Source organism: Bacillus sp. AK25, from assembly GCF_048270685.1.
Taxonomy (GTDB): Bacteria; Bacillota; Bacilli; order Bacillales; family Bacillaceae; genus Bacillus; species Bacillus altitudinis.
In genome coordinates, this window is record NZ_JBLUWC010000001.1 from 1,656,917 (window position 1) to 1,713,736 (window position 56,820).

63 protein-coding genes (1 of these 63 running past the window's edge) are annotated in these 56,820 nt (G+C 39.4%); 48 read left to right on the plus strand and 15 right to left on the minus strand.

Annotated features, from left to right (window positions below; all coding sequences use genetic code 11):
• The 4 genes from hflX to glnA all read left to right on the plus strand — a co-directional run.
• Positions 1-770, plus strand: partial view of a GTPase HflX gene (hflX, locus tag ACNO7B_RS08500; protein ID WP_017367291.1) — the 3' portion only. Its footprint begins 493 nt before the window's first position; only the last 770 of its 1,263 coding nucleotides appear in the window; its start codon lies off the left edge, out of view; its stop codon occupies positions 768-770.
• A gap of 18 nt (positions 771-788) precedes the next feature.
• Positions 789-2,069, plus strand: coding sequence for an aminotransferase class I/II-fold pyridoxal phosphate-dependent enzyme (locus tag ACNO7B_RS08505; RefSeq protein WP_417901393.1), 1,281 nt, complete (start codon positions 789-791; stop codon positions 2,067-2,069).
• Positions 2,070-2,160: 91 nt separating this feature from the next.
• Positions 2,161-2,571: a MerR family transcriptional regulator gene (locus tag ACNO7B_RS08510; RefSeq protein ID WP_007499423.1), complete on the plus strand. Its 411-nt coding sequence runs from the start codon at positions 2,161-2,163 to the stop codon at positions 2,569-2,571.
• Between the two features lie 60 nt (positions 2,572-2,631).
• Positions 2,632-3,966, plus strand: a complete 1,335-nt coding sequence (gene glnA, locus ACNO7B_RS08515; RefSeq protein WP_007499421.1) for a type I glutamate--ammonia ligase — start codon at positions 2,632-2,634, stop codon at positions 3,964-3,966.
• Between the two features lie 129 nt (positions 3,967-4,095).
• On the opposite strand, the gene ACNO7B_RS08520 is transcribed toward glnA, so the two are convergent.
• Both ACNO7B_RS08520 and ACNO7B_RS08525 read right to left on the minus strand, forming a co-directional pair.
• The gene (locus ACNO7B_RS08520; RefSeq protein ID WP_417901394.1) at positions 4,096-4,356 is read right to left on the minus strand and encodes a YesK family protein; all 261 of its coding nucleotides are present in this window, start codon (positions 4,354-4,356) and stop codon (positions 4,096-4,098) included.
• 33 nt (positions 4,357-4,389) lie between these two features.
• Complete coding sequence (locus ACNO7B_RS08525) at positions 4,390-4,809, minus strand: stress protein (RefSeq protein WP_108611282.1); 420 nt, start codon at positions 4,807-4,809, stop codon at positions 4,390-4,392.
• Between the two features lie 191 nt (positions 4,810-5,000).
• Here ACNO7B_RS08525 and ACNO7B_RS08530 point away from each other — a divergent pair, with 191 nt between their 5' ends.
• The 8 genes from ACNO7B_RS08530 (at position 5,001) to ACNO7B_RS08565 (ending at position 12,680) form a co-directional block, all read left to right on the plus strand.
• The gene (locus tag ACNO7B_RS08530; protein WP_417901395.1) at positions 5,001-5,846 is read left to right on the plus strand and encodes an SMI1/KNR4 family protein; all 846 of its coding nucleotides are present in this window, start codon (positions 5,001-5,003) and stop codon (positions 5,844-5,846) included.
• Between the two features lie 405 nt (positions 5,847-6,251).
• The gene (locus ACNO7B_RS08535) at positions 6,252-7,361 is read left to right on the plus strand and encodes a RapH N-terminal domain-containing protein (protein ID WP_017367296.1); all 1,110 of its coding nucleotides are present in this window, start codon (positions 6,252-6,254) and stop codon (positions 7,359-7,361) included.
• Complete coding sequence (locus ACNO7B_RS08540; protein ID WP_017367297.1) at positions 7,362-7,496, plus strand: hypothetical protein; 135 nt, start codon at positions 7,362-7,364, stop codon at positions 7,494-7,496.
• Positions 7,497-7,979: 483 nt separating this feature from the next.
• A complete protein-coding gene (locus tag ACNO7B_RS08545; protein WP_025207373.1) occupies positions 7,980-8,168 on the plus strand; it encodes a hypothetical protein in 189 nt (62 codons plus the stop codon).
• 128 nt (positions 8,169-8,296) lie between these two features.
• On the plus strand, positions 8,297-8,632 hold the full coding sequence (locus ACNO7B_RS08550; RefSeq protein WP_417901396.1) for a hypothetical protein: 336 nt from the start codon (positions 8,297-8,299) through the stop codon (positions 8,630-8,632).
• Between the two features lie 567 nt (positions 8,633-9,199).
• On the plus strand, positions 9,200-10,078 hold the full coding sequence (locus ACNO7B_RS08555; protein ID WP_417901397.1) for a hypothetical protein: 879 nt from the start codon (positions 9,200-9,202) through the stop codon (positions 10,076-10,078).
• 182 nt (positions 10,079-10,260) lie between these two features.
• Positions 10,261-12,186: a T7SS effector LXG polymorphic toxin gene (locus ACNO7B_RS08560; RefSeq protein ID WP_025207377.1), complete on the plus strand. Its 1,926-nt coding sequence runs from the start codon at positions 10,261-10,263 to the stop codon at positions 12,184-12,186.
• A 5-nt stretch (positions 12,187-12,191) separates the two neighbouring features.
• The gene (locus tag ACNO7B_RS08565) at positions 12,192-12,680 is read left to right on the plus strand and encodes an immunity protein YezG family protein (RefSeq protein WP_048003263.1); all 489 of its coding nucleotides are present in this window, start codon (positions 12,192-12,194) and stop codon (positions 12,678-12,680) included.
• 69 nt (positions 12,681-12,749) lie between these two features.
• On the opposite strand, the gene ACNO7B_RS08570 is transcribed toward ACNO7B_RS08565, so the two are convergent.
• Positions 12,750-13,211 carry a macro domain-containing protein gene (locus tag ACNO7B_RS08570; RefSeq protein WP_048003262.1) on the minus strand — a complete coding sequence of 154 codons (462 nt, stop codon included), beginning with the start codon at positions 13,209-13,211 and terminating at the stop codon, positions 12,750-12,752.
• A gap of 177 nt (positions 13,212-13,388) precedes the next feature.
• Here ACNO7B_RS08570 and ACNO7B_RS08575 point away from each other — a divergent pair, with 177 nt between their 5' ends.
• On the plus strand, positions 13,389-13,520 hold the full coding sequence (locus tag ACNO7B_RS08575) for a hypothetical protein (RefSeq protein WP_262982663.1): 132 nt from the start codon (positions 13,389-13,391) through the stop codon (positions 13,518-13,520).
• A gap of 57 nt (positions 13,521-13,577) precedes the next feature.
• Here ACNO7B_RS08575 and ACNO7B_RS08580 read toward each other — a convergent pair whose 3' ends face one another.
• Positions 13,578-13,949, minus strand: a complete 372-nt coding sequence (locus ACNO7B_RS08580) for an iron chaperone (RefSeq protein ID WP_035700892.1) — start codon at positions 13,947-13,949, stop codon at positions 13,578-13,580.
• Positions 13,950-14,333: 384 nt separating this feature from the next.
• Between ACNO7B_RS08580 and ACNO7B_RS08585 the strand changes: the two genes are divergently transcribed.
• From ACNO7B_RS08585 to ACNO7B_RS08605, 5 genes are all read left to right on the plus strand, one after another.
• A complete protein-coding gene (locus ACNO7B_RS08585; RefSeq protein WP_035392640.1) occupies positions 14,334-14,987 on the plus strand; it encodes a CotZ-related putative spore coat protein in 654 nt (217 codons plus the stop codon).
• A gap of 74 nt (positions 14,988-15,061) precedes the next feature.
• Positions 15,062-15,406 carry a DUF3992 domain-containing protein gene (locus tag ACNO7B_RS08590; RefSeq protein ID WP_008343952.1) on the plus strand — a complete coding sequence of 115 codons (345 nt, stop codon included), beginning with the start codon at positions 15,062-15,064 and terminating at the stop codon, positions 15,404-15,406.
• Positions 15,407-15,450: 44 nt separating this feature from the next.
• Positions 15,451-16,533 carry a BclA C-terminal domain-containing protein gene (locus ACNO7B_RS08595; protein WP_417901398.1) on the plus strand — a complete coding sequence of 361 codons (1,083 nt, stop codon included), beginning with the start codon at positions 15,451-15,453 and terminating at the stop codon, positions 16,531-16,533.
• A gap of 245 nt (positions 16,534-16,778) precedes the next feature.
• Complete coding sequence (locus tag ACNO7B_RS08600) at positions 16,779-17,891, plus strand: tetratricopeptide repeat protein (RefSeq protein WP_417901399.1); 1,113 nt, start codon at positions 16,779-16,781, stop codon at positions 17,889-17,891.
• Between the two features lie 462 nt (positions 17,892-18,353).
• Positions 18,354-18,575 (plus strand): hypothetical protein, encoded by a 222-nt coding sequence (locus ACNO7B_RS08605; protein ID WP_008343948.1) that lies wholly within the window; start codon positions 18,354-18,356, stop codon positions 18,573-18,575.
• Positions 18,576-18,614: 39 nt separating this feature from the next.
• Here the strand turns inward: ACNO7B_RS08605 and ACNO7B_RS08610 are convergent, their stop codons facing one another.
• Together ACNO7B_RS08610 and ACNO7B_RS08615 are read right to left on the minus strand one after the other, a co-directional pair.
• On the minus strand, positions 18,615-19,310 hold the full coding sequence (locus ACNO7B_RS08610) for a YoaK family protein (RefSeq protein WP_417901400.1): 696 nt from the start codon (positions 19,308-19,310) through the stop codon (positions 18,615-18,617).
• Positions 19,311-19,344: 34 nt separating this feature from the next.
• Entirely contained in the window at positions 19,345-21,210 is a 1,866-nt protein-coding gene (locus ACNO7B_RS08615) for a DNA ligase D (protein WP_417901401.1), read from the minus strand.
• 114 nt (positions 21,211-21,324) lie between these two features.
• Here ACNO7B_RS08615 and ACNO7B_RS08620 point away from each other — a divergent pair, with 114 nt between their 5' ends.
• Positions 21,325-22,173, plus strand: coding sequence for a Ku protein (locus ACNO7B_RS08620; RefSeq protein ID WP_007499384.1), 849 nt, complete (start codon positions 21,325-21,327; stop codon positions 22,171-22,173).
• 28 nt (positions 22,174-22,201) lie between these two features.
• On the opposite strand, the gene ACNO7B_RS08625 is transcribed toward ACNO7B_RS08620, so the two are convergent.
• Positions 22,202-22,645, minus strand: coding sequence for a DUF2188 domain-containing protein (locus tag ACNO7B_RS08625; protein ID WP_007499382.1), 444 nt, complete (start codon positions 22,643-22,645; stop codon positions 22,202-22,204).
• A gap of 159 nt (positions 22,646-22,804) precedes the next feature.
• On the opposite strand from ACNO7B_RS08625, the gene ACNO7B_RS08630 reads away from it, so the two are divergent.
• The 8 genes from ACNO7B_RS08630 (at position 22,805) to ACNO7B_RS08665 (ending at position 30,718) form a co-directional block, all read left to right on the plus strand.
• Positions 22,805-23,278, plus strand: coding sequence for a VOC family protein (locus ACNO7B_RS08630; protein WP_417901402.1), 474 nt, complete (start codon positions 22,805-22,807; stop codon positions 23,276-23,278).
• Between the two features lie 48 nt (positions 23,279-23,326).
• Positions 23,327-23,740, plus strand: coding sequence for an Rrf2 family transcriptional regulator (locus ACNO7B_RS08635; protein ID WP_035700902.1), 414 nt, complete (start codon positions 23,327-23,329; stop codon positions 23,738-23,740).
• Positions 23,741-23,875: 135 nt separating this feature from the next.
• On the plus strand, positions 23,876-24,727 hold the full coding sequence (locus tag ACNO7B_RS08640; RefSeq protein ID WP_417901403.1) for an SDR family oxidoreductase: 852 nt from the start codon (positions 23,876-23,878) through the stop codon (positions 24,725-24,727).
• Between the two features lie 223 nt (positions 24,728-24,950).
• Complete coding sequence (locus ACNO7B_RS08645; protein ID WP_417901404.1) at positions 24,951-26,549, plus strand: M48 family metallopeptidase; 1,599 nt, start codon at positions 24,951-24,953, stop codon at positions 26,547-26,549.
• Between the two features lie 244 nt (positions 26,550-26,793).
• A complete protein-coding gene (locus tag ACNO7B_RS08650; RefSeq protein WP_417901405.1) occupies positions 26,794-27,510 on the plus strand; it encodes a (Fe-S)-binding protein in 717 nt (238 codons plus the stop codon).
• Positions 27,511-27,531: 21 nt separating this feature from the next.
• Positions 27,532-28,956: a LutB/LldF family L-lactate oxidation iron-sulfur protein gene (locus ACNO7B_RS08655; RefSeq protein ID WP_417901406.1), complete on the plus strand. Its 1,425-nt coding sequence runs from the start codon at positions 27,532-27,534 to the stop codon at positions 28,954-28,956.
• The gene (locus ACNO7B_RS08660) at positions 28,953-29,675 is read left to right on the plus strand and encodes a LutC/YkgG family protein (protein ID WP_008343937.1); all 723 of its coding nucleotides are present in this window, start codon (positions 28,953-28,955) and stop codon (positions 29,673-29,675) included. The genes ACNO7B_RS08655 and ACNO7B_RS08660 overlap by 4 nt, the downstream gene beginning before the upstream one ends.
• Before the next feature lie 134 nt (positions 29,676-29,809).
• Positions 29,810-30,718: a DMT family transporter gene (locus ACNO7B_RS08665; RefSeq protein ID WP_417901407.1), complete on the plus strand. Its 909-nt coding sequence runs from the start codon at positions 29,810-29,812 to the stop codon at positions 30,716-30,718.
• A 13-nt stretch (positions 30,719-30,731) separates the two neighbouring features.
• Here ACNO7B_RS08665 and ACNO7B_RS08670 read toward each other — a convergent pair whose 3' ends face one another.
• Positions 30,732-30,923, minus strand: coding sequence for a hypothetical protein (locus ACNO7B_RS08670; RefSeq protein ID WP_041507226.1), 192 nt, complete (start codon positions 30,921-30,923; stop codon positions 30,732-30,734).
• Positions 30,924-31,030: 107 nt separating this feature from the next.
• On the opposite strand from ACNO7B_RS08670, the gene ACNO7B_RS08675 reads away from it, so the two are divergent.
• From ACNO7B_RS08675 to ACNO7B_RS08710, 8 genes are all read left to right on the plus strand, one after another.
• Complete coding sequence (locus ACNO7B_RS08675) at positions 31,031-33,247, plus strand: RNA ligase (RefSeq protein ID WP_417901408.1); 2,217 nt, start codon at positions 31,031-31,033, stop codon at positions 33,245-33,247.
• Between the two features lie 64 nt (positions 33,248-33,311).
• Entirely contained in the window at positions 33,312-34,022 is a 711-nt protein-coding gene (locus ACNO7B_RS08680) for a DUF421 domain-containing protein (RefSeq protein WP_417901409.1), read from the plus strand.
• A 227-nt stretch (positions 34,023-34,249) separates the two neighbouring features.
• Positions 34,250-34,831 (plus strand): TetR/AcrR family transcriptional regulator, encoded by a 582-nt coding sequence (locus ACNO7B_RS08685; RefSeq protein ID WP_417901410.1) that lies wholly within the window; start codon positions 34,250-34,252, stop codon positions 34,829-34,831.
• Positions 34,832-34,852: 21 nt separating this feature from the next.
• Positions 34,853-37,996 (plus strand): bifunctional cytochrome P450/NADPH--P450 reductase, encoded by a 3,144-nt coding sequence (locus ACNO7B_RS08690; protein WP_417901411.1) that lies wholly within the window; start codon positions 34,853-34,855, stop codon positions 37,994-37,996.
• Between the two features lie 243 nt (positions 37,997-38,239).
• Positions 38,240-39,148 carry a trypsin-like serine peptidase gene (locus ACNO7B_RS08695; RefSeq protein ID WP_366968806.1) on the plus strand — a complete coding sequence of 303 codons (909 nt, stop codon included), beginning with the start codon at positions 38,240-38,242 and terminating at the stop codon, positions 39,146-39,148.
• A 146-nt stretch (positions 39,149-39,294) separates the two neighbouring features.
• Positions 39,295-41,289 (plus strand): glycosyltransferase family 39 protein, encoded by a 1,995-nt coding sequence (locus tag ACNO7B_RS08700; protein ID WP_417901412.1) that lies wholly within the window; start codon positions 39,295-39,297, stop codon positions 41,287-41,289.
• A 227-nt stretch (positions 41,290-41,516) separates the two neighbouring features.
• Positions 41,517-41,897 carry a NucA/NucB deoxyribonuclease domain-containing protein gene (locus ACNO7B_RS08705; protein ID WP_224559893.1) on the plus strand — a complete coding sequence of 127 codons (381 nt, stop codon included), beginning with the start codon at positions 41,517-41,519 and terminating at the stop codon, positions 41,895-41,897.
• A gap of 143 nt (positions 41,898-42,040) precedes the next feature.
• Positions 42,041-42,889, plus strand: coding sequence for an STAS domain-containing protein (locus tag ACNO7B_RS08710; RefSeq protein WP_144740946.1), 849 nt, complete (start codon positions 42,041-42,043; stop codon positions 42,887-42,889).
• Between the two features lie 32 nt (positions 42,890-42,921).
• Here ACNO7B_RS08710 and ACNO7B_RS08715 read toward each other — a convergent pair whose 3' ends face one another.
• A complete protein-coding gene (locus ACNO7B_RS08715; RefSeq protein WP_007499353.1) occupies positions 42,922-43,464 on the minus strand; it encodes an IseA DL-endopeptidase inhibitor family protein in 543 nt (180 codons plus the stop codon).
• Positions 43,465-43,760: 296 nt separating this feature from the next.
• Here ACNO7B_RS08715 and ACNO7B_RS08720 point away from each other — a divergent pair, with 296 nt between their 5' ends.
• Positions 43,761-44,204: a hypothetical protein gene (locus ACNO7B_RS08720; RefSeq protein ID WP_008343821.1), complete on the plus strand. Its 444-nt coding sequence runs from the start codon at positions 43,761-43,763 to the stop codon at positions 44,202-44,204.
• A 47-nt stretch (positions 44,205-44,251) separates the two neighbouring features.
• On the opposite strand, the gene lexA is transcribed toward ACNO7B_RS08720, so the two are convergent.
• Positions 44,252-44,872: a transcriptional repressor LexA gene (gene lexA / locus ACNO7B_RS08725; protein WP_417901413.1), complete on the minus strand. Its 621-nt coding sequence runs from the start codon at positions 44,870-44,872 to the stop codon at positions 44,252-44,254.
• A 159-nt stretch (positions 44,873-45,031) separates the two neighbouring features.
• Between lexA and yneA the strand changes: the two genes are divergently transcribed.
• The 6 genes from yneA to ACNO7B_RS08755 all read left to right on the plus strand — a co-directional run bounded on the left by yneA (position 45,032) and on the right by ACNO7B_RS08755 (position 49,448).
• The gene (yneA, locus tag ACNO7B_RS08730; protein WP_007499348.1) at positions 45,032-45,343 is read left to right on the plus strand and encodes a cell division suppressor protein YneA; all 312 of its coding nucleotides are present in this window, start codon (positions 45,032-45,034) and stop codon (positions 45,341-45,343) included.
• A gap of 17 nt (positions 45,344-45,360) precedes the next feature.
• Complete coding sequence (locus ACNO7B_RS08735; RefSeq protein WP_417901414.1) at positions 45,361-46,008, plus strand: recombinase family protein; 648 nt, start codon at positions 45,361-45,363, stop codon at positions 46,006-46,008.
• A 69-nt stretch (positions 46,009-46,077) separates the two neighbouring features.
• On the plus strand, positions 46,078-46,308 hold the full coding sequence (locus tag ACNO7B_RS08740; RefSeq protein ID WP_008343816.1) for a DUF896 domain-containing protein: 231 nt from the start codon (positions 46,078-46,080) through the stop codon (positions 46,306-46,308).
• Between the two features lie 188 nt (positions 46,309-46,496).
• Complete coding sequence (gene tkt, locus ACNO7B_RS08745; RefSeq protein ID WP_025207397.1) at positions 46,497-48,500, plus strand: transketolase; 2,004 nt, start codon at positions 46,497-46,499, stop codon at positions 48,498-48,500.
• Between the two features lie 198 nt (positions 48,501-48,698).
• Positions 48,699-49,145, plus strand: coding sequence for a sporulation inhibitor of replication protein SirA (gene sirA, locus ACNO7B_RS08750; RefSeq protein WP_007499339.1), 447 nt, complete (start codon positions 48,699-48,701; stop codon positions 49,143-49,145).
• 84 nt (positions 49,146-49,229) lie between these two features.
• Positions 49,230-49,448, plus strand: coding sequence for a YneF family protein (locus ACNO7B_RS08755; RefSeq protein ID WP_003212379.1), 219 nt, complete (start codon positions 49,230-49,232; stop codon positions 49,446-49,448).
• A 268-nt stretch (positions 49,449-49,716) separates the two neighbouring features.
• On the opposite strand, the gene ACNO7B_RS08760 is transcribed toward ACNO7B_RS08755, so the two are convergent.
• Entirely contained in the window at positions 49,717-49,890 is a 174-nt protein-coding gene (locus ACNO7B_RS08760; RefSeq protein WP_369810454.1) for an aspartyl-phosphate phosphatase Spo0E family protein, read from the minus strand.
• A gap of 208 nt (positions 49,891-50,098) precedes the next feature.
• Between ACNO7B_RS08760 and ACNO7B_RS08765 the strand changes: the two genes are divergently transcribed.
• Complete coding sequence (locus ACNO7B_RS08765; RefSeq protein ID WP_008343813.1) at positions 50,099-50,806, plus strand: cytochrome c biogenesis CcdA family protein; 708 nt, start codon at positions 50,099-50,101, stop codon at positions 50,804-50,806.
• 94 nt (positions 50,807-50,900) lie between these two features.
• Positions 50,901-51,383 (plus strand): CcdC family protein, encoded by a 483-nt coding sequence (locus ACNO7B_RS08770; RefSeq protein WP_268418670.1) that lies wholly within the window; start codon positions 50,901-50,903, stop codon positions 51,381-51,383.
• A 21-nt stretch (positions 51,384-51,404) separates the two neighbouring features.
• Here the strand turns inward: ACNO7B_RS08770 and ACNO7B_RS08775 are convergent, their stop codons facing one another.
• The 4 genes from ACNO7B_RS08775 to sspO all read right to left on the minus strand — a co-directional run bounded on the left by ACNO7B_RS08775 (position 51,405) and on the right by sspO (position 52,894).
• A complete protein-coding gene (locus ACNO7B_RS08775) occupies positions 51,405-51,833 on the minus strand; it encodes a DUF2621 domain-containing protein (RefSeq protein WP_007499335.1) in 429 nt (142 codons plus the stop codon).
• A gap of 258 nt (positions 51,834-52,091) precedes the next feature.
• Positions 52,092-52,481: an Hsp20/alpha crystallin family protein gene (locus ACNO7B_RS08780; RefSeq protein WP_417901415.1), complete on the minus strand. Its 390-nt coding sequence runs from the start codon at positions 52,479-52,481 to the stop codon at positions 52,092-52,094.
• 102 nt (positions 52,482-52,583) lie between these two features.
• Complete coding sequence (locus ACNO7B_RS08785) at positions 52,584-52,730, minus strand: small acid-soluble spore protein P (RefSeq protein ID WP_003211331.1); 147 nt, start codon at positions 52,728-52,730, stop codon at positions 52,584-52,586.
• 17 nt (positions 52,731-52,747) lie between these two features.
• The gene (gene sspO, locus ACNO7B_RS08790) at positions 52,748-52,894 is read right to left on the minus strand and encodes a small acid-soluble spore protein O (protein ID WP_017359581.1); all 147 of its coding nucleotides are present in this window, start codon (positions 52,892-52,894) and stop codon (positions 52,748-52,750) included.
• Between the two features lie 220 nt (positions 52,895-53,114).
• Here sspO and acnA point away from each other — a divergent pair, with 220 nt between their 5' ends.
• From acnA to ACNO7B_RS08810, 4 genes are all read left to right on the plus strand, one after another.
• Entirely contained in the window at positions 53,115-55,844 is a 2,730-nt protein-coding gene (gene acnA, locus ACNO7B_RS08795; RefSeq protein ID WP_417901416.1) for an aconitate hydratase AcnA, read from the plus strand.
• A gap of 66 nt (positions 55,845-55,910) precedes the next feature.
• Entirely contained in the window at positions 55,911-56,414 is a 504-nt protein-coding gene (locus tag ACNO7B_RS08800) for a TlpA disulfide reductase family protein (protein ID WP_417901417.1), read from the plus strand.
• Between the two features lie 76 nt (positions 56,415-56,490).
• Positions 56,491-56,616 carry an FbpB family small basic protein gene (locus ACNO7B_RS08805; protein ID WP_003211002.1) on the plus strand — a complete coding sequence of 42 codons (126 nt, stop codon included), beginning with the start codon at positions 56,491-56,493 and terminating at the stop codon, positions 56,614-56,616.
• A 51-nt stretch (positions 56,617-56,667) separates the two neighbouring features.
• Positions 56,668-56,811 (plus strand): acid-soluble spore protein N, encoded by a 144-nt coding sequence (locus ACNO7B_RS08810; RefSeq protein WP_008357830.1) that lies wholly within the window; start codon positions 56,668-56,670, stop codon positions 56,809-56,811.
• Positions 56,812-56,820: the final 9 nt, after the last annotated feature.

Sequence of the window (56,820 nt, forward strand, 5' to 3'; positions counted from 1 at the left end):
ACAGACGTCATATTCGAAACCGCATACACGAAATTCACGGACAACTGTCTGCAGTCAAAGAACATCGCACGAGATACCGGGAACGACGGAAGAAAAATGGCGTATTCCAAATCGCTATTGTCGGGTACACAAATGCTGGGAAATCTACATTGTTTAACCAGTTAACAGAAGCGGATAGCCATGAAGAAGATTTGCTGTTTGCCACACTTGACCCAATGACGCGTAAAATGACACTTGAATCTGGCTACAGTGTACTGATTTCCGATACAGTTGGTTTTATTCAAGACCTTCCAACCACACTGATTGCAGCATTTCGTTCCACTCTTGAAGAAGTAAAAGAAGCAGACTATTTGCTTCATGTGATCGATTCTTCGAATGAGGATTATGAAGGGCATGAACGAACAGTTCATAAGCTTTTAGAAGAATTAGAAGCTGACCGTATTCCGATGCTGACAGTCTATAACAAAAAAGACCAAATCCGGCCGGATTTTATCCCTTCCTCAAAGCAGCGCCACATTTTAATCAGTGCTAGGCGCGAGGAAGATGTGAAGCGGTTAAAAGCGGATATCATGGCTGAACTGAAAAAAGATTTTTTAAAGCCATATCATGTAAGAATTCCGGCATATGAAGGAAAACTCATATCTGCCTTAAAGTCAGAAACCTTGGTGGAATCACTGGAATTTCAAAAGGAAGCAGAGCTTTATGACATCACTGGATTTAGTGGTGAGGAGCAAACCATATTAGGACAAATCAAGAAGTATATGTTGTAGGAAAGGAATTAAATCACGATGTTTCACAATTTAAAACATGGCACCATTTTAGAAAAAATAGCAGCAGAAGCAGAACAAGACATTTCACAAATACATCAGCAAATTGATCGAAAGAGCGAACAAAATGAGTGGCGGGTTCTTGAAAGCTACCGGAAACATAAAGTCAGCGACTCTCATTTTAACCCGACAACTGGTTATGGCTACGATGATATGGGAAGAGACACGTTAGAAAAGATCTATGCGGATGTATTTGGAGGGGAAAGCGGTCTTGTACGCCCGCAGATCATTTCTGGAACACATGCCATTTCCATCGCCTTATTCGGTGTGCTAAGACCTGGTGATGAATTAATCTACATGACGGGGAAACCTTACGATACCCTAGAAGAGATTGTCGGGATTCGCGGCAAAGAAGGGACAGGCTCATTAAAAGATTTTCAGATCGATTACAAAGCCATTGATTTGCGTCAAGATGGATCTGTCGATTTCGACAAAATCAAAGAATCTATTTCCCAAAAAACAAAAGTCATCGGGATTCAGCGTTCTAAAGGCTATGCGTCAAGACCATCCTTTACAATAGAAGAAATTGAACAAATGATTTCATTTGTGAAAGACATCAATGAGGACATCATTGTGTTTGTTGACAACTGTTATGGTGAATTTACTGAATTACAAGAGCCATGTCATGTGGGCGCAGACCTTATGGCAGGTTCTCTCATTAAAAACCCAGGCGGCGGCCTTGCGAAAACGGGTGGCTACATCGTCGGAAAAGAAAAATGGGTAGAAGCTTGCTCTTATCGAATGACATCTCCAGGCATCGGCAGTGAAGCGGGTGCATCGCTGTATGCGCTTCAGGAAATGTATCAAGGATTTTTCTTAGCACCGCATGTTGTTGCACAAAGTTTAAAAGGCGCCGTGTTTACAGCGCGTTTTCTTGAAAAACTCGGGTTCCAAACAAACCCGTCGTGGAATGCGAAAAGAACCGACTTGATTCAATCTGTAGAATTTGGAGACCCTAAAAAAATGATTGCATTTTGTCAGGCGATTCAATATGCATCACCGATTAACAGTCATGTCACACCGCATGCAAGCTATATGCCGGGATACGAGGACGATGTTATTATGGCAGCGGGCACATTTGTCCAAGGAGCCAGCATTGAATTATCAGCTGATGGTCCGATTAGACCGCCTTACACAGCCTATGTTCAGGGCGGTCTCACGTACGCCCATGTGAAAAATGCCATTTGCAGTGCTGTAGATGCCTTATTAGAGCAAGGTTTTATTGAAGTGCCTGCTCGATAAAAAAATCCATGTTAATATTCCTAACATTCCATTGACACATAATATAACATGACATATAATAAATTTAAGCAAAGAGGAGGAGACAGTTGAGATGAGTGATAACATTCGCCGCTCAATGCCTTTATTCCCAATTGGGATTGTCATGCAGCTAACAGAATTATCTGCAAGACAAATTCGCTATTATGAGGAAAATGGTTTAGTATTTCCAGCTAGAAGTGATGGGAATCGCCGATTATTTTCTTTCCATGATGTTGATAAATTACTAGAAATCAAAAACCTCATCGAACAAGGTGTAAACATGGCAGGAATCAAAAAACTTTTTGCCAAAGCTGAGGCAGAAAATCCATCGTCTGAAACAAAGACAGAGGAGAAAACCACAGCGAAGCACAACTTGACAGATGATGAACTCAGGAAGCTACTGAAGAAGGAACTCATTCAGGCTGGACGTTTCCAACAAGGAACGACCTTTAGGCAGGGGGATATGTCAAGGTTCTTCCGTTAACCAATTAGCAAAAGCATTGCTATACACATTTTACCTTTTGTAGGGGAGGAGTTTTACGAAATGGCAAAGTACACAAGAGAAGATATCGTAAAATTAGTAAATGAGGAAAACGTAAAGTACATCCGTCTGCAATTTACAGACATTCTCGGAACAATTAAAAATGTTGAGATTCCTGTGAGCCAGTTAGAAAAAGCTCTCGATAACAAATGTATGTTTGATGGTTCATCTATTGAAGGGTTTGTACGTATCGAAGAATCAGATATGTACCTATATCCAGATCTAAACACGTTTGTTATTTTCCCTTGGACAGCAGAAAAAGGTAAAGTTGCACGCTTTATTTGCGACATTTATAAGCCAGACGGAACACCATTTGATGGAGACCCTCGTAACAACTTAAAGCGTATCTTAAAGGAAATGGAAGAACTAGGATTTAGTGATTTCAACCTTGGACCTGAGCCAGAATTCTTCTTATTTAAATTAGACGAAAAAGGCGAGCCAACGCTCGAACTAAACGATAAAGGTGGATACTTTGACCTTGCACCAACAGATTTAGGTGAAAACTGCCGCCGTGACATCGTGCTTGAGCTTGAAGAAATGGGCTTTGAAATTGAAGCGTCTCACCACGAAGTAGCGCCTGGTCAGCATGAAATTGATTTCAAATATGCAGGCGCCATCCGTTCTTGTGATGACATTCAAACGTTCAAGCTTGTTGTGAAAACAATCGCTAGAAAGCACGGACTTCATGCGACATTCATGCCAAAACCATTGTTCGGTGTAAACGGATCTGGTATGCACTGTAACCTATCATTATTCAAAAATGGCAAAAACGCATTCTTTGATGAAAAAGCAGATTTACAATTAAGCGAGACGGCTAGACACTTTATCGCAGGTATTGTGAAGCACGCAACAAGCTTCACAGCGGTCACAAACCCGACGGTGAACTCTTACAAACGTCTTGTTCCTGGCTATGAAGCACCTTGCTACGTAGCATGGAGTGCACAAAACCGCAGCCCATTGATTCGTATTCCAGCATCACGCGGCATTAGCACACGTGTAGAAGTACGCAGTGTAGACCCATCTGCAAACCCATACCTTGCACTAAGCGTATTACTTGCAGCAGGTCTAGACGGAATCAAAAACAAACTAGACGCACCAGCGCCAATCGACAGAAACATCTATGTCATGGACAAAGAAGAGCGCCTTGAAAACGGCATCGCTGACTTACCTGCAACACTTGCAGAAGCACTTGAGCTGCTCAAGTCAAACGAAGTCATGATCAATGCACTAGGCGACCACTTATTCGAGCACTTCATCGAATCAAAAGAAATCGAATGGGATATGTTCCGCACCCAAGTACACCCATGGGAACGCGATCAGTATATGTCTCAGTATTAATCAAGAAACCCCTTGGAGCCATTGGCTTCAGGGGGTTTTTATTTAATTAGTTGGTCTTGTGATATTTTCATGCATATTTCACTTTTAATTAATCGAAAGAGCCACTTCTTATGCAGAAGTGGCTCTATGTTATTTATGACTAAAATAACTCAAGGTACTATTAATAATTAAAGTGATCACAGATGCAACCAGTAAAGATATACTGATTGCACCCAGTCCTAAACCTTCCCACTTTCCTACGAAAAAACTGATTAATAATAAGATAATACTGATGAAGATGAGAATTGATGGTATTCCATACTGTAAAGGTGCATTCTTTCTTTTAAAGATCAAAGAAACACTCAGTATAAAAATCGTAAGAATAACTGTTAGCAGCCAAAATGATGACATTTATTGACCTTCCTTTTTTTAAAATATATGAAATTATTTTATTTCCTCATCCATTACTTTCTTATACTTTTCAAATTCAGCATCTTTCATTTCACCGTTCATTTGTAATAAAAAGTTTCCTTTTGAATAGGTGTGAGAGAAGAACATAGATCCAGCATTGCCTAACTCATCATAATAAGATTTCGCCTGCTGTAAATCAGTTTCATTTCCAAATTTAAAAATCCTTCCACCAGCATTTTCACCTAAGGAAGGAACGAGAATTCTTTTTCCTTCTTCTCTTATATTTCCAAACTCTTTTTGTTTAAGATCAGATGGTTTTTCTGCTTCAAGCCCAGCACTTTTAAAAGCTTTAATAATATTGGCTGTCGTGAGCTGTTTTTCATTTGATGCTGCGCTACTGCAAGCTGTTAGCATCATTAAACAAATAAAAATGAATATAGATAATTTCTTCATATTGGATCCTCCTGATTTTTAGGTGCAAAGGAAATTTTACATGAAGTACCTTCTTTTTACTATCGTTTCGACAAAAATAGACAGCGTGAATGACTAAGTAACTAATATTCTTCTTTTATTTTGCCTAAATTGTTAAATATACTCAGTAAGATGGTATACTTATGTGCATATTTTACTAGGAGGCATTCATCTTGAAATCATTTTGGGAAATAGACGAGGAAGGTTACTATACGTTAAAAAAGATCAACGAAGCAGAAATAGCTAAAGCTGAAAAGAAACTTGGTATCACTTTGCCAGATACATATAAAAAGCTCATATTAGAACAAAATGGTGGTTATACCATTCATAATGCTTTTCCAACCACTCACTCTAATTCATGGGCCGAGGATCATATTCAATTTAATCACCTGCTGGGAATTGCTGAAGATGAAGGAATTATGGATAGTGCCTATTTGATAAAAGAGTGGGAGCTGCCAGAAGGGCTTGTCTTAATTAACGGGGATGGTCACACTTGGGTAACGATGGATTATCGAAAAACGAAAGAGAATCCTGCAATTCATTATTTTGATGGTGAGATGGAAGAAGACTTTAAGTTAGCAGATTCCTTTGATGAATTCATTGAGGGGCTTTATACAGTTGAGTACAGTGTTGACGAGGAAGTAGCAGAGGGTGAATACGAAGAAGAAGAAGAGGAATATATAACTAAAGCAGAACTTGAAGCGATCTTAGAGAAAGAAGCACCTGATCCAGTCGATATTCATCAAATTACTAAATATCCGTTACAAGATTTAGAAGAAGTAGAGTGGTTCTTTAAAAGAATAAAAAGCTATATTGAATCTGTTAAAGATGAAGACGTTCTTTATGAAGTAGCTGCAAGCATTGACACAATCCTTATATTAAGAGTAGATACAATGCCAAGTAACGATATTATAAAAAAGACATTATTTGAAATTGTAGTCATTTTTGAAAAAACTGAAATTCCTCAGATAACTGTAACAGCTGGAAATTTCGCTGTTAATATTGATTTTTTAGATTAAGTCAAAATTAGAGCATGTAGAGTATACTGTATAGGATGAATTTTCAAAGAGTGAATGAGAGCGGATGTTTAATTATCTGTTTTGTTTTGATTTCATTATAATATAATTTAGATTGACCCCTTCATGAACCTGGCTGAAACTCAGTCAGGTCTTTTTATATCAATTTCAAAACAATATTTTGTGAATTTCTTTTTAAAAAATGAAGGTGGTCAATCTAAAAGAAATAAGTATCAAGTCCTTTCTGGCTACTCTCTCTTTTAACCAACTCTTATAATTGCATACCATTCAATTATTATCATATTTGCGGGATACCGAAAATTTCTATTATGAGCAGATTCACTTTACATATGTTGTAAAATGCGTGTTAGAATTATACTAGGGATTTGTTTAGAAGGGGGTAAAGGAATGTCAGGATTAATTGCCTCTCAGGAGGTAGGGAACATGTTAAACACTTGGAATCTTGCGATACAAAAAGGGGATTTATCCGCAGCTATAGAAATGCAAGATGACATAGACAGGGCAATTGATTTAATGGAAGAAAATCAAGATATTCTTTTGTATTATCAACTTTTGAGCTTTAGGCTTAAGCTGAAACTTCAGAATATTAGCAGAAATTTAGATAAGCCATTCTTTCAGCGGAATGCTCCAGACGAAAAAGAAGAAAAAACAAATAAACTCATGTCATATTACTTCTACTTTTATAATGGGATCTATCATGACTACTTACAAGATTATGATAAGGCATTAAGTTACTTCAGAATAGCTGAAAAAAAGTTGGCTTATGTTGATGATGAAATAGAAAAAGCTGAATTTCATTATAAAATCGCAGTTCTATTTTATGATTTGAAAATGACCTTTTTATCAAAATATCATGCACAAATTGCGTGTGACACATTTAATGCGCATGAAACATATATCAAAAGACAGATTAACTGTAGGATGCTACATGCGTTAAACTTAATTGATCAATTTGAATATGATAAAGCAAGAGCTCTTTTTAGTGAAGCTGAGAATATGATCGAAAGTATTAATGACAATCATTTAATCATTCATCTATATTACAATATGGGTTTTCTAGAAAGCAAAAAAGAAAATTTAGAAGAAGCATCAGCACTATTTAGGCGCACGTTGAGTTATAAAGAGATCGAAAATCAAGATTTATTGAAGATGAGATGTTTATATGAACTTTCTAGAATAGAAATCTCCAGTAAAAGTAATGACGCGATTGAATGGATAGATCTAGGCATTTCTTTATCAGAACAAGTCAACCATAACGTTTTTCAAATAAAATTTAAATTGTTAAAAGAACTATTGTATGAAAAAAATCAATCTCAATTGAACAATATAAACAATCTGTGTTTAGAGCTTGAAGAGAAAAGAATATGGGTTGATTTAGAGGAAATTCTGGTTGATGTGGCGAAATATTTAGAGGGGAGAGGCTTGCTGAAACAATCATTAAATTACTATAAAAGAGCCTTACTCGCAAGCCAGTATGTAGGAAAAGGAGTGAATTAATTGAAGAAGTCGGTTTTTATTACATTGTCACTAGCTGTGTTAGCTCTAGGTACACTTTTCTTTACAAACGGTTTGACTCAACCTCTACATGAAGATGTCCAAACAGTTGCATCAAGAGGTAGCTCTGGAGGATAATTGGTTAAAAAACGATAAAGTGGATTAAAGTGTAAGGCTCCGTATGGTATTCTAGTAAAAGAATATGCCATAAAGGAGTCTTTTTTATATTAGATGCTCCATTTGCTTTGATGGCAGCGTATAGAGATACTAAAAAAATAAATGAATTAATTAAGCTTTTTGATGAGGGAACTTTCAGTGTCTGTTGGAGGGACTCCGGGTATTACCCAATTTCACTGTATATATTTATGCGAGAGCTGTATAAAGCATGGGATTCTGAAAATCCGAAAAAATGTATGAAGAATTTCAGGATGTTTTTATGAAGAAAGAGAAGAAAAGAATTTTGAGGTAAAAACAAATATAGTACATACTTTCAATTTTATTACTTAACTCCTAAATATGGAACTGACTGTAGAATGTTAAGACTGATTGTTTTATAATTTCACGGTAACATAACGTAATTAAAAGTATAAAACGTAAGTGAAAGTATATCGGAGGATTTGGATGATAAAAAAAGAAGTTTTTCAAATAGTTTTGTTTACAGTCCTTTTGGCAATTTTTCTTTATCAAGGTGTACAAAGAGATTTTCCTTTTGAATATCTGATTACCTTAGTTGTGTGCTATGTTGCTGTAATAGTTTATAGAATTATAAAAGTAATGAAATATAAAAAGGAGCAAAGTACAGTTAAGTAGTTTGAGCTATTTTTGTTTCCGTTGGTCGCAATCACTTTTTGGATCAGACGTATGAGGTCATGGCTCTTTGGCATGTTGACATTAAGAATTTTATAATGAACTAAATTTAACTTCGGAGGTGCTTTTATATGTCTATTCAAGTAGATGATGATGATGTTTTAGAGATGTGTAATATATATGCTCAAGAAACTCATCACAGAGAAGCATTGATTTTAGGAAACAGGAAGGGTCTATTGGAATTAAAAAATGTGATAGATCAGGCTTTAAAAAACGGTAGTGCTGTTGCAAATTTATACCCATCTGATTTTGAAGGGTATGAAACTTGTATTGCTCTAGTGGATGATGAAAAGCAGTTTGAGAAATTAATTACTCCTTATGTAGAGGAATATACACAAGATGATGATGCGATTGATCCAATTAATATTATTAAAGAGTACGATTCCAAAAAAGAAAAACCCTTATAATAGGGTTTTTCTTTTATTATTTAGTGGAGTATAGTTTCACCTTTTTTAGCTTTGTGTCTACTTGGAGTAAGGGGTGGAGAAAGTTCTTTCTTCACATATAGGTGTGAAAATAAATAAATGAATGAATGGTAAACAAAATATTACAGGGTAGCATTACAAGCCCAAGTGATTTGAGATGCAAAATATTAATAAGTGTCTTAATGATTGCTATCATAATTTGATGAAGTTTGAACGTGAAAGTAATCTATGTGAGTACTGCCTACCAAGTGTAGACTATAAGAGCAACTTTGCTAAATCATTTTTGAAAGGTCTTAAAAAATATGATATCGTTGAGAAAAAATTGTTGGGGGATTTATATGAAAAGCACATTATACATGTTGTTAGGAGCCATCATTTTAACATATTTTACTTTGATTTTACCTTTTTCAAAAATATACAACAGTGGACTGTTTGAAGTATTGTCTTTTTGGTTAATTCTAATCTTTGTATTTTCTTATAATAAAAACCATACTTGAGATATTTACGGTTTTTTCTTTATATGGTAGTGTGTGGGCGGAGGTGTTTGGTATGAAAATCAGGTTCATACTCATTTTACTAGCTTTCGTATTCTCATTGACAATGTTTGGGGGTATTTCAAGTGCAAAAAGTAAGGAAACTAAAGATAATACAAGCCAAGAACATTCAGTCAAACTTGAAGTTGTCAAGTCTACTACATATTATAATTCACTAGATGGAGAAAGAATTGAATATAATTCTGAGAATGAAAAGCGGATTGCAAAAACAAAATTAGAGGACATAAAGAATTATAAAAAGCTCACAGGAAAAAGTATTTCATACGAAGATGTAGGGTTGAAAGATAATGGTGATTTAGGAGAATCTGATAAAATACATACCTTATCATCTTTACCGCCAACCGATCCGGCAACAAATAGCAAACTGCTTGTTTCTCAACAAGTTTTTTATAAAGGTACATCTGGAACTAATTATAAATATCAATATCATTCTTATGCCGAATGGTTTAAAAAGCCTGTTAACCATAAGAAAGATGCGTTTGCAGTAGCTTGGGATACATCTGCAGTCCCATTATCAGGTACTTTTGAGGGGTATTGGCAGCAACAAAAGGCCGTTGCTGACGGTAAAGGTGGCCTCACACATGTAACAGAAGATAAACAACTATCAGCTGATACAGACTCATACAAAAATTATGGTCATGGAGTTATTCTTTCACCTGGCTATGGAGATACTCAATTTATAACGATGGATAGAGATGTACTCGTTCCAACGTCTAAAAAAGGAGATCCTGCAAATATTATCATAAAATATCATCACACTTATGCAACAATAAATGGTATTTCCATTAGTGTTGGCCCAGCTTCAATAAGTTTTAGCGATAGTTGGGGAGATGATTTAGTTACAGAATATAGCTTTGTATATGGAGATAGATAAGAGAAGAGTGAAGCCCTTCTCTTTATTAGGATTGCTTATTAATTCCTATTAATAACAGGATCTCATAAATAAGTATGTTCAAATCCTTCAAAATTGGTTAAAAAACGATAAAGTGGATTAAAGTGTCAAGCTCCTTATGGTATTCTAGTAAAAGAATATGCCATAAAAGGAGTCTTTTTTATATGAAAATATTAGATGCTCCATCTTTACTATCAGCTGTAGAACAGAGATCAAAGGCCTATCATGAGCTTCAAGAAGAAATGAAACTTGTGAAAAAAGCATTAAAAAGTGTGTCGGGCTTAGGTGATGAATTTACTGGAAAAGGTGCAGACAATATCAAATCTTTTTATGAGGATCTTGCGCTGTACACAGACACATATCTTGATTTTATCGATATGCAGAAAGCTTTTTTAGATGGGGTGAAAGGAAAGCTTGATGATGAATCATTAGGCGGGAGTACTTTTATTGATGAGCACTTTTTAGACACTCAATTGAAACAAGGGATTCAGAACAATAAAGATATGGTCAAAGAACAAAAAGAGGCACTTTCCACTATTTTTGATGATATTAGTGATTTAATTGAATTACATACTTTTTCAAGTAAAGAGGTCAATGAACATTTAGACGATGCGAACAAAAAAAGAAAAGTGACCATTGAAGTTTTACATCAAATAGACAATGATTTAAAAACGGAATACGCAAAGTCAGAAGCGGTTGAGAACCACCTCAACACTTTTTATGCAAAGATGATGGCTGCTACTGGAAAAGGAAAGAATGCTCAGCCAATGTATTATGATGCAAAAGCATTTCATGAGACAGATGTGTACAAGAACCATGATCAGATTGATGCTCAAGTGAAAGCCTATTTAAAGGTGAAAAAAGAAGAACAAGAAAAACGAAGAATCAGAGAATTGAAAGAAAAGCTCAATGATCCTTCGTGTCTATCAGAAGCGAAATACTTTGAGATTGTAGATGAGATCGGTTATGAGAATCTCACATATGATCAAAAAATGTATTACAGTCAGCTTCTCCAAATCAAAGCACAGGAAGAAGCATCGGAGGTGTTCATTGATAGTGTAAAAGGTGCTGCAGTGGGTCTATATGATGTGGCAAAAGATACAGTGACCGGAATCTATGATCTTGTCACTGATCCTGGTGGGGCTGTGGAATCAGTCGTAACGGCTGTTTCTCATCCAATTGAAACGTCGAAAGCGATTGGAAAGTCGATTTCAGACTCATTCCAAAAAGAAGTCATAAATGGTGACGCGTATTCACGGTCACACTGGTTCGCCTATGCGACTGGTTCTCTTGCAGAAATTGTCTTTGGTTCTAAAGGGGCAGGAGCCATCACAAAAACAGGGACAACAGCGGCCAAAACAACAGTGAAGAAAGGCCTTGAACAAGGAGCAAAATCATTAAATAGAGTCTCTATTCCGAATCTATTGCCATATTCACCAAAGTTTCAACTAGCAGGTGGAGGGAAACTCCCTTATAACGTGTTTGACGGAGAAAATCTCAAAAATAAACTCCTCTCCATGGCAAAGCGTCTAGACAACAACTCAGGATACGGTATCTCTCAGACAGGCAGAAGATTACCAGCACCCAAATCACCACCGACCCTTGTCAGTTACGGAGAGCACTATGTGCGATGGAAACGCAAAAAGGTATTAAAACCGAATGTCGTTTATTCAACAAAGCAAGGTTACACCTACACAACAGATCACTATGGCCGCATTGTCAAAGTCGAAGCAAGTGATTTAAAATATGGAGAGGTCAAAAGAAACCAATATGCTCAATCCAATTCAGGTAAGCCGGATCGATTGCTGGATGATGATGGTGGTCATTTAATTGCGACTATTTTCAAAGGTTCTGGTGATATTGATAATCTGGTGCCGATGAATTCGCAGATTAATCGTAGTGGCGGGAAATGGTATGAGATGGAACAGAAATGGAGAAAAGCATTAGCATCTGATCCCCCAAAGCGTGTAGAAGTTATAATTGAGCCGAAATATTTAAATGATTCAATTAGACCCTCTGAGTTTGGTGTGTTTTATAGCATAGAAGGAAAAGAAAAGTATCTAATTATTGAAAATAAAATCGGAGGGTGAATAATATGGAAAACATAACAATAGATTCTATCTATCAAAAAATAGCTGAACTTATTCATGATAACATTCCAGTTGAATGGGAAAAAATACGAATGTATACGGAAGTGGTCAAACACGAAGCAGAAATAATTTTTTACTTTAGAAAAAAGGGTGATAAGGAGTTTATTTACGGGCACAATATACCTAAATTATTTAATATCAGTAGATCAATATATATGGATTTTTTAGTTGAATTAACACGATTATTTAGACAGTTAAAAACATTTTATGAAAAAAATAATTATGGTTCATGGACTAATCTCACGCTTGAGATGGAGCATTCAGGTAAATTCTCGATTGAATATGGGTATGAAGATATTTTCTCATTAGGTATTGATGGTGATCAAAGAATAGCTGTTTGGGAATACGAAACGTTCGGATTTCTACCTGAAGATGAGGAAGATAAAGAAGCTGTGCTAAATTATTTGAAAAATAAAGAAGAAAATAACAAATAGTAAATGACCCTCCAAATAAATGAAGGAGGGTTTTTGTAATACTTGTTTCATAAGAATTTATCGCTCTACTTATTTAAACTGATAAACCGTCACTTCACACTCACCAAGAACCTCTTCCATCATCTCTCGAACAATCGTCCAATCGCCGCCTGCCAAGCCGCAGCCGATCCCATAAGGAATGGCGATAGAATGAAGGGGATTCTCTTCATTTAGATTTGTCACTGTCTGTTTTAGATGTTCAAAGCAGCTGCGTAATGCGTCGTCATCTGTTTGTTTTGTTTTTCTTCCGTATCCAACTTGGGCGAATAAGTTGGCAATGGTTTTTCCGTCGCTCGTTGTGATGAACTGGACAGAGCTTAATAAATCATCTCCTTGTTCTGCACATAACCGTTTATAGTCTTTATACACATTTGGATATTTGCTTTTGATCTGCTTTGCTAACCCTGCTCCCATGACACCCTTACAGTTCACCTGATGACAGATGATGTCTTCTTTTGCCTCTAAGATGTTGCCTTCTACCGTTTTAATCATTTTAAGTCATCCCTTTTTGATAAAATAGAAACTTATGTTCTATTATAGCAGTTTTGATGACGTTATTTCATTGCAAAATGCACTTGGACTTTTAAAAATAAGTAGGTCAGAGTGTCAAAAACAGTGCATGCCATCTAAAAGAGTCAAAGATAAAGAACAAACAGTCAGGAGAGCCTTGTGGATAAAATAGAAACAAATCGGTTAATTCTTAGACGGTTTATTGGCCGCTATCACAAAAGGGCGTTAGCCTGCTTCTGTCAAGGCTATGAATGGGTGGAGCAGAAATGGACAGGAGAGAGAACCAAATAAAATGTAAGTCCACGAAAAAACACCCCAATCTGTTATGAAAACAGATCGGGGTGTTTATTATTTTCGCCAAAATGTGGAACAATCTGCTTTGTCTTCAATGTTAAATTCGATGATTTTTTTTAGGAGAGGGTAGTCAATCGGTAAGCTTTCCTTCATCCGAAACATCTTTTTTCCATGGTCATAACCAGCTTGTACAATATCTGTTGAAAAGTGATCAATCCCTTTTCCTTCTGGCGCAACAGAAATGTGGTGTTTTGCGACGCTAAATCCGATAATAAATGTGCCATGATCTGTGAACATGGGCTGATTCCAAGCAATTCTTGGCTCTAATTGAGGGAATGTGTCTGAAATCCATTGTAAGATGTCTTGTGTGCGCTGTTTCAGCTCTGGATGACCGATATTGCTTACATATTCTTCAAAAACCTGCATTGTTTTCATCCTCCATATTCATCAAGCCTCAGACGGGATTCGAACCCGCACTCCTTTCGTAAGCATAGGCTAGGGGGCAACACGCTTCCCTACGGAATTTCACCGACAGGAGTTTCACCTGTCTCAGCTCATTTGCTTTTCGGTGCTTCTGAAACCCTTGCCTTGCGACCCGCTAGCTACAATTGTTTTACGGCGCTCTTCCCTTCTAGAGCTACTGAGGCACGGAAGTTCTTGTTCATATTATATAGAGAAACTTGAAAAATGAAAAGCTATGCTCATCATCTAATCCAATCGCACAAAATAGTCAAAGGCACATATGATAAAAAACCATATAGTTATGTATACAGCATGGAATTGGGCTGATTGAAAGTGACAAACCTGTTGATGAGTAAACTAAAAGAGATAAACAATCAAACAAAATTAGAAGGCTTTACTCACAAACGTTCGATGAGTTCTCCCTTTTTGCTCACCATGGAAGATGGGGAACCTTTTTATTCATGGGTGTTTTTTGAAAGAAGTGTGTTTAAGACTTGCTATTTTTCTTTGAGCTCTATCAATGAAAAGCAGAATTGTGTGCTGTTGGAACTTCTTGTACCGTGCTGCAATAGATCAACATGCTGTCAAAAAGTTTTGTATCGATCCAGTTCGAAAATTCTTGTAGATCTTTCTTTTTTATGTGGAATGATTGAAGTAGAGCTTCCTGTATATGATGCGCTTATTTTAAAGAATATAGAATCTCACCACATCTTTCTTTGTTTTTCCACAACGCCCAGTTCGGTGGAAGTATGGCGGAATGGAACAAAATTTCTCAATACGGCAACTGTTGTGTTGCATCATCAAGATCATCAGGATGTACCAGTCGCAATTAGGATTCAAACTGGTACATTTTGTTATGATCTTCTTGTCCAAAAAGGAGAAAGTCGTGCGATTACTGTGAAAGATGTGAAATTTATCTTGAAATCTCCATCAACTGAAAGTGTGCAAGCACGATTAGACATGCAAATCAACATGGTGCAAAGAAGAAAAATAAAGCTTTGAAGCTGTGATAATCGCACAATCTTCAAAGGTCAATGGATCATAGTCTATCAAGACTAGGTTGAAGGAGGGTTAAAATGGCTATTTTAGGCGGATGTAGTAATGAACAAGCGGGCTTTGTAAATGATGCAGTATGCTTCACACTTGATTTAGCAGCAGCAGCTGATGCAGTTGTCGTCTGGACAGATGGAACACCTTATGTCATAAACGGAACCATCATGGTGGAAAACAATGGGATTGTGGCTGTAGCACCTACCGTGGCTTTAGAGGTAAACGGTACAGCTGTTCCTGATTTCACGGTACCGCCAGGAGAGAGTCGATCCATTACGCTCAGTGATCTGAACTCGATTGGGATTTTAGCTACTGGTGGAACCTCGACTGGAAGTATTGTCGTTTCGTTTTCTCTCAATTATCAGTATTAGTGTGTATGTCTTGAAGATTCCACAGTTTGAAAGTAGTGTGAGACATGTGCGCCCAACTTAATATGTGTGGAGGAATAACTGGTCCAACGGGAGCCACGGGTCCAACAGGAATAACCGGCTCAACGGGAGTAACCGGTCCAACCGGCCCGACTGGAGCCACGGGTTCAACGGGAATAACTGGTCCAACGGGAGCCACGGGTTCAACAGGAATAACTGGTCCAACAGGAATAACCGGCTCAACGGGAGTAACCGGTCCAACCGGCCCGACTGGAGCCACGGGTTCAACGGGAGTAACTGGCCCAACCGGAGCCACGGGTTCAACGGGAGTAACTGGCCCAACCGGAGCCACGGGTTCAACGGGAGTAACTGGCCCAACGGGAGTCACGGGTTCAACAGGAGTAACTGGCCCAACTGGTGCAACGGGCTCAACAGGAGTAACTGGTCCAACGGGAGCCACGGGTCCAACAGGAATAACCGGCTCAACCGGAGCCACGGGCTCAACGGGAGTAACTGGTCCAACGGGAGCCACGGGTTCAACAGGAGTAACTGGTCCAACGGGAGCCACGGGTTCAACAGGAGTAACCGGCCCAACCGGAGCCACGGGTTCAACAGGAGTAACCGGCCCGACTGGAGCCACGGGTTCAACGGGAGTAACTGGCCCAACGGGATCGACGGGTCCAACCGGAGTAACCGGTGACACAGGTCCAACCGGTACTAGTTTTACAACTAACTCGATGTACGCATCCAATACGTCGGGAAGTACGGTGCTGGTTGTTTTAGGCGGAACGGCAGTGACGCTGCCTAATAACCAAAGTTTAGATGGATTTACCGTAAGTGGTGGTAATACGGTGTTTACTGTACCTGTTTCAGGGCGATATTTTATCACGTATCAAGTAAATACAAGCGCTGCACTTCTGGCAGGAACAAGGGTGATTAACAACGGAACACCCATAGCAGGGTCTATTTTAACACCTGCTTTATCTACATCTACCTACAATGTATCTCTCATTACAACACTTGCAGCAGGGAATCAAATTTCTCTTCAAATATTCGGTTTAGTCGCAACCGTAGTATTACTTGGCGGGGGATCTGTTGGAGCGGCATTAACCATTATCAGATTGGAATAAATCCAAAAAGCCCAATAAGGGCTTTTTTTTCAATTCAACCGTGTCCTTTAATAGAAAAAAGACGGAATTTTTAGTGTAAACATCATTGACTAGGAGAAAGAAACGCAATAACAAAGGAATCGGTTATTGAAGATTCAAGTGATTCATATTAAAATGATGTCAAATGGACGAATTAGCAATTGCTAATAGAAGTTCCATATTTAGTGAAATCATGTGGTGTAGCTGAAGGTGATTGGGGGTGTAGAATGAGCAAAGTTCCTGTGGCGGAATTGGCATCACTATTAAATGACTGGAACATGGAAATCAAAAAAGATCATGCAGATGAGGCAGAACGGCTATTTGCTAAAGCGAAACAGGCAGTAGAGGAAATTGATGATGCTGACATCCTCATATATTATTCTCTTCTAGAGAAAAGGCATCATATTCTGATGTACAATTTAAGAGGGCAAAAAGGCAATGTGTCAACGAAAAGTATAGAAGGCCATTATGGGAAAAAAGATGATGATTTGTCTAATCGCCTTGCTTATTATTTTGATTTTTATGAGGGTGTGTATGAACAGCATCAGGGGAATTATGAGGTTGCATTACAGATGTATCAAAGTGCGGAGAAGCTCTTAGATAAAATTCCAAGTGAAATTGAACGCGCTGATTTCGATTTTAAGGTCGCGTGGCTTTACTATCGCCTGAGTCATATTATGCTTTCATTAAGTTATATTCGTAGGGCTCTACACGTCTATAAACGTCACAAGCACTATGAAAGAAGAACTGCACTTTCATATTCTCTTATTGCAGCCAACCTTACAGAGATTGGCAGGTACGAAGAAGCGCTTGAGAATTATCGTTTAGCGGAAGAGGTGTTGACTAGCGAACAGGATGATTTTATGCTGGCTCAGCACCACCATAATGTGGCCATTTTATATTCATTTTGGAATAAACCGAAAGAATCTATTCGACATCTTGAAAAAGCATTGTCTCATCAAGAGTATTATGATTCAGATTTCTTTTTCCATTCTACGTATCTGATCAGCCGGGAACTCTGTGTGATTGGTGAAAAGCAGCGCGCAAGTCAGTATATAGAGGCTGCATATGCACGAATAAAAGATGCTTCTCAAGAAGTGTTTCAGCTCAAAATAGGCATCGTACACGATCTTTACTTAACGAATGTGCCACAAAGATTTCAGCAAATTAATGAGAAATTAAGAAAGTTAGAAGAAAAGAATGAATATCATGAAGTGAAAGAGCTTTCTCACTTTGCTGCAAAGTATTGTGAAAAGCAAGCACTTTATGAGCAGTCTGTTTTTTACTTGAATAAAAGTTTAGAAGCGGATTTACATATGAAAAGAATGGGGTTGATATAAGATGAAAACAGGATTAAAAGTATTATTCGTTGTGGGTTTAGCGGTCGCTGCGGCTGTTTTAACTGAAAATGTAGCGGGTTCTTTCGAAGTAGCAGAAAAAATCATTGGTGGTTAATCACCCAATCTTATCTCGCCCTTGTTGATGATGATCAGCAAGGGTTTTTTATATGGGTGAAAATAGGCTCTTCTTATTAAACGCTGCAAGAACGTTTAATAAGAAGAATTCGCAACAAAGGGGGTGTGCAAATTTGTTACCTGCTCCATTATTCTAAATAAACATAGGGCAGAGCAACAAGTTAAAAAGGTCACCTTTCTTTGCTTAATTTAATTTTTTGCAGGACTTTTCATTCAAATTTCATCAAATTGGTCTATTGTACATAGAAATTGTTACAAAAGAGGGAACACCGCTCCATTTGTCACGCATATGATGAGATGAGGTGTAAGTAGAAGGCAGGTGATTGTATGGATCCTCGGGTGTATGGAGGCTTTCATGGCGGCGGTTTTAGCGGCGGAGCAGTGGGACCTCATATTGGCTTTGGCGGGTATTATGTGAGCCCTGGCGTGTTCTCGGGCTTAGGAGGTTACCCTGGATATGGGGGGTTCGGGACGTTTTCTGGATATTCTCCATATGGCTCCACATTCATTATGGGGCGTCCTCCTGGTTTTTATGTAAGAAGTTATTAATGTTTCATCACAGTGATTGAAATAGCCATCTAAGATTGGCTATTTCAATTGGTGAAAGTGCTTAAATGTAGCTGTGGTCACAATAACCCCTAGGATGCAAATAGGCAGCCAAATGATGATAAATGGATCGTAAGCATCTGTATACGCAGCTAAAGCAGCTCCTAGGCAGTAAAAGACAATAGAACCGATTCGCAGCAAGCTCACATGTTGAATAGGGGCTTTTCTTTTTTCCCAATTTGATAAGCGTTGCGCCAAATCTTCAAATAAGTTAGCAAGTGTACTCGTTAAAACTGTTGTAGAAATGCCAGCGACATTTAATTTGCGTGCGCCCGCCGTTTGCATGCCCATCGCCATACTTAAAAGGATAATTAGCATAAAATAAGCACCTTGCGTATAAGGAAAAATGGTCATAAGAGCAAATAGAAGCAAGATGATGACTTCTATGATAAAGATGCGTGTAACGGCTTTTGGCCAAAATGTTTTTTCTTGTTTTCCACCTATGACAACAGCTAATAAAACACCTAGAACAAATCCGCTAAGTGCCGTGATGGAATGAAGAGCGGTTAACTGCAATGAACTGCCTGCTGCAATGCCAAGCAGTACAATATTTCCCGTCATATTTGCTGTAAACACATGCCCTAGGCTTAAATAGCCGATAACATCCACTATTCCTGCGGTAAGACATAAGAACATCAGGGCAATGTTTCGTATTGAGTGTGCGGTCAAAATGGTCATCCCTTTCTTTCTCTCTAATGAATAAGTGTAACGCTTAATGACCGCGTATGTCCATTTTATGAGCTGGTAACATGTCCTGCAACTGATATAAAACTTGTCGAAAAGAATCATCATTCACATGGTGCCTCATTTTCCGGAATGGATCGCCTTTTTCCTTTAGACGTTTCATAACAGCCGGGATCGTAAATAAAGAAGGGTGACATTCTTCGCTATTTAATTCTTCCCATTCAATCGGTGTTGCAACAAGTCCGAGCTCGTTTCCTCTCGGGGAATACGGGGCGATGATTGTTTTTCCAGCATCATGTTGAAGGTAGTCTAAATATAAACGGTTGCCGCGGTTTTTCTTTAGACGCTCTAGCGTAAACAGCTCGGGTGCTTGTTCGCATAAAAATTGGCAGATGAACGCAGTGAATTGTCTAGTTTGTTCATATGTGAAGGCATTTTTCTTCAATGGGATATAAACTTGCAGCCCTTTCCCACCACTTGTTTTAATAAATGCGGTGAGAAAGAGTCCATCTAAAATGGCCTTGATTCGTTTGGCTGCTTCTATTGCTAGGTGAAACTCTTTAACAGAAGGCGGATCTAAATCAAATACAATTTCTACAGGCCGATCTGTATCTCTCGTTTCAAAAGGAATATGAAATTCCATCGCCAGCTGGTTACCAAGCCAAAGCAACGTGTCAGGATCATTACAGATTGTGTAAGAAATATCGTTCGCTTGATCTGTCTCAACAAAATCAGGCGCATAATCGGGCGTTGCCTTTTGATAAAAAGATTCTCCACCAGTGCCATGAGGAAAGCGTATTAACGTAAGACGTCTTTCACGTAAAAAGGGTAATAAATAGGGAGCGGCTTGCCTCAAATAAAGTAAGTAATCTGCCTTTGTGATATGAAGGGCAGGTATAACCGGTTTCTCTGGGTGGGTGACGTCAATCATAGCTGGGAGCGGATAAAGCTGTTTGAGCATGTGTTGAAAGGTACACGTTGCTGGATCTGCATCGAATAAAAACGAAAAGAACCGGGGCTCACGTAAGGCTGATCCATCAAAAGAAATACAGGCGATCTTTGCGACAATGGATGGTGGGATTTCATAATGTGATGCTCCAGTCATTTGACCTTTGGTTAGAAATAAGGTGCGCAGGGTTTGTTCTTCTTCTTTAGAAAAACCATGCTTAAATTGGACAACCTCTAAGAGATTCGTTTCTTGATAAAGACATCCTTGAAAATAGCCATTGTCTTTATCAAAACGAGTCACGATGACAGATACAAACCGCCAATTTTTGATTTTAAGCCATTCTTTCGAGCGGGTATGCTCCTGCCATTTACTCATCTTCTTTTTAGCAACTAATCCTTCCGCTAAATAGGTCAGCATGATTTTTTTCATGTCATCAGGGCTGCTATCGGTTTGGATGATTTGAAGAAGAGAGGGGTGATTCAGCTGAACGGAGGGAGGAAGATTTGCTGCTTGGAACACCTCATGCAGCTCAGCTTTTCTTACAATCAGCGGTAAATCAACGAGGGATTTCCCTTTGCATCTCAATAGATCAAATGCAATCAAATGGCATGGAAACCGCTTAGCCTGGCGTTGAATGGTTTCTGTGTTTTTCAGGCGGCCTCTTTGCTGAACTTTAGTAAAGTCGCTTTCTTGTTCACTCAGTAAAAAGACCAATTCTCCATCTAGGGTCAGCGGTAAAAAAGGTGCAAGCTGCTTTGTTAGTTGCTGGCACTGATCAATGACTTCAGGAAATTGTTCATTTAATCGCTTTCCGGCTCTGCTCTCTAAATGGATGGCGTCTTTTTCCCATATAAGAATGGCCCTAAAGCCGTCATATTTTAATTCATACAGCCAGTCTGCTCCAGCAGGAATATCATGTGCAGACGTTAAACGCATCGGTTTCATTGTGTTTTCACTTCCTTACATCATGTGTTCTTATGGTGGGATGAAATTTTCATAAACATACATAACTCTGATGAAAACATTACATAGTAAGAAGAAAAGAACGGAGGCGTTACGATGCATACAGTATGGAAGGGCGGCATTAGCTTCGGACTGGTGAATATTCCAGTCAAGCTGTTTACCGCTACAGAAAACAAAGATATTAAATTAAGACAGCTTCATAAAGAATGCCATACGCCGATTAACTACAAAAAGGTTTGTGCTAACTGCGGCGAGGAGGTAGCGCCAGAGCAAATTGTAAAAGCGTACGAGTATGCCAAAAATAAATTCATTGAATTGGATGAGGAAGAACTCGAAAGGCTGAGAAAAGAAAATGAAGAAAAAGCCGTCGAAATTATTGATTTTGTGAAGATAGAAGAAATCGACCCCATCTATTATGAAAGAAGTTATTTTCTATCTCCAGATACCGGCGGAGCAAAGGCTTATTCATTATTAAGAAAAGCGTTACAAGAATCAGGGAAAATCGGTGTAGCCAAGATCATGATTCGCTCAAAGGAGCAATTAGCGATTGTTAGGTGCTACGAACATATTTTACTAATGGAAACCATTCATTTCCCTGACGAAATTAGGCAAGTATCAGACGTCCCCAATATCCCGCAAGAGGAAAACATCGTGAAGAAAGAGTTAGATACAGCACTCCTTTTAATTGAGCAGCTGACCACCACATTCGATCCAGCCGCTTATCGCGATGAATACAGAGAGCAGCTGATGAATGTCATTGGAGACAAAATTTCTGGAGAACATACCGTTCAACCAGCAACGACAGGTAAAAAAGAGGCTTCATCCAATGTCACTGATTTGATGGCCGCTTTGCAGGCTTCTATCGATCGATCAAAACCAGAAAAAACGAAAAAAGCAGCACCTAAGAAAAGAAAAGCACCCGCTAAAAAAGAAAAGAATGCATAAAGAAAAGACCGCTCGCCAAAGGGCGGTCTTATTTTGGCTTCACCACATCCTGAATCGTCCCATCTGTTCGGTGGATGACAACTGCTGTTCCTTTTTTAGATGAAATCTCTTTCGCACGGTCGATGGCTTCCTGTTTCGTTTCTTTTACCTCACTTGCACGCTTCGCTTTTTCAGTTTGAACCGCCCAGCCTTCATCATGTTTCACGACATGCTGCGCATGATCCATGAGCTCAGGTCGTGCAGAGCTGCTTTTCTTAGAAGGAGTCACAGAACCATGAGAGTGAAAGTCCTCCATTTCTTTTTCCGTCGCATTCTTTTTCCACTCTTTCGCTTGATTGATCGCAATTGGAATCGCTCTACCTTCTTCATAGCCTTCCTGCACCATTTTGTTGGCAATCTCAAGTGCTTTTTTTCGAATGACTTTGTCTAGTGATTGGAATGAAGCTGGATAATCTTCCATTGTCCAAGGCATATTGAACGCTCCTTTCTTTTATTTGAACACCTTCCCCCATATGCAATGGATCAAACATTTAACCATCTCAATCCAATGGCTTGGTTGAAATACATCGTTTTGCTGAGGAAGAATGTTTTCAATTCCTGCACAATAGAAGATAGTAAAGGAGTGATTGAAATGATGATGAAAGGCTTGTATGAAGCACATTTACCTGTGAGTGATTTGAAGGCATCCATTTCTTTTTATGAAAAATTGGAATTAACACTTGCTCATGAAAATGAACGAGTGGCCTTTTTATGGATTGAGAAAGGAAAGAGCTGGCTTGGCTTATGGAAGGCTGATATATCCACTATTCCATATCATCCAGCGACGCGACATGTCGCCTTCCAAATAGAAACATCCAGCATTGAACAGATCAAAGAATGGCTAAGAGAAAAAGGGATCAGCATTCATCCGATGTTTGGTTTTTCGGAAGAGCAGCAGCCTTTAGTTCTTGATAATCCGCCACAATTTCATGCCGCGATTTACTTTCTTGACCCAGATGGCAATTTGCTTGAATGCATTGCACCGCTTGAAATCGATGCAGGTGAATATCATGAGATGATGACATTTGAAGATTGGGAAAGAAAGAAACATCCGTTTATTGATTGACAAATCCGCTCATTGTAACTATATTGATTACAACGGTGGTGAAGGAATGTGAAACAAATTAGCAGCAGGTATACCATTGCTGTTCATATCTTGTCTTTTATTGCGGGTGTTTCAAAAGAGTGCACAGGGGATTTTATTGCAGAAAGTGTCAATTCAAATCCAGTCATTATCAGAAAAATGATGGCTATGCTCAAAAAGGCAGATCTCATTGAGATTCGCCGAGGAGTTGGCGGTGCTTCCTTAAAAAGGCCGGCAGAGGACATTACTCTACTAGACGTGTACCGGGCTGTGGATGTAAGCGAAGATGAAGAGTTATTTAACTTTCATCAACCAGTCATTGCATGTCCAATTGGTCAAGCCATGGATACGAGACTGCGGCAAGAACTTAAAGAAGCACAGTCCGCACTTGAGCATCACCTTAAACAAGTGACAATTAAGCAATTATTAATCGAGGCGGAGTAGAAAAAGCTCATACATAGAGCTTTTTTTACCCCTCCGTTGTAACCGTTTTGATTATAACGAATGATCTGATGTAAGAAACTAGCTGCTTCATACATGAAACATCACCGTTGAACGAAAAATGAGGAGGTCAAATCAATGACATTATTAGTGACAGGTGCAACAGGACAACTTGGATCGCTCGTCGTCAAACATTTGCTCGCAAAAGTACCAGCTGAACAATTGGCGGTCAGTGTTCGAGATCCGCAAAAAGCAGTCCATCTAAAGGAAGCTGGGGTGGATGTGCGCAAGGGAGACTTCACACAGCCGGATACACTTCAAACAGCGTTTCAAGGGATTGATCGCCTTTTGATCATTTCGTCTGGGGATGGAGATCGCGTGCAGCAGCATATCAATGCCATCCAAGCAGCGAAAGCAGCGAATGTGTCATTTATTGCTTATACAAGTGTTGTCAATGCAAGAGAAAGTCAGCTTAACCTAGCACATGACCATGCAAAAACAGAAGAAGCAATTTTGGCCTCTGGCATACCTCATGTTTTTCTAAGAAACAATTGGTATGTGGAAAATGAAAAAGATACGATTCTGGCATCAGTCAACGGAGCGCCGTTTATCAGCCCAATTGGTGAAGGTAAAGTCGGCTGGGCCACAAGAAATGACTATGCAGAAGCAGCAGCAAATGCGTTAACACTGCCGGCACATGATCAGGAAATCTATGAATTGTCAGGACCGCTTCGCACACACACTGAACTTGCACAAATGGTCAGCAAAGTGAGCGGGAAAGAAATCAAAGTAGAGCACATGGATGTAGATACATTTGGAGAATTTTTAGCGTCAAATGGTGTACCGAAAGAAGTTGTTCCATTTGTCAAAGCGATGCAAAGCGGAATTCGCGATGGGGCATTAGCAGTCGAAAGCCATGATTTCGAAAAACTATTAGGCCGCTCTTTAACACCTATTGAAGATAGAATACGAGAAATGATGTCAAACTAAACATGTAAAAACGCCCTGTAAAAGGGCGTTTTTTCTATCCTCATTGAGCCATTCTTTTGAAAATATAGGTGTAATGTCCATTTTGTCGTACATATTCTTGTATGTAGATGTTAGAATTTTATGAGATGATTCCAGCAAATGAATGACGCTTACTTTATTATGAAATACATTATTCAAGATATTCATTTTGTTTTAATCCTATTAAACAGCAGGATGTGATGACATGTTACGCAAAGCCTTCCTCTCTTATCTCACTGCCAGTATAATCACAATCATCGTCATTATGATTGAACTCGGTTTTCGTTCAGCCGTTGTTTCACCATTTGTTTTACTTGATTCGAACAAAGAAAGCAATCCAAAAGTATTCGTCGCTCATTCGCTATATCAGGGTGACGTTTTATTAACCTATCAAGACGGTTCTTTCAATGGCTCTTCAGAAGCATCCTTTCAATTAAGTGGAAAGTACATAAATCTCACACAGATCCCATCTGCGAATGGAATCAGTAAGATTGAAACAGACAAAATAATGAATGATAAGGCATTGGTTTTTCTAAGAAAAGGCTTTGTACCTATCCATGATGATACGATCATGATGGAACAGGTAACGCAAAATCCCTTCTTTTCTACATACAATCTAACGAATCTAACAGAAACAACTAAGATCAACACAAACTTTAAGTATAGCACCACATTTGTTACATTCATGACTTTAATGGGAATTCTTTTGCCCGCTTTGTTATTTTTCCTTTTTAACCTTCATGAATCGATGAAAAACCTATTCACATTATTCATTCCCTTTGTTCTAGCCATTTTTCTTCCCTTGGGATTAAATTATTATTTTTTAATGGGATACGTGCTATCAGTTACAGGATCTTATGTGTTGAGTATGATTCTCTCTATACTTGTGCCTAGTTTCCTGTCAGTCTTATTGACAGCTTATTCATTTGAGTATGTGACAAAAGATTCTTCTGATGTATTAGGAGAAAATGAAGACACTTTAGGAAATTCATTCTTCCTGAACGTTAGGGAGCAAGCCGTTTTATTTGGTGCTATCACTTTATCCATGATATATTTCGGCTCTTATTTAGTCATGCCTTTGGCGTTTCAAGCGAAGGTTATGGATCATCTTATTCTATTTTGTGCTTGGTATTTCGCCCTAGTCATCTTATTTATTATGGGTTACTCATTCATTCAAAAAATGATAAATAAGTATGAAGTCTTACGGACGGACGAATTCATAAATATTTGCAAAGATATTGAGCATCAAACGAACCAAAAGGTAAATATATGGGTAAAAAAAGACTCACAACATGATGTGAATGCCTGGATATATTCATTTCAACTTCCATTTAGAAGAAAAGTCAATCTATATGTGACGGAAGGGTTATTAGATAAGTTTGATACAGAGGAAATTCGTGCGATCTTATTCCACGAAATGGGACATGTAAAATTAAAACATGCGCATTTCACCATTTACCTCACTGTGATTGTCACTTTACTTATGGGAATCAGTATGTATTATGCCAGACAGGTGATGCTTGCCAATGGTTGGTGGCAATATATTTTGTTGTTCCCAGTAGGGGTATTAATCATAATATTTATGACGGAGTGGTTGCCAAAGAAAATGAGTCGGTTATTTGAGATTCAGGCGGATCGCTTTGCTGTTCACCATCTTGAGAATCAAACTCTATATCTCAATACTTTGATAAAATTAAGTCATTTGATTGAAGAAGATGGAGATGACGAAAGAAAATCTGAATGGCGTGAAAGTCATCCTTCTTTTGAAAAACGAATTCATCACATAAAGAAAATCATGAAGTGAAGGCGGTTTGTGTGAAAGACGACACTTCCTTCGGTAGTATGAAGAAATAAAAACATGAATGTTCTCAAACGCCCTGTAAAAAGGGCGTTTTTCATGTATCACACAAGCATGATGTCCAAATTTTAGACAAATCCGTTCGTTGAAATTTCAGAAATTTGGGATTAAAATGAAATGAAGGGCCATTATTTAGTCATCAGATGACCAGACATAAATCAAGGTGCAGTAAAAGAAAGGAAGTTCGCCGATGAGAGTCAGTTTATTTGTCACCTGTATCATTGACACGATGCAGCCACATGTAGGAAAGGCGACTGTTGAGGTATTAGAGCGGCTTGGTGTTGAAGTGGAATTCCCTGAAGCACAAGTGTGCTGCGGGCAGCCCGCCTTTAACAGCGGCTATACAAAAGAAACAATCAAAGCGGCCAAAAATATGATGAAAGCCTTTGAATCAGCTGAATATGTCGTCACACCATCAGGTTCTTGTAAGGCCATGTTTTTAGAATATCCGCACCTTTTTAAAGAAGACCGAGCGTGGTTCGCCCGTGCTCAGGCACTTGCTGCGAAAACATATGAATTAACGGAATTTATTGTTGATATATTACATGTAACAGATGTAGGTGCGAGTTTGAAAGGAAAAGCCACCTATCATACCTCCTGCCATATGACGAGACTGCTTAGAATTAAGGAAGCCCCTTTCACACTGTTGTCAAAAGTCAAAGATTTAGTGATGGAACCATTGCCTCGCGCTGAAAATTGCTGCGGATTTGGAGGAACTTTTTCAATCAAAATGACACCCATTTCTGAGCAGATGGTCGATGAAAAAGTACAAAGCATAGAGGAGACAGGCGCTGAATATATCATTGGTGCTGACTGTGGCTGTCTGCTCAATATCGGAGGAAGGCTGAATCGTCTTCATAAGCCAGTTAAAGTGATGCATATCGCAGAAGTGTTGAATAGCCGCTGAAGCTAAGAGGGGGAACGGCAGATGAGTATGAAAATTGGAGAGAAGGCTTTTAAAGAGCGGATCGGCGAAGGATTAGAAGACGCTGTGATGAGAGGAGCTGTTTCCTCTGCACAAGAGCGTCTGTATAAAAGACGGATGACTGCAAGTGAAGAGCTTGGAAACTGGGAAAAGTGGCGTGAACTTGGAGAGGACATTAGGCAGCATACACTTGCCCACCTTGATGACTACTTATATCAATTAAGTGAGAGCGTGAGCAGACGTGGAGGTCATGTGTTTTTTGCAAAAACAAAGGAAGAGGCATCGGCGTACATTCAAGATGTCGCACAAAAAAAAGCAGCAAAAAAGATCGTGAAATCAAAATCAATGGTCACAGAAGAAATTGAAATGAATGAAGCGCTAGAAGAGATTGGCTGCGAGGTAGTTGAAAGCGATCTTGGAGAATATATTCTTCAAGTTGATGACCATGAACCACCTTCACATATCGTGGCACCAGCCCTTCATATGACGAAAGAACAAATACGGGAAGTTTTTCACGAAAAGCTTGGATATGATATGTCAGAGACTCCTGAAGAAATGACCAAATTTGTAAGAGATTTGTTACGAGAAAAATTTCTTGAAGCAGATATTGGTGTGACGGGCTGTAACTTTGCTGTGGCTGACACAGGATCGATTTGTCTTGTGACGAATGAAGGGAATGCGGATCTTGTCACGTCCATTCCAAAGACACATATCGCAGTCATGGGGATGGAGCGGCTTGTACCAACGATGGAGGAGCTCGATGTCCTTGTCGGTCTATTGTGCAGAAGCGCAGTCGGTCAAAAGTTAACAAGCTATATCTCTGTCGTGGGACCAAAAGGAGAAGGAGAGGTCGATGGACCAGAAGAGTTTCATTTGGTCATTGTGGATAACGGACGGTCAAATATATTAGGGACGGAATTTCAGCCAGTTTTGCAATGTATTCGGTGTGCAGCCTGTATCAATGTGTGCCCCGTTTATCGGCATGTTGGCGGTCATTCGTACGGATCAATTTATCCGGGTCCGATTGGTGCTGTTCTTTCGCCGCTACTTGGAGGATATGACGACTACCAAGAGCTTCCTTTCGCCTCAAGTTTATGCGCAGCCTGTACAGATGCTTGTCCAGTGAAAATTCCACTTCACGAATTATTAATCAAACATCGACAAGTCATCGTTGAAAAAGAGGGGAGAGCGCCTAAAGCGGAAATGATGGCAATGAAAATGTTCGGAATGGGCGCATCCACTCCTAGAATGTATCGATTTGGAACAAAAGCAGCCCCTGTGCTCTTGAAACGTATGGCTTCAAACGGACAGATTTCAAAAGGTGCGGGTCCTTTAAAGAATTGGACAGAAATTCGTGACCTCCCAGCGCCAAGCAAAGAAAGGTTTCGGGATTGGTTTAAAAAGAAACAAAAGGAGGAGCGGCAATGAAAGGAACCATTTCTCATCGAGATCCATTTTTAGCACATATCCAGCAACAATTAGGCAAAAGCTCCTCCAAGCCTGCATCTATTCGGCGTCCGGTTTGGAAGCATCGAGTCAATTGGGAAACAAATGAAGGTCTGTCGAAAGAAGAATTGGTAGAGCAATTGAAGGTGCAATGTCAGCAAATTCATACGAAAGTGGTAGAAACAACGCCAAAAGAAGCACCCTCAACGTTACGATTATTGATGAAAGAGTATGGAGAAGGTCCTGTGATGACTTCGAGCGATAGACGTTTTGCACAATATGAATGTCATCCTATGTTTCAAGCCTTGCGGAAAGAAGGAATCTCAGTCACTAGCTGGAATGCAGATACATCAAGAGAAGAAAATATAAGGCGGGCAGAACAAGCGAAATATGCAGTGGTATTCAGCGATTACACACTTGCAGAATCCGGAACCGTTGTTCTTTCCTCCCATCAAGGTCAAGGGAGAGCACTTCATTTTTTACCGATGATGTATATCGTATGTATTGAAAAAAGCACAATTGTCCCGCGGATGATTCATGCTGTTTCAGCTCTTCATCGCCTAGTAGAAGAAGGAGAGCAGACGAAAGGCGCCATTCATTTTATATCAGGTCCAAGTAATTCTGCCGATATTGAAATGAATTTAGTCGTTGGTGTTCATGGGCCGGTGCGGGCTGTGTATGTATTAATAGATGATGAATGAGGGCTTTCGTGAAGAAAGCTTTTTTTTATGTAAACATTCTTAAAATTCATCTTGCCTCTAGGCGAATAGTCATAGTAAGATGACGTCATACAAGATGAGAAGCTCATCTACTGCTGATGTAAAGGAAGCTGCTAATGGAAATGAAGACAAATGCTCCAAAGAAGTCGATTGCGGTGCCGCTTGTGATCTCCATCATTGCGATTTCGTTTTCGGCCATTATTGTGAAGTGGTCAAGTGCGCCTGCTGCTATTTTAAGTATGTATCGAATGATATTTGCGGCGGTTTTGATGCTTCCGTTTATTCTGCCGCGTCAAAAAGAGTTTGTCTCGTTAAAGCGGAGAGACTGGTTTTTCTTATGTATGTCAGGTTTCTTTTTAGGGCTCCATTTTGTTTTGTGGTTCGGCTCATTGAAGCTCACCACAGTGGCGAGCTCTACAATCATCATTGCACTTCAGCCGATGGTGTCATTATTAGGCGGTTTTCTCATTTTTCGTGAACGAACAACGAAGTCAGCCATTTTCACAATGTGTGCGGCGATTGTTGGTGCGCTCATGATTGGATGGGGGGATATTGGACATAGCCAAGTCGCCATTATAGGAGACATTTTATCCTTTTTCAGTGTAATCGCTGTTGTTTGTTATTTATTAATCGGTCAACAAGCTGTGAGAAAGATATCTCATTGGATTTATAGTTTTTGTGTATTTGGTTTTGCCGGCCTTTTTTTAATTTTATTTAACCTTATACAGCAAACGCCTTTTATAGGCTATTCGGGTAAAGAATGGGGGATTTTCTTACTGCTCGCCATTATCCCTACCATGTCCCATGTCATTAACAACTGGCTGTTAACCTATGTGAATGCGACAACTATTTCAATGAGTATTCTAGGCGAACCTGTTGGGGCAACGATACTCGCTGTTTTACTGCTTGGAGAGAAAGTCACGCTGCTGCAAATGTTCGGTGGTCTTCTTGTCCTTTTAGGTGTCTTTTTCTTTTTGATGCAGCAGCGACAAGGGATCGTGATGAAAACAAAAAAATCCGGTTAACTCCCGGATTTTTTTACTCTTTTAAATGATTTTTTTCAATTACTTTGTTTAATCTAGCCTCGACTTTCTTCAATTCCACTTGTTTTCTTCTTATCATTCGAATCGCGATGACAACGATGGTCACGATCAATGCAATGAATAGAAGAGAAAATACTTGAAATACGATATCCCCAATGTTGAATGCAGTATTCGCTTCTTTAGGCATGTGTAACCCTCCTTATATCTATATATTACCATAATCAATAAAAGATTGAGATTTATCCATAATTTATCTATAATAGGTAAAATATCACTCATTAAAGGAGAACCATTATGAGAACTTTAGTCCTTTTACGAGGTCTCCCAGGTGCAGGTAAATCAACTTGGATCAAAGAACAAGGCTTAGAACCATATACATTATCAGCGGATCAGATCCGTCTGTTAACCCAGCCTCCGCAGTTATCAGTCAATGGGAAACCGGAAATTTCAAGCAAACATGATCATAAAGTCTGGTCTTTATTATTTGAACTCCTCACAGCCCGAATGGAACGCGGAGACTTTACTGTCATTGATGCAACACATGTCACAAGTAAGTCCATTTCGCAGTATAAGTCATTAGCTACTTCATATCGCTACAGAGTGTATGTCGTCGATTTTACGCAAGTACCTCTTGAAACAGCCCTGCTGCAAAATCGCGGTCGAGAGCCGCACAAAGTAGTGAAGGAATCTGTGTTATATCAAATGAATGAACGGTTAAAGACAGAAAAGGTGCCTTCATGGGTAACCGTTTTGACGCCTGAGGAATATCCAGTCATTATGACTTATCAGCCTAGGTCTTTTGATCAGTATGAGGCCATTCACGTCTTCGGTGATATTCACGGCTGTTACACAGCTCTAAATACTTATTTGCAAGGAGACTTGAAAGAAAACGAGCTTTATATCTTTGCAGGTGATTTGCTTGATAGAGGAATAGAAAACAAGGAAGTTTTAGAATGGATGCTGGCACATAGAGAATGCCGCAATGTGATCGTCATTGAAGGAAATCATGATCAGCATCTTTACAAATATGCACATGAAGAAAAAGTGAGAAGTAATATGTTTAACCGTCATACTGCGCCTGAAATTGCGGAAGCAGGTTTTGACCTAAAAGAATTAAGGAAGTTTGTCAGAACATTTCATCAGCTCACCTATTTTACGTATCATGGTCAGACATTTCTTGTCACCCATGGTGGGCTTGCCCATTTGCCAGAAGAGCTTCTGCATGTCTCAGCGCAGCAGCTTATTCACGGAGTAGGTGAATATTCAGATGACATTGACCACTTATTTGTGCAAAATACTTCTGGATTAGATATCATTCAAATTCACGGTCATCGCAATTTATATAGACTGCCTATCCAAGCGGCGGAAAGATCTTATAATCTCGAAGGTCAGGTTGAATTTGGTGGACAGCTGCGGGTGTTAAAAATCACAGCAGGCGGGATTGAGACACATGAAATTGACAATCCTGTCTACAGAGCTTCTGAAAACAAACAACCGGTCTTTGTTCAGCCCAATGTGACGCTGGATGATTTTTTAGCCCATTTAGATCAGCATGAATATGTACAGGAATTAAAGCTGCCACACGATATTTCATCTTTTAATTTCACCAAAAAAGCATTTAGTGAAAGACAATGGGATGAAATAAATGTCAAAGCAAGAGGGTTGTTTATCAATATGACTTCAAAGCAGATTGTGTCTAGAAGTTATAATAAGTTCTTTAATATTGATGAACGTCCTGAAACAAGAATGCAGCATTTAGTGAATCATCTTCAATTTCCTGTGACGGTCTATGATAAAGCAAATGGATACTTAGGCACGGTTGGGTTTAACGACATAAAAGATGAGCTGGTGTTTACGTCCAAATCGTATACGTCACATGTGAAGCAAAATCAGCATGCTGCTTGGGTCGAAGAGCTATTTTATGCGACCTTTGACGATGTGCAGGTCGATTACATCAAATCATACGTACGCGACAACCATGTATCCCTTGTATTTGAAGTCATTTTGCCAGAGAAAGACCCGCATATTATCACATATGATCATGATCAACTCATTTTACTTGATATCGTGAAGCGTCAGCTGAGCTATGAAAAAGAACCATTTGCTGAAGTGAAAAGGCTCAGTGAACAGCTTGGCATGCGGTGCAAACAGCAAGTGGCAGTGTTTCATGATTGGACCTCTTTCTATAAATGGTATCAATCTGTATCACATGATGACACAATCAAAGAAGAAGGTTATGTCATTGAGGATAACAGCGGCTTTATGACCAAGTTAAAGCTTCCTTATTATCAATTTTGGAAGCAAATGCGATCCATTAAACAGCGTGTTGCAGATAAGCGCTCCACCCAAAAATATATGCAGGCTTTGCAAACAGCAGAGCAAGCAAGATTTTATACATGGCTACTCGAGCAAGATCCAGTAAACGTGAGAAACAGCTCAATCATTGAGCTGCGTTCACAATTTGAGCAAACGGAAGCGGGCCATTTGAATAATGACGGAATAAATGCATAGTCTAACAAAGAGTCTTTTCTAGAGAAAAGGCTTTTTTTCATGAAATCGAAAGGTGGAAGCTGAAATGCCAGATCATATTGAAGTCATTCTTCGAACCATATTTGCTTTTGCTATTTTATTCGGCGGTGCTCGTCTTCTTGGAAAGCAAACCATTGCGCAAATGAATATTTTTGATTTCATTGCAGCGATCAGTCTAGGTTCAATTGCGGCGAACCTGGCGTTTAATACTACGCTTCCGCTTCATTCCACAACCATTTCTTTTGTGACACTTGTGATCATTATTTATGTGATTTCTTTACTTGCTTTAAGAAGCCGGAAGGTGAGAGGTTTTATGGCCGGTAAACCAACGCTTGTGATTCAAAATGGCAAAATCCTTGAAGAGAATATGAAAGGAATGAGGTATACACTTGATTATTTAAATCAACAACTCAGAGAAAAGAATGTGTTTGACATTAGTGAAGTTGAATTTGCAATGATTGAAACAGATGGGCATATGTCAGTGAAAAAATACCCTTCATTTAATTATGTTACGCGAAAAGATCTTAACCTGTGGATGCAGGCAGAGCATTACATGCCCATTGAAGTCATTATGGACGGAAAGCTCATTTTGAAAAACCTCCATGAAAACCAATTAACGGAGCAGTGGATCTATGAAGAAATTCAAAAAAGGCAGCTGTCTTTAAAAGACATTGTTTATGCGGTTCGTTCAAGTAATGGCAGTTTATATATTGATACATATGACGATCACATCCATTCTCCAATTGACCAAGAATGAACATATAGTTCAGACGACACCCGCGCGTCACAGAACTACCAATATTTATAAGTCGTTTGGATGTCATCTATCTAGGTATCATTTCTCAATTATTATTATTTTCAGAAAATGTAATGACGGAGAAAAATAAGTATGTTTAAGTATAAATAGATGAAATTAAAATATTAATATAATATACATCATACGGAATGAACATTCATTCATAATGAACGAAAGGAGAGGATGAAATGCCCGCAGCAACTACTGATAAACAGGAGCAGATTATGAAGGCTTCTCTGGACTTATTTATTGAACGGGGTTTTGACGGTACAACGATGCCGATGATTTCGAAAAGAGCCAATGTTGGAGCAGGAACCATTTATCGTTATTTTAATAGTAAAGAGGCTCTTGTGAACATTTTATACCAGCGAAGTCTGACTGCATTTATCGACAAGGTGAATACAAACAGTCCAGACCCTAAAGCAAGTATCAGGGCCTATTTCAAACATGTCTTTTATTGCTTAGTGCTCTTTACAAAAGAGAATCCAAGTGGTCTGTACTTCTTAGAAATTGACAAACGCTCACACTATTTAGATGAGACAAGTAAAGAGAAGATGCAGCAGCTATTAAATGAGCTATTTCATATTTTTGAAGAAGGCAAAAAGGATGGAATTCATCCAAATCTTTCAGGGAGAACGATTTTATCCATTGTATTTGGAGCGTTCGTTCAGCTTCATAAACAGATTCTAGCAGAGGAAATTGAACCAACGATTGAATTTTTAGAAGATATTGAGCAATGCTTATGGCGTGCCATTAGCGTTGCATCATAAAGAAATAAAGGGAGTGGGCACATGCAACAAATATCAATCATTCCAAAACCAAAAACATACGGACCTTTAAAAAATATTCCTCATATCAAAAAAGGAGAGCTTTCTCAAACCTTTTGGCGGCTGGCAGATGAATTAGGGCCGATCTTTCAGTTTGAATTTTCAAAAGCAACAAGTATTTTTGTTTCCAGCCATGAACTTGCCAAAGAAGTATTTGATGAGAGGCGTTTTGATAAATTCATTGGAAGCAGTCTCAATAAAGTGAGAACATTTTCAGGGGATGGGTTATTCACAAGTTGGACAGAAGAGCCGAATTGGAGAAAGGCTCATCACATCTTGATGCCGGCGTTTAGCCAGCAGGCCATGAAAGGCTATCATGAGATGATGCTCGATATTGCCACACAGCTTGTACAAAAATGGCAAAGAACGGGCCGTGATGACGAAATTGAAGTAGCAGAGGATATGACAAAGCTCACTTTAGATACGATCGGGCTATGCGGTTTTGATTTTCGATTTAACAGCTTTTACAAAGAAAATCAACATCCATTTATTGAAAGCATGCTGAATGGCTTAAATGAAGCGATGGATCAAGCAAGTAGATTGCCGGTCGCAGATAAATTAATGATCAAAAGAAGAAAAGAATTTGAACAAGATGTTGATTTTATGAAGCAATTAGTAGATGACATTATTCAAGAACGGAAAAAACAAGATAAAACGGGCAATGATTTACTGTCTCTCATGCTACATGCAAAGGATCCTGAAACAGGTGAACGCCTGTCAGATGAAAATATCCGTTATCAAATCATTACCTTCTTAATAGCGGGTCATGAAACAACAAGCGGATTGTTATCATTTGCGATTTATTTTTTACTAAAGAATCCAGACAAATTAAAAAAAGCCGCACAAGAAGCAGACGACGTGCTACAAGGCGGCCTGCCGACATTTAAGCAGGTTCAAAAACTAAGTTATACGCGTATGGTCTTAAATGAAGCACTTCGCCTCTGGCCGACGGCGCCTACGTTCTCTCTTTATGCGAAAGAGGATACAGTCATTGGAGGGAAATATCCGATCAAAAAAAACCAAAGTGTCAGTGTGCTGCTTCCTAAAATACATCGGGATCAAGCGGTTTGGGGGGAGGATGCAGAAGAATTCAAGCCTGAACGTTTTATGCATCCTGAAAAGATTCCACAGCATGCCTATAAACCGTTCGGAAATGGCCAGCGTGCATGTATTGGGATGCAATTTGCCCTTCATGAAGCCACGATGGTTCTGGCGATGGTTCTGCACAACCTTGAACTGATTGACCATACGTCGTATGAACTGGATTTAAAAGAATCCCTGACCATTAAGCCGAATGATTTTAAAATCAAAGTGCGGCCAAGAAAGCAGCAATTCTTTATGGCGCCTCCGAAAGAAGAACCAAAAAAAAGCACGGCATCTGCTGAAGCAAAAATAGCGAGTCATGGAACACCGCTATTGGTCTTGTACGGATCAAATCTTGGCACAGCAAAGCAGATGGCAAACGAATTTGCTGAAGACGGAAAAGCAAAAGGGTTTGACGTGACAACGGCACCGCTTGATGATTATACTCGAAAGTTACCAGAGTCAGGCTCAGTTTTAATTGTAACGGCTTCATACAACGGTCATCCGCCTGATCATGCGAAACAGTTTGTGGATTGGGTGACGCAGGATGAGGAGCAGGATCTATCAAATGTGACATTTGCAGTCTTTGGGTGTGGGGATCGAAATTGGGCGAGCACGTATCAGCGTATTCCTCGTCTGATTGATGAAGCACTTGAAAGAAAAGGGGCGAAGCGTGTAACGGATATTGGTGAAGGCGATGCGGGCGGTGATATGGATGAAGATAAAGAAACATTCCAGAAGACAGTCTTCGATGAGCTTGCAAAAGAATTCAATTTAACCTTGCAGGAGAAACGCCAAGAAAAGCCAAACCTATCCATTGCATATACGAATGAGCTAGTGGAACGTCCTGTAGCTAAAACATACGGTGCCTTTTCAGCTGTTGTATTGAAAAATCAAGAATTACAATCTGAAAAAAGTACCCGCCAAACAAGGCATATCGAACTTCAATTACCTGAAGGCAAGCACTATAAAGAAGGAGATCATATCGGAATCGTGCCAAAAAATAGTGCAACACTCGTTCAGCGAGTGTCCGATCGTTTTAAGCTGGATCCCAAGCAGCACATGATACTCTCTTCGGAAAAAGAGGCAAGTCATTTACCATTAAATCAGCCAATTCAAGTCGGAGAATTGTTGGCGTCACATGTAGAGTTGCAAGAGCCTGTGACACGTACTCAGCTAAGAGATCTTGCAAAATATACGGTATGCCCACCTCATCGTATTGAACTTGAACAAATGGCGGGAGAAATTTATCAAGAAGCTGTATTAAAGAAGCGTGTGACCATGCTTGATTTACTAGAACAATACGAAGCATGTGAACTGCCATTTGATCATTTTTTAGCCCTTTTACCAGGATTGAAGCCTCGTTATTACTCGATCTCCAGTTCGCCAAAGGTAGATGAAAAGAGGCTTAGTATCACAGTAGCTGTTGTGAAAGGAAAATCATGGAGCGGACGCGGTGAATACGCAGGGGTCGCATCAAACTATTTATGCGGACTGCAAGAAGGAGATGAAGTGGCATGCTTCCTTCATGAAGCTCAAGCAGGATTCGAATTGCCGCCTTCTCCTGAAATACCAATGATCATGATTGGACCAGGAACAGGTATCGCCCCGTTTAGAGGGTTTATTCAGGCAAGGGAAGCATGGCAAAATGAAGGGAAGTCGTTAGGTGAAGCCCATCTTTATTTTGGTTGCCGCCACCCGCACGAAGATGATCTGTATTATGACGAAATGCAGCTTGCAGAAGAAAAAGGAGTCGTCACCATCCACCGTGCTTACTCTCGCTACGAGGAGCAAAAAGTGTATGTCCAGCACTTCATTAAAAATGATGGAGCCAAGCTCATTGAATTGCTCGACAAAGGCGCCTACCTGTATATTTGCGGGGATGGAAAGGTCATGGCACCAGATGTCGAGGCAACACTTATTGAACTGTATCAGATTGAGAAACAGTGTGCGAAAGAAACAGCTGAACAATGGCTGACATCTCTAGCCAATGACAACAGATATGTAAAAGATGTATGGAGCTGATCACGCTGAAAAGAAGACAAAGGGCTAAAATAAAGTTCATTTTAGCCCTTTGTCAACAATCTGAAACCGCCAAATTGGCGGTTTTTCTTTTTTCATAGAGAGATCCCTAGAATAAATATTTGGAAGATACGAAACACCTAATTTACAAATGAAATATTTTGTAAAAAATAAGAATATTCTCTCATTTACTCCAATATGAAACAATCGTATCATTTTTGATATAGGACATAAAGGAGGAATATGATGAAAAAGGTGAAAAAATTAATCCCTTCTCTACTCGTTTTTGGTGCTTTAAGTGTGCCTAGTTTTGCCCATGCAGCATCTGATTCAGTACTTACGTCTGATTATGACATGGTGACTTCTGACGGAAAGGTGATTTCTTCAGCTGACTTCCACAACGATATGAAAACCCCCTCATCCTTTGACAAAGTGGATGATCTCTCTTCTACTATTGGCGAAAAAGTAAAACCACTCACAAAATATTTAAAAGACTTTCAAACAAAAGTAGTCATTGGAGACGATGGTAGAACAAAAGTGACGAATACAAGAGTCGCCCCCTATAATTCTATTGCTTATATTACATTTGGCGGATCTAGCTGCACCGGAACACTTATTGCTCCAAACAAAATATTGACAAACGGACACTGCGTCTACAATACAGCCACAAGAAGCTATAGTGCAAAAGGGTCTGTCTACCCAGGCATGAATGACAGCACGGCCGTGAACGGCTCAGCAAACATGACCGAATTCTATGTACCAAGCGGATATATCAACACGGGGGCGAGTCAATATGATTTTGCCGTCATTAAAACAGATACGAACATTGGAAATACGGTCGGCTATCGCTCTATTCGTCAAGTGACAAATCTAACAGGTACAACGATTAAAATTTCTGGATATCCAGGTGATAAAATGAGGTCGACTGGCAAAGTGTCACAATGGGAAATGTCAGGTCCAGTCACGAGAGAAGATGCGAATCTCGCATACTATACGATCGATACATTTAGCGGAAACTCTGGCTCTGCGATGCTAGATCAGAACCAACAAATCGTCGGGGTCCATAATGCGGGTTATTCAAACGGAACGATCAACGGCGGACCAAAAGCGACTGCTGCTTTTGTTGAATTTATCAACTATGCGAAGGCGCAATAAAAAATAGGGCATTCAGCTTGTTTCCTTTACAGGGGACAGGCTTTTTTTATCGTCAATTGCAGAAAAGTTTCTTTTTTTGTTCATCACTATTTCATATTTAAAAGCTATGCTGAATGAAATAAATGAAAAAGAAAGAAGAGATATGAGTGAAAAATAAAAAAATAGATATGATATTGTTGTTGATTTTATTGATTGCAGCTTTTCTCTACACTTATCAAATTTGGCAGAATGACAGTGCCAATCAATATTATTTAGCTGCAGTCAAAAGTATGTCCAAAAGCTTCCATCACTTTTTTTATGCCTCATTTGATGCAGCTGGATTCGTATCAATTGATAAACCACCCGTCGTTTTATGGATTCAAACCATCAGTGCACTTATTTTTGGCTTTCATACATGGAGTGTGATATTGCCGCAGGCACTTGCTGGAGTGGGATCTGTTCTTCTTCTTTATCTCATGATAAAACCGGCTTTCGGTCAAGGTGCTGCAAGGGTGTCAGCGGCCGTTATGGCTCTCACACCAATTGCCGCAGCTGTGAGTAGAACGAACAATATAGACAGTATGCTCGTCTTCACATTACTTGCGGGTACGTATTTCTTAATGCGTGCTGTAAAAAGCGGAAAGATGCGCTGGCTTCTTATTGCCTTCGCTTTGGTAGCGGTAGGATTTAATATGAAGATGCTGCAAGCGTTTATGGTCGTTCCAGCATTTATTTTCTACTATTTTATTGCTGCTCGCGTACCGTTAAAAAAGAAAATTTTCTCTCTCTTATGCTCGATCGTTGTATTAGCCTGCTTATCTCTATCATGGGCAGTTGCTGTAGATATGACAGCTGAAAGTGAGCGCCCTTATGTGGGAAGCAGTCAAACAAATTCAGTGTTAGAACTTGCCTTTGGGTATAACGGCACGGAACGGCTGCTTGGTCAGACGACAGGGAAATCCTTTGGTGACATGAACCAGCAAGCAGGTATGGTGATGCCAGACAATTCTGGATTAGGCGATTCGTCAGAGGATCAGTCAAACAGAAATCAGCCGCCGCCATCCCAAAATCAAATGATGCCACCTCAACATGGTCCAGGTGGTGGTTCTCCGCCTGGAAGTGCTGTAGGTCAACAAAGCATGAATATGTATGGCACTGGGAATCCCGGTATATTTCGTTTATTTCAATCTGCATTGTCAGGTCAAATCAGCTGGATGCTGCCGTTTGCTTTGTTTGGACTTTTAGGGATGATCATCAGCTGGTGGAAGGAGAGAAAAGCTCAATTAAATGAATGGAAACAAACGATGTTTTGGACAGCATGGCTGATTCCTGCTGCCGGATTCTTTAGTATTGCGGGTTTCTTTCACCATTACTATCTCATTATGCTTGCCCCGCCTATTGCAGCACTATGCGGCATAGGAGCTAAGAAGATGGGAGATTTATTTAAGGCCAACAAAGGAGTATCTGCGTATTTGCTTCCAGCAGCAATCGCTGTTACAGCCATCTTCCAAGGGTATATTTTGAGTAACTATACGACTCAAATCAGTAGTATTTGGATGTATGCCATTGCGATTGCAGGGATGATTATCGCTATCCTATTGCTGATGTACAGAGAAAAACAATTGATCATGAAACGACTGCTCATCACCGCTTTGACAACGCTGTTACTGATTCCAGGTTTTTGGTCCGCCACCCCAATCATCTATGGTGGAAATGCTGTTCTTCCAGAGGCAGGTGTACAGCTGGCTAGTTCACGAGGAGGGAACATGTTTACATCTAGTGTCGATCAAGGCTTACTCACTTATTTAAAGGCGCATCAAACAGGAGAAACGTATTTATTTGCAACGCTTACGACTGTTACCGCAGCGCCATATATTATTGATGAAGATGAGAATGTCATGGCCTTAGGCGGTTTTAATGGGACAGATCCTATTTTGACTGTCAATAAATTAAAAGCACTTATTCAACAAGGAAAGGTGAAATACTTTTTATTACCAGACAATCAGTCATCAGCTAACAGCAAATTGGTGAGCTGGATTAAATCACATGGTACAGTCATCTCATCAGAAGAATATAAACAATCCTCATCAGCTGAAGAAGGGATGCCGTCCGAGATGTCTTCGCAAAATGAAATATTATATAGAGTAGATGAAATATCTTAAGTAGAACAAGGCGAATGATGAAGAAATCATTCGCTTTTTCTTATGAATCTTTTGCTAGGCAGATTCAGCTCATGTTTTTCACATGTCATCACGCAGCCACTCATACATTAAAAATGACTCATTTCCTTCAAGTCAACATCATTTCATCAAAAGTATGAGGAGGTCACGAGCTTTTGAAGATGAGAAAAGGCTGGATCGCTGCTGTCGTTCTTTGTTTTGTCATTTGGATGGGTGCGTTATTAGGTGGTTTTGGAGAGGATCGTTCCGCAAAAGGGGCAGATCGTTATGATCATGTGATTCAATTTCCTAAGGAACGGTATCCTGAAACAGGCAGTCATATTCAAGAAGCTATTCGAAAAGGGCACTCAGATGTGTGTACCATTGACCGAAATGGGGCAGATGCCCGCAGGCAAGAATCATTAAAAGGAATTCCCACAAAACCTGGTTTTGACCGGGATGAATGGCCGATGGCAGTGTGTCTTGAAGGAGGAAAGGGGGCGAGCGTTCAATATGTCAGTCCATCAGATAATAGAGGCGCTGGTTCATGGGTCGGGCATCAAATCAGCGGGTATCCTGACGGGAAACGAATTTTATTTATTGTCAAATAAACATAGACAAGAGGCTCCTTGAGGGGGGCTTTTTTTGTTCAACAGGAGCGTATTCGAGCTAGCAGGTACAAAAGATTCAGTGGTACAATCAATCCATCAGGTACAAAGACTGACAAGTAGAAAATGTGAAGGGACATATGCTTATGGAAAAGAACCGTGCATTATACGATTTTTTCATGCAACATGCAGAGAAACTGACTGAAACATGGTATGAATCAATTGAGGATGATGATCCAGAATCCATTTATCGTTCAACAGATTCCAGCATCATAGCAGAGCTAAAACGGCAAAATCAAGATTATTATCAGCATTTTATCCGCGCACTTATTGAAGACAAGACGTATTTACATACGAAATTTAAAAAATGGTCTGAAGACTTAGCAAGTGATCCGAAGCACTTGAACACGCCATTAGATTACGTCGTGAGAGAGTATATGTCCAATCAAAGAGTGGTTCTTCATTACTTAAAAGAGTTTATAAAACAGCATCAAGGTGATATTGACATTGACCGAATATTTTATTGGTATGATTTGATATCTGAGGCATTTAACATTTCAATTCATGTCTTTATTCAGCAATATGTGAAAAATACCACCAAAAAACTCGTTGCACAAAGAGACATGATTTATGAGCTGAGTTCCCCAGTCATTGTGTTAAAAAGTCATGTTGCCTTATTGCCTTTAGTTGGAGATATTGACACTGCGCGAGCAAAGACTATTTTAGAAAATACATTAAAACAGTGTTCGCAAAAAGGTGTTCAACATTTATGTATTGATTTATCAGGTGTCGTCATCATTGATACGATGGTAGCACATCAAATCTTTGATCTTGTCACGTCACTTCGGTTAATTGGGGTTGATACGACCATTTCAGGCATTAGACCAGAAATTGCTCAAACGGCTGTACAGCTAGGACTGCCTTTTAATGAATTTCAAACGGCTTCATCACTTGCTCACGCTTTAGATCGTATGACTGAATTTTCATCCATATAAAAACCAGGCCGTTTGCTAGGCCTGGTTTTTATTTAAATTACAGCATCAATTTTTGTTACTTTCCAATCGTTTTGTACTTTCTCGAAAGTGACAGTACGTTTTACTTTACGTCCATCAAGTGTTGGTACTGTGAATTCGTATGTGCGGATTGTACTTTTCTTAGAGACGAGTTTAGGTGTTGCCTTATCCCAATTAAGCATATTATCTCCGTCACCAACTGGCACAGCCATTTTTCCTTTATGAACGATGAACTGATAGTCTTTTAAACCGTGAGTAATGGCATCTTTTGTGAAAACTTGAGATAGATAGCTGTTTAGTTTTTTCTTTGTATCAAATGTTTTAGACAGGTAGTTGTAAGTCATATCTTTATAAGTAAATGATTTTAATTTGTAATCTGAATGCTCTTTAATGTTGTAGCCTGACATCGCACTCCAAAAGTGTTCTCTTGCATCAAGGGCAATATGTAACGCTTCTTTATTTGTCAAAGCGGCTGATTTTTTGGAAGCGGCCAGTGTTGTTGTTTGTAATGAGATCATAAGCATAATAGCGGTTAATAAAACAAATAATTTTTTCAAGGCAATTGCCTCCTTTTCTCAATGAAAACTTCTTATGTTACAAATGTTACAATAGTTACAGAGATATTACAAGTATTAAATCTAAATGTTTTTTATTTCTTTTCTTTCTATCTATATAACGTTTGAGGGAGACAAAAAGTTTTCATTTTTTTATTTTTTTCTTCCTCATTAGTATTTAACCGTTCTAAAGAAGAATAAAACGTCTTTTGGAAAGATTTCTATTTGTCTCCTCAACACTCTTTTTTTATGTATGACATATACTGTCGTGATGAATGTCTAAGAAAGTGGTGTTTAGTATGTATAATCCATATGAAGGTACGTGGAATGGGTACTTGTACGATCGGCAGGTACAAAGCATGCCGGCGTTTCCTATTTCTCAAGTTGGAGGATTTCCCGGATTGCCATTCGGAGGGACTGGGCAAGGGCAAGGTGCAGGAGGACAATCGGTCCCGCCAGCCCCGCCGCAGCATATCATCTCGCAATATCAACAAGCAGTCTCTCAGCCTCAAAGTATGCAGCCGCTCATTGCAGGGCAGAGTGTAGGCGGAAGCCAGCAAACGGTTCAATTTGCAGCTGGATGTAATAGAAGGTGGACCATTGTGTTCCTTAGAAACGGTCAAGTATTTCTCATGTATGTTCTTTCCTCGCAGCCTTTTGGCCGTACAACGGGTTTCATATGGCCGAACTTTACATTTGGCTCGTTCCCAAGCTCTAGTATTCTTGCATATTCTTGTTCATAAAAGAAAAAGCCGGCTCTCATCAAACGTTGATGAAATACCGGCTTTTTTTAATGAATATTTCTAAATACGCCAATCACTTTACCTAGTATACTCACATTCTGTAAAATAATCGGTTCCATTGATGGATTCTCGGGCTGTAATCTAAAGTGTGTATCTTCCTTATAAAAACGTTTCACTGTTGCTTCATCTTCTTCTGTCATAGCCACCACAATATCTCCATTGTTGGCAGTGCTTTGTTGACGCACAATGACGTAGTCTTTGTCCAAAATACCTGCATCGATCATACTTTCTCCCATAATTTCAAGCATAAATACTTGTTCATCTGGCGCTGCAAAAGTTTCTGGAAGTGGGAAATATTCTTCTACAATCTCAACAGCCGTGATAGGCAAGCCTGCTGTGACTTTTCCGATGACTGGAACATTCATTACAGCGCTCTTTGGAATATTCATTTCCTCTTCATCTAGTACTTCGATCGCTCTAGGTTTCGTTGGGTCTCTTCTAATTAAACCTTTCGTTTCTAGTCTAGCTAAATGTCCATGGACAGTTGAACTTGATGCTAGACCGACAGCTTCGCCAATTTCACGAACGGATGGGGGATAACCCTTGCTTTTTACTTCTTCTTTTATGAATTTCAGGATATCGAGTTGTCTTTTTGATAGCTTCGTCATCTTTTGCACCTCAAAACGTCAATTTTAAAGAAATTATAGCATGTTTTTCCTAACAGTACAAACATAGGTTCGAAAAAAACGTTTGACAGAAACGTTTGTTCGTATTTATAATGAGTGTCAGAAAGAACGAACACACATTCTATTAGGAGAGATGACATTATGAGGTTAAAGGAATCTATTATTTTTATTGGGCTATTCTCATTCATCGTTGGCATATTTCTCTCACTTATTGCAGTCACTAGCCATAATGATCCAAATCAATATGTTAAAATAGAGGTTCAATCAGGTGATACTCTTTGGGGATTAGCTGATCAAGTAAACGACAGTAAATCGATCGATAAAAATGCTTTTATTGACTGGGTAACTGAACACAATGATCTCGCTTCAACTGACATCCAGCCTGGAGACATCCTTGTCATTCCAGTTAAAAAAGAGCATCCAGTCGTATATCAACTTGCAACAGTACAGTAGAAAGGTCGATTGAAGACATGAATGCAATCATTTATGCGAGAGTAAGTACTGCCAAAGAAGAGCAAGAAACCTCGCTTAAAAGACAAGAAGAAGAACTGCTTGCTTTAGCTGCAGCGCACAAGATGAATGTAGTCAAAGTGATTAAAGAAAAAGCGAGTGGATACGATCTTGATCGTGACGGTGTTTTTGACATGCTGGCTACGCTGAAAGAGGAAGAAATCGATGCTGTTCTCATTCAAGATGAGACACGCCTTGGAAGAGGGCAGGCGAAAATCGCTCTTCTTCATTGTCTGTTTAAAGAGAAAGTCAAGGTGTACAGCGTATTTCATAGAGGAGAGCTTGAGCTTTCAGAAGCAGACGAAATGGTCATTGAAATTGTAGGCGTTGTAGAAGAGTATCAGCGGAAAATTCATAATTTGAAAATTAAGCGTGGGATGAAAAAAGCTGTTGAGCGAGGGTATCAACCCGAACTGAATTTAAAACACCAAGAACAGGCGCCTGGCCGCGAACGTATTGAAGTACCGATTTCTGAAATTGTTCGATTAAGAAAAAATAACATGACATTCGCTGAAATTGCAGTGACATTGCAGTCACTTGGTTTTGACATTTCAAAAGCAACCGTCCATAGAAGGTACCAAGAATATGAAAAAGGGCTTGCGACTTAAAGCGTGATTTGTTGTAAAAATGACTGATATTTAGTAGTATGTAGAGAAAATGTTTTAAAGGAGTTTGTCATGATTTCTAAAGAACAGCTTGCAAGAATCAATGAGCTTTCAAAAAAGTCGAAAGAGGCCGGTTTGTCGGACGCTGAGAAAACAGAACAAAAGCAATTAAGAGAGGAATATTTAAAGGCTTTTCGTTCTTCTATGAAAAATACACTTAAAACCGTGAAAATCGTCGATCCAGAAGGAAACGATGTCACACCAGAAAAATTAAAAAGAGAAAGAGACCAGAATCTTCATTAAAGGTCATCATTTCTTGATTTTTGAAAAGATGGGAGGAATATTCTCATCTTTTTTCATATTTGTATAAGTTTTTAGGTGATCGATAAACTAAATGTGACAAAATCCTTCTTTTTCGGCGTGAAATAGTTGTGAAAAAAGGACAGTAGATTTATGATAATGGTGTACACAAGATACGGAAGGGGATTTATATGGAAACGATTGAATTGAAATCTATTGCAACAATACGTACTCTCTCCATAGACGCAATTGAAAAAGCGAATTCCGGTCACCCTGGAATGCCGATGGGCGCTGCACCAATGGCGTACGCTTTATGGACGAATCACTTAAACGTAAGTCCGCAAAATCCAAATTGGTTTAACAGAGACCGTTTTGTGTTATCTGCGGGACATGGCTCTATGCTTTTATATAGCATGCTTCATTTAAGCGGATACAATCTGAGCATCGAAGATTTAAAACAATTCCGCCAATGGGGAAGCAAAACACCTGGACATCCTGAGTTTGGACATACTGAGGGCGTAGATGCGACAACAGGTCCTTTAGGACAAGGGATTGCGATGGCTGTAGGAATGGCACTTGCAGAAAGACATCTTGCAGAAACGTATAACAAAGACAACTTTAATGTTGTGGATCACTATACATACAGCATTTGCGGAGATGGAGACTTAATGGAGGGCATTTCCTCTGAAGCTGCTTCACTTGCTGGTCATTTAGGCTTAGGCCGTTTAATTGTTCTTTATGATTCAAACGACATTTCTTTAGATGGCGACCTCGATCGTTCTTTCTCTGAAAATGTGAAGAATCGTTTTGAAGCGATGAATTGGGAAGTTCTTTATGTAAAAGACGGCAATAACATTGACGAAGTGACGGCTGCCATTGAAAAAGCCAAACAAAGTACAGACAAACCTACACTTATTGAAGTGAAGACGACAATCGGTTTCGGATCTCCAAACCGTGCGGGAACGTCTGGGGTGCACGGTGCACCGCTTGGCAGTGAGGAAGCGAAGCTAACGAAGGAAGCTTATTCTTGGACGTTTGAAGAAGATTTCCATGTACCTTCTGAAGTGTACGATCATTTCAAAACAGCTGTTAAAGACGCTGGACAGAAAAAAGAAGCAGCGTGGAATGAACTGTTTGAGCAATATGAAAAAGAATATCCAGAACTAGCAGCTCAGCTGAAGCTTGCGATTGAAGGGAAACTTCCTGAGAATTGGGATCAAGAGGTTCCTGTTTATGAAGCAGGTTCAAGCCTTGCCTCTCGTGCTTCTTCTGGAGAAGTATTAAATGGCATTGCAAAACAAGTACCATTCTTTATTGGCGGGTCTGCTGACCTTGCTGGATCAAATAAAACAACCATTAAAGATACAACTGACTTTGGCAGAGAGAATTACGCTGGCAGAAACATTTGGTTTGGTGTGAGAGAATTCGCAATGGGTGCAGCATTAAACGGTATGGCACTTCACGGCGGACTTCGTGTATTCGGCGGAACATTCTTTGTTTTCTCAGACTACTTAAGACCTGCCATTCGTCTTGCTGCATTAATGGGACTTCCTGTCACTTATGTATTTACGCATGACAGTATTGCGGTTGGGGAAGATGGACCAACGCATGAGCCAGTTGAACAGCTCGCTTCATTACGTGCGATGCCTAACCTTTCTGTTATTCGTCCAGCTGATGGAAACGAAACAGCTGCAGCATGGAAAATTGCTGTATCTTCAACGAATAAACCGACAGCGCTTGTTCTTACTCGTCAAAACCTTCCAACGATTGATCAATCACCAGAGAAGGCGTATGAAGGCGTAGAAAAAGGTGGATATGTCGTCGTTGAAGCAGCTGATGCACAGCCAGAAGCTCTTCTACTTGCTTCAGGATCTGAAGTAGGTTTAGCCATTGAAGCGCAAAAAGCACTTGAAAAAGAAGGCATTCGCGTTTCTGTCGTGAGCTTACCTGCATGGGATCGCTTTGATGAGCAGTCAGACGAATACAAAGAGTCCGTTCTTCCTAAAGCAGTGAGAGCACGTGTTGCAATCGAAATGGGTGCTTCACTTGGCTGGGAACGTTACACTGGCCTTGATGGCGATGTGATTGCGATTGATAAATTTGGCGCTTCTGCACCAGGCGAAACCATTATTGAAAAATACGGTTTCACTGTCAGCAACGTGGTGAGCCGCGTAAAAGCAAAGCTGAATAAATAATCAGTCTCCAAGCATCATGCTTTTTTGCAGTCGGTTTGCAGAGCTTTTCACTATGCTCTGCAAACTTTTTTCTTTTTTCTTGTTTTTTTGACAAAACTAGTTTCTTCTTGCTTCATATATAGACAATTCTTTCTTTCACATTTTTGTATAATACAAGCAATAAGCGAGATTGACGAAATGTGAAAGGAAGGGATAGACATGGAACGCCATTATTATATTTATTGGATTGAGGATGAGTTTGCTCATCATTATTTTGGTAGAGAATCTATTTTGTTTCATTTGTTTGAATCGTTACACTGGACGAACCGCAGTGATGACGAATTAGTCATGCTTGTTAAGCAAGTGGATTATGTAACGAAACGAATCCCTGCTTTTCATATGCACCAGCGTTTAATGAACAATTTAACCAACATTCACTATACACAAATAGGCTCAATATACAGTGCATCGCTGCCAGATGGAAAAGGCACAGCCGCATTCATTATAAAAGACCGTTACATTCAAATGTCTGCCACAGGCAGTTATGAGGCAGAAGCGGTGTTTTTTGAAGTACTCAGAAAAATTAGTCCTTGTTTCCTGGCTATGGACTTTGGATCAAAGAAGCACGGGTGGCTCAATCCGGTAAAAGTGAGGAATTTTGTTTAAAAAAATAAAATTGAACGTGAAATGTTGTATAATAGCCTTTTGTTTAGTACACTTTATACGAGACAACATGAAGGAGGAAGAATTATGGATTTATGGGTTGTCATCCTTGTAGGCGTTGTTGCACTGCTTGCAGGAGTTGCACTCGGATTCTTTATTGCTCGTAAGTATATGATGAGCTACTTGAAAAAGAATCCACCAATTAATGAACAAATGCTTCGAATGATGATGATGCAAATGGGCATGAAACCGTCCCAAAAGAAAATCAATCAAATGATGAAAGCCATGAACAACCAAGCGAAATAATACGTACGTTATTATGATCATAGATGGAACATGGTCCCTAAAGATTGGACAAGCGATGCCCTTTCTTTATTGAAGTCACCTTCATCAGACGCATAAAACCACTGTACTTGCATGAATAAAGCAGGGAAAGTGGTTTTTATTTTGCCGTGAACCGTCCGTTAAAGACAAAACAAAAAACCCCTGTGAGCAGAGGTTTTCGTTTCTTTTATTGTCACACATATCAACTTTTCTAAAATCGTGCGGCATTTGTTTCTATCTTGAGATATCATTAGTTGGCTGAGTTTGAGTGTAAGTGTCGTTGATATTGTAAGAGGAGATGATCTAGCTGCTGGCTATGTTCGATGGTCACTGTTGATGTCATCCCATTATGCAAGACAACTTTCATCAGCTCTTCTCTTTTTTCTTCAATTTGAGTTAATAATGATGTTTTTACCAAAGTCATGTTCCTTTCATGCAAATCTTGATAAAAAGAATCGATTCTATTATATCCATTTTAAGGTTTATTTTCAAATTTAAAGGGTTTGGTATCTTGATGTCAAATTAAATTATATAAGGTTTTAAGAGATTAGACCATCTTTATTGAGGCGATGTAAAAAAAATGAAATGAATTTGTCATCTCTTATTGTATATTGTAAGAAGGGGGTGTTCTTTTGTCAGATTTGAATTACTTTTTAGCGTTTGGAGCAGGGTTTCTATCTTTTATCTCACCGTGCTGTCTGCCACTTTATCCAGCCTTTTTATCCTATATTACGGGCGTTAGTATAGATGAAGTGAAATCTGAGAAGGTGATGCTGAGAAGAAGAAGTCTGCTTCATACATTATTCTTTTTAATTGGGTTCTCTCTCATTTTTATTGCCATTGGATTTGGGACATCGTTTGTTGGGAAGTTTTTCATTGAATATCAAGATGCGATTCGTCAAATTGGTGCCATTCTCATTATTTTCTTTGGCTTTATGATTCTTGGTGTATTTCAGCCTTCTTTTTTAATGGGAGAAAAGAGGTTGCAGTTTAAAAATCGTCCAGCCGGTTTTTTTGGATCGATTCTCATCGGAATGGGTTTTGCTGCTGGTTGGACACCATGTACCGGCCCGATTTTATCAGCTGTCATCACACTTGCCAGCAACAAGCCAGAGTCCGCTGTGACCTACATGATTGCGTATGTATTAGGTTTTGCTATCCCATTTTTTGTTCTTTCCTTTTTCATCACAAAAATGGCTTGGATCAGAAAGCGTCAGCAGCTCATCATGAAAACTGGCGGGATTATTATGATCGTAGTAGGGATCTTGCTGTTCTTTGATCTTCTGACATGGATCATTATTATGTTCTCATCATTATTTGGAGGATTTACGGGTTTTTGAAATCGTTTTCTACAGTCGCGGCGAATGGTTTTTTTTCGTCAATTGGAGTATATTATACATAGACTGACCTTAAAGAATAAAGGAATGATTTGATATGATGATCATAATTTCTTCTATAGTGGCGGTATGTATGGCGGTAGCCGTCATGTTTATTCGCATTAAATCATCTGCAAAACCTGCAACCGCGAAAAAAATTATATTACCTCCTATCTTTATGAGCACTGGTGCACTGATGTTTTTTGTGCCAATGTTTCAAGTAACTGGAGCTGAATTTTTAGAGGCGATTACTGTAGGGATGTTTTTCTCTATCTTTTTAATTAAAACATCGAAATTTGAAATTAGAGGTAATGAAATCTATTTGAAGCGTTCAAAAGCATTTGTGTTTATTCTCATTGGGCTTCTTGTCCTTCGTATCGGAATGAAGACGATTTTAAGCTCTTCCATTGATTATGGTGCGCTTAGCGGGATGTTTTGGATTCTAGCCTTTGGCATGATTGTCCCTTGGCGGGTTGCGATGTATTTGTCGTTTAGAAAGATATCTAAACAATTAGATCTGCAGCAGGCCCAAATAAATTAAACCTCCTTTTCAAAAAGGAGGTTATTTTAATAAAGATTCATATGGCGAATGGTCGATCTTTTTTTCTTGAAGGCGCTTTAGTAGAAATTTATGATCCCGCTTCGGTGTAGCGATAATATAGCCGCGAATGATTAAGTCTAAATTAATGCTGGCCGCTTGTTCTTTAAGTGCCAGCTCGCCAATTTTACCGGCGATTTTTTCTTTGGCGACATCTCTAAACAGTTCTGGAACCGGTAATACTAGCTCATTTAATAGCTGTTTGTCTTCATCGCGCCATAGGTGCAGGCTCTTTTGAATATATTCATCCTGCCAATCAAGCTCTGATTTCCCGTCTTCTTTCGGCAATCGTTTTAAAAACTTGCGAAACATAAAAAAGCCACCGATTGCTAGTAATCCAATCATCACTGTACCCCAAAATAAAATGAACCACAAAAACCAGCCGCTTAACATGTTCTCACTCCCTATATCCCTTCTCTCTATTCTATTTTACATGAAGGGAAGGTAGAAGAAAATAACAAAAATGTATGTGTTTTTTTCTATAAACGCCTTTTTTGATCAAGAGGCGCCCATTTACTAGAATGACCCAAACCATTTAGTAGAAAAGGAATACATTATTGTATAGCGACTCTACTATTTGGCCATGGTGGTTCGCACAAGGTATTGACTTGAAACGAACGGAAGAGAGCCCGCCTGTATACAGGCGGGCTCTTAATGTTTGAAGTGTGGCATTTGAAAGGAAAATGCTCCGTCTTGACGATGGGCATCCTTTTTGATTTTGATTGATATGATTCTGTTTTCGTAATCTGTATCAATGTCTTTGTCATTCAAATAAAAAGGGAGCATGACACTTTTTTCAATCGGCTGTTCTCTTTCATCGATCAAATAAGCGAGGATGAGCTCACATCCGGAAAAGGTCAGTTTTAAATCAGTGATCGATAGGGTGGAGAGGTCGATCTCAATAATATAATCACGGCTTGTTTCGTAAAGATCTATTGGGAGCTGTTCGTCATACCATGCAAAAGGATCGTCCATTAATACACTCAGCCAATCATTTATTTCAAGAAAATCAGAGGAATTCACTTGCTTTTCATTCTCCATAAACACTCCTCCATCACATCTCATAATAAATCATATGATGAAAGCTGAAATGTGTGAAAGACCTAAAACATCCCGTTTGGTCACGGGCTTAAGAGAAAATGTTTACATATCATGATGTGAATTGTGCTTTTGTCTTGTATGGTTGCGGTTTTTCACTTTTTTACTGCCTGATAGTGGCTCAGGCTGCCCGCCTTGATGCTCTTTAGGAGAGTTTTGACGTATGTCTTTCCCAGTGTTTTTGTTCGTCATCATTTCTCACTCCTTTCTTATTGGTTTTTTTTACGCTTTTTATTGTTTTGCTTTTGTTCTTCTGTTAAAACGAGCTGATCATTTTCTATATAGCCTGCACCATTTCCTTGGCTTTTGGCTGCGTTCATGCCGTCAATGACATGATTTGCTTTTCTTTTTGTCATGTTCTATCACCTCAGCATTAGTATGAACCCGTGCTGCTCAGTTTATGAGGAGTAATCATTTCCTTGTGATAAGCTAAACTTATTGAATTTAATAAAAGCATTGTTATTTACTTATGTATGAATTTGTTTTAAGATGAAATTGTGAGAAAATTGTGGTGAAATACGACGATTTTTCTGAGAATTGAAATTGATCTTGATCATCAAAAGGGGGATTTTGGACATGTCGAAACAGCAGCAAGTCGCTAAACAAGACGCTTTTCAATCTAGAAAAACGTTTTCGACAAATGGGAAAACGTATCACTATTATTCGTTAGAAGCACTCGAGAAACAAGGAATCGGAAATGTTTCTAAATTGCCTTATTCCATTAAGGTACTGTTAGAATCAGTGCTTCGCCAAGTAGACGGTAGAGTGATCAAGAAGGAACACGTTGAGAACTTGGCAAAATGGGGAACTGCCGAGGTAAAAGAAATTGATGTTCCATTTAAACCTTCTCGTGTTATTTTACAAGACTTCACGGGTGTGCCAGCTGTCGTTGACCTTGCTTCTTTAAGAAAAGCAATGGCAGATGTGGGCGGAGACCCAGATAAAATCAACCCTGAAATTCCAGTTGACCTGGTCATTGACCACTCTGTACAAGTCGATAAAGCTGGAACTGAAGATGCATTAAACATTAACATGGATTTAGAATTCGAACGTAACGCAGAGCGTTATAACTTCCTTAGCTGGGCAAAGAAAGCGTTTAACAATTATCAAGCTGTTCCGCCTGCAACAGGGATCGTTCACCAAGTGAACTTAGAGTATCTTGCAAGTGTTGTTCATGCAATCGAAGAAGATGGCGAGATCATCACTTACCCAGATACATTAGTTGGTACTGACTCACATACAACAATGATTAACGGTATCGGTGTACTTGGATGGGGCGTTGGCGGTATCGAAGCAGAAGCTGGTATGCTCGGTCAGCCTTCATACTTCCCAGTACCAGAAGTTATTGGTGCTAAATTAGTTGGAGAGCTTCCAAACGGAACAACTGCAACTGACCTTGCATTAAAAGTGACACAAGTTCTTCGTGAAAAAGGCGTAGTTAACAAGTTCGTCGAGTTCTTCGGACCTGGTGTTGCACAATTGCCGTTAGCAGATCGTGCAACAATTGCGAACATGGCGCCAGAATACGGTGCAACTTGCGGATTCTTCCCAGTAGATGAAGAAGCGCTAGCTTACCTTCGCCTTACTGGACGTGATGAAGAGCAAATTAATATCGTTGAAGAATATTCTCGCGCAAATGGCTTATTCTATACGCCGGATGCAGAAGAGCCAATCTTTACTGATGTTGTGGAAATTGATCTTTCTCAAATTGAATCAAACTTATCTGGTCCTAAACGTCCACAAGATTTGATTCCACTTTCTCAAATGAAAGAGACGTTCCATAAACACATCGAAAGCCCAGCTGGTAACCAAGGTTTTGGCTTAGAAAAATCAGAGCTGGACAAACAAATCGAATTTGATCTAGCAAATGGTGAAAAAGCTGTGATGAAGACAGGTGCGATTGCGATTGCAGCGATTACGAGCTGTACGAATACATCGAACCCATACGTCTTAATCGGAGCAGGTCTTGTTGCGAAAAAAGCAAGTGAGCTCGGTATGAAGGTGCCAAATTACGTGAAAACGTCACTAGCACCGGGTTCTAAAGTTGTAACAGGGTACCTCGTGAATTCGGGACTTCTTCCATATTTAAGAGACCTCGGATTTAACATTGTTGGGTATGGCTGTACAACATGTATCGGAAACTCAGGACCGCTTGAAAAAGAAATTGAAGATGCTGTCTCTAAAAATGATCTGCTGATCACTTCTGTTTTATCAGGTAACCGTAACTTTGAAGGGCGTATCCACCCGCTTGTAAAAGGAAACTACCTTGCATCTCCACCATTAGTTGTGGCTTATGCACTTGCTGGTACGGTGAATATTGATTTAACAAAAGATCCGATCGGTGTCGATAAAAATGGCGAGAACGTTTATTTCAATGACATTTGGCCATCAATGGATGAAATCAACAGCGTCGTGAAAAGCACTGTCACACCTGAGCTATTCCGTTCAGAGTATGAAACTGTTTTTGACAACAATGACCGCTGGAATGAAATTAAAACGACGGATGATGCATTGTATAAATGGGATGAAAATTCCACATACATTGATAACCCGCCATTTTTTGAAAACTTATCAGTTGAACCTGGTAAAGTTGAACCACTTAAAGGATTGCGCGTAGTGGCGAAGTTCGGTGACTCTGTCACAACAGACCATATTTCTCCTGCTGGAGCAATTGGTAAAGACACACCTGCGGGTAAATACTTGCAAGAAAGAGGCGTATCGCCTAGAGACTTTAACTCATACGGATCTCGCCGTGGTAACCACCATGTTATGATGAGAGGTACTTTTGCAAACATCCGTATTAAAAACCAAATCGCACCAGGAACAGAAGGTGGGTATACAACCTACTGGCCAACTGGTGAAGTGACATCGATTTATGACGCATGCATGCGTTATAAAGAAGATGGAACTGGTCTTGCGATCTTAGCAGGTAAAGATTACGGCATGGGTTCTTCTCGTGACTGGGCTGCAAAAGGAACAAATCTTCTTGGAATTAAATTCGTTCTAGCGGAAAGCTTTGAGCGTATCCACAGAAGTAACCTTGTCTTCATGGGTGTACTTCCTTTACAGTTTAAAGATGGAGAAAGTGCAGAAACTTATGGACTAACAGGAACAGAAACATTCGAAGTAGATGTTGATGAAACAGTTCGTCCGCGTGATCTTGTCACTGTAAAAGCAATTGATACAGATGGCAACGAGAAAACATTTGAAGTAATTGTTCGCTTTGACAGTGAAGTCGAAATTGACTACTACCGTCATGGTGGTATCCTTCAAATGGTATTGCGTGAAAAATTGGCAAGCAACTAATAAAGCAAAGAAGAGAAGGCGCTTAGACAGCTTTCTCTTCTTTTTTAACATAGTGGAGGATCAATCATGTGGAAAAAAGGAATGGCAAGCGCTGTTTTACTTGTGTTGATTGGTTTACTTGCATGGAATGTATTCGGACCAAAAGAACCTGCCATCGGTCTTGAAACAGGGGACAAAGCCCCTGATTTTGAGCTCAAAACCCTTGATGGCAAAACGGCATCGTTATCTGATTATCGAGGGAAAAAAGTACTCCTCAATTTTTGGGCGACATGGTGTAAGCCTTGCCGAACAGAAATGCCAGATCTAGACGCAATTAGAAGTGAAAATGACCAAGTTGAGGTACTAGCGGTGAATTTGACGAACACTGAAAAGAGTGTGGATCACGTCGCCTCATTTATTGAGGAACTTAAGGTCAGTTTTCCTGTTTTATTAGATCAAAAAGGTATTCAAGCGAGATATCAGGTACTTTCCTATCCGACGACATACATACTAGATGAAAAAGGGCGTATCCTGACTGTAAAGCATCAAATGCTCACAAAAAAAGAAATTGAAAAAGAGCTGGATCTATAATGATTCAGCTCTTTTTTGCTTATTTTCTAAATGTTTTGGCGAAAATGGTATGAACAGAGTGGAGGTGGTGATAGACATGAGAAGAAGAAAGCGCCGTACATTTGAAGAACTTGTGCTTGAAAATAAAAAAGAATTATTAAGCAATGAGGAATTTTTAAACCAGCTTGAAGAAAAGTTGGAAGAGCGATTTAGACAGAAATAAGTTATGATTTGACCTTTTTCGTTCATCCTAAAGAAGAGGGAGGGATGAATGATGGGTAGAGAGCATGATAAACAAGCGCAGTTTACACCAGACCATTTAGGGACAAAACCTGTAGCATACAAACGAAATAAAGGCAAAAAGATGCATAATAAATCGAATGAACAGCCTGATGTGATACAGACGAAGGGCGAATAATAGGAGGGA

Excerpts from the sequence above, each read along its gene's own strand:
- ACNO7B_RS08805 (WP_003211002.1), top strand. The coding sequence starts at position 56,491 with ATGAGAAGAAGAAAGCGCCGTACATTTGAAGAACTTGTGCTTGAAAAT.
- ACNO7B_RS08510 (WP_007499423.1), top strand. The coding sequence starts at position 2,161 with ATGAGTGATAACATTCGCCGCTCAATGCCTTTATTCCCAATTGGGATT.
- ACNO7B_RS08520 (WP_417901394.1), bottom strand. The coding sequence starts at position 4,356 with ATGTCATCATTTTGGCTGCTAACAGTTATTCTTACGATTTTTATACTG.
- ACNO7B_RS08545 (WP_025207373.1), top strand. The coding sequence starts at position 7,980 with ATGATAAAAAAAGAAGTTTTTCAAATAGTTTTGTTTACAGTCCTTTTG.
- ACNO7B_RS08755 (WP_003212379.1), top strand. The coding sequence starts at position 49,230 with ATGGATTTATGGGTTGTCATCCTTGTAGGCGTTGTTGCACTGCTTGCA.
- ACNO7B_RS08735 (WP_417901414.1), top strand. The coding sequence starts at position 45,361 with ATGAATGCAATCATTTATGCGAGAGTAAGTACTGCCAAAGAAGAGCAA.
- sirA (WP_007499339.1), top strand. The coding sequence starts at position 48,699 with ATGGAACGCCATTATTATATTTATTGGATTGAGGATGAGTTTGCTCAT.
- ACNO7B_RS08525 (WP_108611282.1), bottom strand. The coding sequence starts at position 4,809 with ATGAAGAAATTATCTATATTCATTTTTATTTGTTTAATGATGCTAACA.
- ACNO7B_RS08760 (WP_369810454.1), bottom strand. The coding sequence starts at position 49,890 with ATGACTTTGGTAAAAACATCATTATTAACTCAAATTGAAGAAAAAAGA.
- ACNO7B_RS08685 (WP_417901410.1), top strand. The coding sequence starts at position 34,250 with ATGCCCGCAGCAACTACTGATAAACAGGAGCAGATTATGAAGGCTTCT.
- ACNO7B_RS08720 (WP_008343821.1), top strand. The coding sequence starts at position 43,761 with ATGTATAATCCATATGAAGGTACGTGGAATGGGTACTTGTACGATCGG.
- ACNO7B_RS08560 (WP_025207377.1), top strand. The coding sequence starts at position 10,261 with ATGAAAATATTAGATGCTCCATCTTTACTATCAGCTGTAGAACAGAGA.
- ACNO7B_RS08645 (WP_417901404.1), top strand. The coding sequence starts at position 24,951 with ATGTTACGCAAAGCCTTCCTCTCTTATCTCACTGCCAGTATAATCACA.
- ACNO7B_RS08800 (WP_417901417.1), top strand. The coding sequence starts at position 55,911 with ATGTGGAAAAAAGGAATGGCAAGCGCTGTTTTACTTGTGTTGATTGGT.
- ACNO7B_RS08605 (WP_008343948.1), top strand. The coding sequence starts at position 18,354 with ATGGATCCTCGGGTGTATGGAGGCTTTCATGGCGGCGGTTTTAGCGGC.
- ACNO7B_RS08680 (WP_417901409.1), top strand. The coding sequence starts at position 33,312 with ATGCCAGATCATATTGAAGTCATTCTTCGAACCATATTTGCTTTTGCT.
- ACNO7B_RS08690 (WP_417901411.1), top strand. The coding sequence starts at position 34,853 with ATGCAACAAATATCAATCATTCCAAAACCAAAAACATACGGACCTTTA.
- ACNO7B_RS08660 (WP_008343937.1), top strand. The coding sequence starts at position 28,953 with ATGAAAGGAACCATTTCTCATCGAGATCCATTTTTAGCACATATCCAG.
- ACNO7B_RS08785 (WP_003211331.1), bottom strand. The coding sequence starts at position 52,730 with ATGACGAACAAAAACACTGGGAAAGACATACGTCAAAACTCTCCTAAA.
- lexA (WP_417901413.1), bottom strand. The coding sequence starts at position 44,872 with ATGACGAAGCTATCAAAAAGACAACTCGATATCCTGAAATTCATAAAA.
- ACNO7B_RS08585 (WP_035392640.1), top strand. The coding sequence starts at position 14,334 with ATGAGTAAACTAAAAGAGATAAACAATCAAACAAAATTAGAAGGCTTT.
- ACNO7B_RS08640 (WP_417901403.1), top strand. The coding sequence starts at position 23,876 with ATGACATTATTAGTGACAGGTGCAACAGGACAACTTGGATCGCTCGTC.
- ACNO7B_RS08810 (WP_008357830.1), top strand. The coding sequence starts at position 56,668 with ATGGGTAGAGAGCATGATAAACAAGCGCAGTTTACACCAGACCATTTA.
- ACNO7B_RS08535 (WP_017367296.1), top strand. The coding sequence starts at position 6,252 with ATGTCAGGATTAATTGCCTCTCAGGAGGTAGGGAACATGTTAAACACT.
- ACNO7B_RS08615 (WP_417901401.1), bottom strand. The coding sequence starts at position 21,210 with ATGAAACCGATGCGTTTAACGTCTGCACATGATATTCCTGCTGGAGCA.
- tkt (WP_025207397.1), top strand. The coding sequence starts at position 46,497 with ATGGAAACGATTGAATTGAAATCTATTGCAACAATACGTACTCTCTCC.
- ACNO7B_RS08780 (WP_417901415.1), bottom strand. The coding sequence starts at position 52,481 with ATGGAGAATGAAAAGCAAGTGAATTCCTCTGATTTTCTTGAAATAAAT.
- ACNO7B_RS08675 (WP_417901408.1), top strand. The coding sequence starts at position 31,031 with ATGAGAACTTTAGTCCTTTTACGAGGTCTCCCAGGTGCAGGTAAATCA.
- ACNO7B_RS08650 (WP_417901405.1), top strand. The coding sequence starts at position 26,794 with ATGAGAGTCAGTTTATTTGTCACCTGTATCATTGACACGATGCAGCCA.
- ACNO7B_RS08610 (WP_417901400.1), bottom strand. The coding sequence starts at position 19,310 with ATGACCATTTTGACCGCACACTCAATACGAAACATTGCCCTGATGTTC.
- ACNO7B_RS08665 (WP_417901407.1), top strand. The coding sequence starts at position 29,810 with ATGGAAATGAAGACAAATGCTCCAAAGAAGTCGATTGCGGTGCCGCTT.
- ACNO7B_RS08550 (WP_417901396.1), top strand. The coding sequence starts at position 8,297 with ATGTCTATTCAAGTAGATGATGATGATGTTTTAGAGATGTGTAATATA.
- ACNO7B_RS08630 (WP_417901402.1), top strand. The coding sequence starts at position 22,805 with ATGATGATGAAAGGCTTGTATGAAGCACATTTACCTGTGAGTGATTTG.
- ACNO7B_RS08580 (WP_035700892.1), bottom strand. The coding sequence starts at position 13,949 with ATGCAGGTTTTTGAAGAATATGTAAGCAATATCGGTCATCCAGAGCTG.
- yneA (WP_007499348.1), top strand. The coding sequence starts at position 45,032 with ATGAGGTTAAAGGAATCTATTATTTTTATTGGGCTATTCTCATTCATC.
- sspO (WP_017359581.1), bottom strand. The coding sequence starts at position 52,894 with ATGACAAAAAGAAAAGCAAATCATGTCATTGACGGCATGAACGCAGCC.
- ACNO7B_RS08625 (WP_007499382.1), bottom strand. The coding sequence starts at position 22,645 with ATGCCTTGGACAATGGAAGATTATCCAGCTTCATTCCAATCACTAGAC.
- ACNO7B_RS08565 (WP_048003263.1), top strand. The coding sequence starts at position 12,192 with ATGGAAAACATAACAATAGATTCTATCTATCAAAAAATAGCTGAACTT.
- glnA (WP_007499421.1), top strand. The coding sequence starts at position 2,632 with ATGGCAAAGTACACAAGAGAAGATATCGTAAAATTAGTAAATGAGGAA.
- ACNO7B_RS08570 (WP_048003262.1), bottom strand. The coding sequence starts at position 13,211 with ATGATTAAAACGGTAGAAGGCAACATCTTAGAGGCAAAAGAAGACATC.
- ACNO7B_RS08770 (WP_268418670.1), top strand. The coding sequence starts at position 50,901 with ATGATGATCATAATTTCTTCTATAGTGGCGGTATGTATGGCGGTAGCC.
- ACNO7B_RS08595 (WP_417901398.1), top strand. The coding sequence starts at position 15,451 with ATGTGCGCCCAACTTAATATGTGTGGAGGAATAACTGGTCCAACGGGA.
- ACNO7B_RS08670 (WP_041507226.1), bottom strand. The coding sequence starts at position 30,923 with ATGCCTAAAGAAGCGAATACTGCATTCAACATTGGGGATATCGTATTT.
- ACNO7B_RS08620 (WP_007499384.1), top strand. The coding sequence starts at position 21,325 with ATGCATACAGTATGGAAGGGCGGCATTAGCTTCGGACTGGTGAATATT.
- ACNO7B_RS08775 (WP_007499335.1), bottom strand. The coding sequence starts at position 51,833 with ATGTTAAGCGGCTGGTTTTTGTGGTTCATTTTATTTTGGGGTACAGTG.
- ACNO7B_RS08705 (WP_224559893.1), top strand. The coding sequence starts at position 41,517 with ATGGGTGCGTTATTAGGTGGTTTTGGAGAGGATCGTTCCGCAAAAGGG.
- ACNO7B_RS08505 (WP_417901393.1), top strand. The coding sequence starts at position 789 with ATGTTTCACAATTTAAAACATGGCACCATTTTAGAAAAAATAGCAGCA.
- ACNO7B_RS08600 (WP_417901399.1), top strand. The coding sequence starts at position 16,779 with ATGAGCAAAGTTCCTGTGGCGGAATTGGCATCACTATTAAATGACTGG.
- acnA (WP_417901416.1), top strand. The coding sequence starts at position 53,115 with ATGTCGAAACAGCAGCAAGTCGCTAAACAAGACGCTTTTCAATCTAGA.
- ACNO7B_RS08740 (WP_008343816.1), top strand. The coding sequence starts at position 46,078 with ATGATTTCTAAAGAACAGCTTGCAAGAATCAATGAGCTTTCAAAAAAG.
- ACNO7B_RS08695 (WP_366968806.1), top strand. The coding sequence starts at position 38,240 with ATGAAAAAGGTGAAAAAATTAATCCCTTCTCTACTCGTTTTTGGTGCT.
- ACNO7B_RS08590 (WP_008343952.1), top strand. The coding sequence starts at position 15,062 with ATGGCTATTTTAGGCGGATGTAGTAATGAACAAGCGGGCTTTGTAAAT.
- ACNO7B_RS08710 (WP_144740946.1), top strand. The coding sequence starts at position 42,041 with ATGGAAAAGAACCGTGCATTATACGATTTTTTCATGCAACATGCAGAG.
- ACNO7B_RS08555 (WP_417901397.1), top strand. The coding sequence starts at position 9,200 with ATGAAAATCAGGTTCATACTCATTTTACTAGCTTTCGTATTCTCATTG.
- ACNO7B_RS08655 (WP_417901406.1), top strand. The coding sequence starts at position 27,532 with ATGAGTATGAAAATTGGAGAGAAGGCTTTTAAAGAGCGGATCGGCGAA.